This is a genomic window from Paraburkholderia lebeckiae, from assembly GCF_050436225.1.
Lineage (GTDB): Bacteria > Pseudomonadota > Gammaproteobacteria > Burkholderiales > Burkholderiaceae > Paraburkholderia > Paraburkholderia tuberum.
On the sequence record NZ_JBNDLU010000003.1, the window covers coordinates 861,680 to 918,460 of the forward strand.

Here is a 56,781-nt window from a genome sequence, read left to right on the forward strand (position 1 = left end):
CGAACTGTCGAAGGATTTCACGAGCAAAACCGGCATCAAAATGAAATTCGAGTTCGTACCATGGACCAGTTACGCCGATCGCTTCATCAACGAGCTTAATTCGCATGGCAAACTATGTGATCTGATCATCGGGGACAGCCAGTGGATTGGCGGCGCCGCGGTCAATGGACACTACGTCAAGCTCAACGACTTTTTCGCGAAGAACAAGATATCGATGAACGACTTCGTGCCGGCGACCGTCGTCGGTTATGCGGAGTGGCCAAAGAATACGCCGAACTACTGGGCGTTGCCCGCCATGGCGGATGCAGTTGGCTGGACCTATCGCAAGGACTGGTTCGCGCGCCCTGAGTTACGCGCCGAGTTCAAGCAGAAATATAAGCGCGAACTCGAACCACCCAGCACGCTGGACGAACTCAAGCAAACGGCCGAGTTCTTCCAAGGCCGCAAGATCGATGGCAAGACCGTGTACGGTGCCTATATCTTTACAGAGCGCGGTTCTGAAGGGATCACGATGGGGGTGACCAATGCGCTTTACAACTTCGGCTTCGAATATGAAGACCCCAAGAAACCCTATCACCTGGACGGCTTCGTCAACTCGCCGGACGCGGTCAAGGGGCTGGAGTATTACAAGGCGCTTTACAAGTGCTGCACGGCGCCCGGCATGACCAACGCGTACATGCAGGAAGGACTGGACGCCTTCAAGTCTGGCCAGGTGGCGATGCAGATGAACTGGTTTGCATTCTTCCCAGGACTCTACAAAGACCCGAACGTCGGCGGCGACAAGATCGGTTTCTTCGTCAATCCGCGTGAATTGAAGCAGTACACGCAGCTTGGCGGACAGGGCATTTCTGTCGTCTCTTATTCGGATCATAAGGACGACGCGCTCGAGTACATCAAATGGTTCGCGCAGCCGGATGTTCAGAAGAAATGGTGGCAACTGGGCGGCTATTCGGCGGCGAAGTCGGTGGTGGATGCGCCCGACTTTCCGAAGAGTGCACCTTTTGCGCCGGCATTCCTGAAGTCGATGTCGATCGTGAAAGACTTCTGGGCTGAACCCGCCTATGCAGAACTGCTGCTCGACATGCAAAAACGCGTGCATGACTATGTGGTGGCCGACAAGGGCACGGCCAAGGAGGCGCTGGATCTGCTGGTCAAAGACTGGAACAAGGTCTTGAAGACCGAAGCCAAGAATTAGCGTGTATCCAGGACTGGACCGGCGGCGCCTGCACGGATGCCGCCGGTCCGCTTAAAGGAGCCAGGCATGTTGGCAAACAAGCCTTTTTCGTCGGCGGGGCTGGAGTCGCGGGCGTCGGCGCATGCGCGCACACGTCTGGCCGGGTTATCGGACAGAGCCATTGCGTGGCTGTTCATCCTTCCAACCATCCTGCTGCTGCTTGCGATCAACATCTTTCCGTTGATCTGGGCGTTACGTCTGTCGTTCACGAACTTCAAGTCGAATATGCCGAGTGTGCCGGCGCGCTTTGTCGGTATCGACAACTACGTCGACATTCTCAGCGACGAAGACATCTGGTACGCAATGCAGGTGACGGCGCGTTTCGTGTTCTGGTCGGTCTCACTCGAGGTTCTACTGGGTTTCGGCCTCGCGTTGCTGATCAACCGGCAGTTTCGCGGTCATAGCTTCTGGACCACGCTGATCCTGCTGCCGATGATGCTGTCACCGGCAGTCGTGGGCAACTTCTGGACCTTTCTGCTGCAACCGCAAACGGGCCTCTTCAACGATATCATCGGCTTCTTCACCGGCATTGCGCCCGGTTCATTCCAGATGATCGGCGACGTGTCGCTCGCGCCGTGGACCATCGTGATGGTCGATACGTGGATGTGGACCCCCTACGTGATGCTCATCTGCCTCGCGGGCCTACGGTCGATTCCCGACTACATCTACGAAGCGGCTGAAGTGGATCGCGCCACACCGTGGCGGCAGTTCTGGTCGATCACATTGCCAATGACCTTGCCGTTCCTGATGCTCGCCGTGCTGTTTCGCGGCATCGAGAACTTCAAGATGTTCGACATGGTGAACCTGCTGACTTCGGGCGGCCCGGGTTCGGTGACTGAAACCGTGTCAATCACATTGAAGCGTGCCGCTTTCGAGAAATGGCAGACGGGCTACTCTTCGGCGCTAGCCATCATTCTGTTTGTGACGGTGTTCGGTGCGGCGAACATCTATGTCAAGGCCCTCAACCGGGTGAAACAGCGATGAGACCGACTACGACCCAACATTCGGTGGTGGCGTCGTCGCCACGCGGCAAGCGCTTCGCCGCGGCGGTTGTCATCACCTACGCGCTGCTTGCAACCTTGCCGATGGTGTGGATCTTCCTGACGAGTTTCAAGACGCAGGAAGACGCGATTGCCTATCCGCCTGTCCTGCTGTTTCAGCCGTCGATGGAAGGCTATGTGAACCTGTTCACGATCCGTTCGCGGCAGACTCCCGAGTTCATCGCCAGTCTGCCGCCCGCGCAGACCTGGTATGAGCGCGATGTGCGCAGGCGAAACATGGTAATCGCCGGGCCTTCGAAGGTCTTGCCGCGCTTCGTAAATTCGCTCGTGATCGGTTTCGGCTCGACCTTTCTCGCGGTATTTCTCGGCACGCTGGCGGCTTATGCGTTCTCGCGTTTCAAGGTGCCGCTCGCCGACGACCTGCTGTTCTTCATCCTGTCGACGCGCATGATGCCGCCGATCGCAGTCGCGATTCCGATCTACCTGATGTATCGGGCACTCGGCCTGAGCGACAGCTATGTCGGCATGATCGTCCTCTATACGGCGGTGAATGTATCGCTGGCCGTCTGGCTTCTGAAGGGCTTCATGGACGAGATTCCACGCGAATACGAGGAGGCCGCGCTCGTCGACGGGTACACGCGGCTGCAGGCTTTCGTCAAGGTGGTGCTGCCGCAGGCCATCACCGGCATTGCCGCAACCGCGATTTTCTGCCTGATCTTCGCGTGGAACGAGTATGCATTCGCGTCACTGCTTACAAGCGGCGATGCGCAGACCATGCCGCCGTTCATTCCGTTCATCATCGGCGAAGGCGGGCAGGACTGGCCGGCCGTCGCGGCGGCGACGACCCTGTTCGTGCTGCCTATCCTTATCTTCACTGTGGTGCTGCGCAAACATTTGTTGCGCGGCATCACCTTCGGAGCGGTGCGCAAATGAAACGAGACTCCGTTTGGCCGCAAAGACATTATCTGCGCCGTGGCTACAGCGAAGCGGTGTCGACTGCACTGATTGTTCTCGGCATGGCGATGCTGGTGCAGCCGTTTTCGTTGACGTTGTTCACATGGTCGTTTCCGGTCATCCTGGTAGGCGCGCTCGCGTTCGTCGTGACCAGCCATTTCCCGGACTGACACCATGTCCACGATCGTTCTTGCCAACCTTCACAAGCGCTTCGACGACTTCGTCGCGGTGCGCGACACCAGTCTGACGATCGGCGCCGGGCGCTTTGTCGTGTTGCTGGGTCCTTCCGGCTGCGGCAAAACGACGACGCTGCGGATGATAGCCGGCCTCGAATTGCCCACCTCCGGCAAGATTCTGATAGACGGTGAGGACGTGACGGCATTGCGCGCGCGCCAGCGCGACATCGCGTTTGTGTTCCAGATGTTCGCGCTCTATCCGCATATGACAGTGCGTAATAACATCGCCTTTCCGCTGAAGAACGAGCATGTGTCGCGCAAGGAGATCGCGGCACGCGTGGATGCAGCCGCGCACCTGCTGCGTATCGAGAACATTCTCGATCGCAAGACCGGTGGGCTGTCGGGCGGCGATCGGCAGCGCGTCGCGCTGGGCCGTGCGATCGTGCGGCAGCCGAAGGCGTTCCTGATGGACGAACCACTCGGCACGCTCGACGCGGATTTTCGTGAGCTGATGTGTCTTGAGTTGCGCAAGCTGCATAACGCGCTCTCCGCCACGACCGTCTATGTGACGCACGACCAGAGCGAAGCGATGGCGATGGCCGACGACATTGTCGTGATGAATAAGGGTGAATTGCTGCAAGCCGGGCCGCCGCACGAAATCTATCACTTTCCGGCAACGGTGTTCGTCGGCAACTTCATCGGCAGTCCGCCGATGAATTTCCTGCCAGTCGATGGCGGCGTGGACGCGGGGCACGAAGAAGTCGGTCTGCACGGGGTACAGGTCCAGGTGCCTCATTGTGAAGCCGCCGCTGAACGTGTGCTGCTGGGCATTCGTCCCGAGCATGTGGCGATCGATCATAACGGCCCGCTGCGCGGCAAGGTCATCGCCGATGAATACCTCGGTTCGCATCAGGTGCTGGTGGTCGAGACCGCGCTGGGCGTGATGAGGGTGAGGGTGGGAAAAGACGATGGTTTGCCTGCCGGATCGCCGGTCGGTTTGTCGTTCCGCAAGGAACGCACGCTGCTGTACGACGCGCAGAGCGGCCGGCTGCTGCCGCGCGCCGCTCACACGATTCCTGCACACGGAGAAGCTCATGGCTGAAATCCAGTTGCGCAATGTGTCGAAACGATTTGGCGATATCGTCGCGGTCGACGATCTTTCGATCGATGTGATGGAGGGCGAGTTCGTGGTGCTGCTCGGGCCGAGCGGCGCAGGCAAGACCACGACGCTGCGTCTGATCGCCGGGCTGGAGCGGCCGGATGCGGGCGACGTGCTGATCGACGGTGCGCTTGCGACCAGCGTGCATCCGTCCGATCGCGACGTCGCGTTTATCTTCCAGCAATATTCCCTGTATCCGCATCTGACCGTGTTTGGCAACCTGGCGTTTCCGTTGCGCTCGCCGAGAAGGCGCAGCAGCGAGGCGGATGTGCGTGCGCGTGTTCACGCGGTCGCGGAGATGCTGCACATGGAATCAAAGCTCGAGAACATGGCGACGCATCTGTCCGGCGGCGAAATGCAGCGTGTGGCGATAGGGCGCGCGCTCGTGCGGCAACCCAAGGTGTTTCTGATGGACGAGCCGCTGTCGTCGCTCGATGCGAAGCTGCGTGAAGAGTTGCGCATCGAACTCAAGCGCCTGCATCGTACGATCGGCGCGACGATCATCTACGTCACGCACGATCAGGTCGAGGCGACCACGCTCGCGGATCGCATCGGCATTCTCGAACATGGGCGTCTCGTGCAGCTCGGCACGCCGCGCGAGGTGTATGGCAATCCGGTGTCGCTCAGCGCCGCGCAGCGGCTCGGCTCTCCGCCGATCAACCTGCTGCCGCCCATGCTGTTCGATTCGGCACACCTGCCGGAGGGAACGGCGACTGTCGCGATCCGTCCCGAGGACATCGTGTTGCATGACCCTGATGTGGGCGATGCGCGTGGCGTACAGGACGCACTCAATCTGACGGTGCTCGAATATTCGCCGCTGCGCCATCTGCTGATTCTCGATCGCGCGGGAACCGCCGTCGTCGCAACGACCGTTGCGGAGCGCAATTTTTTGCCGGGGCAAGCGGTCGGCGTGTCGCTGCCGGCGCGCAGCCTTTTATATTTCCGTGCCGACGGCAGGAGGGTTCCGACATGAACGGCAAAACGGTCATGGCGTGCATCGACGCTGCCTATGCGACGTTGAAGGAGCATACCGACGAGATCGCGTCACTCGACCAGCAGATCGGCGATGGCGATCACATCTTCAATCTGCTGCGCGGCATGGAAGCCCTGCTTGCGGTGCGCGCGGAGATCGAGGCGCAAGCGTTCGGCCCCGCGCTCGAGATCGCGGCTTCCAAGGTGCTCTCCACGGTGGGCGGATCGTCCGGGCCATTGTTCTTCTCGTTGCTGAACGGCATGGCGAAAGCGTCCGTGGGCCATGCAATGGATGTGACCGGCTTCGCCCACATCTTCGCGGCGGCCGTCGAGGCTGTCGGGCAACGCGGCAAGACCGGCGTCGGTAGCAAGACGATGATGGACGTTTTGATTCCGGTCGCGAAGCGCTTCCAGGAACTTGCCGCAGAAAGCGCCGCGGCGCGCGTGGTGCTCGATACGCTGCCGCAAGTCGCCGAGCAAAATATGCTTGCGACCCGCGACATGTTGGCGACCAAGGGACGGGCGTCGTTTCTTGGCGAGCGTTCGCGCGGACATATCGATCCCGGCGCGCGCTCCAGCCAGATCATGATTGCTTCGGTATGCGCGCGGCTTGCGCAATCCAACGGATAAAGGAGCAGGAGACCGTGAAAAAATTCATCAATCATGTGGACGATTTTCTCGCCGAGAGTCTGGCAGGATTCGCCGCAGCCCATGCCGACCTGGTCGTACTCAATCGCGAGCCGGTGTTCGTGCGGCGCAAGGACCTCAAGCCTGGCAAGGTCGCGCTGATATCGGGCGGCGGCTCGGGGCACGAACCGCTCCATTCAGGGTTTGTCGGCAATGGCATGCTCGACGCCGCTTGCCCGGGCCAGATCTTCACGTCGCCGACGCCGGACCAGATGATGGCCGCCGCCAAGGCCGTCGATACCGGCGCCGGCGTGCTCTTCATCGTGAAGAACTACTCGGGCGATCTGATGAACTTCGAAATGGCGTCGGAGATGTCCGAGGTGCCAAATGCGATGGTCCTCATCAACGATGACGTCGCGGTAGAGAACTCCAGCTATACGACCGGACGGCGCGGAGTTGCGGGCGCGGTGATCGTCGAGAAGCTGGTGGGCAGCCTGGCTGAAAGCGGTGCGAACCTCGATGAATGCAAGATGTTTGGCGACCGGATCAACAAGCACACGGCTTCGATGGGTGTCGCATTCTCCAGTTGCACGGTGCCGGCAGCTGGCACGCTGACGTTCAAGATCGGCGACGATGAGATAGAAGTCGGCGTCGGCATTCATGGCGAACCGGGCAGGCGGCGCGCGAAATTTGCGTCGGCCGACACGATCGCGGGGGAGTTGCTAACGGCTATCGTCGACGATCTCAAGCCACCTGCGGGGGCTAGCTTGCTGGTGCTTGTGAACGGCCTTGGTGGCACGCCGCTTGGCGAGCTTTATCTTCTCTTCAACTCTGCGCGCGCCTGGCTTCAAAAGCGCGATCTGAAAATTGCGCGCGTGCAGGTGGGCGCGCTGACCACTTCGCTCGAGATGGCGGGCGCTTCGATCACACTTTGCATGCTCGACGACGAGATGACGAAGCATTGGGACAGCGCCGTGCACACGCCGGCGCTAAGGTGGGGTGTATAGCACGAAGGCGACGATGTGCCGGCGCGAATGCAAGTGTTCGGCGGTCGAGAGCGCATAGTCGAGATTGAAACTTATTGAAGCGGCATCACTGTCTGCAAGGTCCGATTGTGCGGGAGTTCACGAGGGCCGAAAGGCGGTGGTTCGAATCCTGTTAAGCGAACGTCTCGCGTTGATTTGGGAGCGAGGCTCGTGGTGATTGTCCGACCCGCCGCTCCAGTTGAATCTCTTCGGGTCGGATTCCCCGCCGCTTGCGGCGTTGACTTTGTGGGGTTGTGTCGCGATGAGAATGGCAGGGCGAGGCGGCTCCTGGATGAGCAGGATTGTTTACATAATCAGCGAATAGAATTGGTCGGCAACAGTCCGGTGGATACCAGCGTCTTTCATCTGCCCTTTCCTGACCATATGCATCATTTCGATGCCCGACAGGATGACGCGGGCGGAGCGAAAATCCTTGAAGCCCATCATGGGCTTGATGATACGTTTGATGGCGCGATCCAGGCGGGTACGATTTCGTCGCCGCTGCTGCTGCGCCGGTTCGGCTCCGAAAGCCGCAAGAACCGGCTGTACCTGGCCGCGCGCGAGCTCGGCAACGTCGTGCGCACGGTGTTCCTGCTCAAGTGGATCGGCAGCCTCGAATTGCGGCAGGAGGTCGCCGCGTGGGGCGCCCGGGTCGACATCCGGTTTGGCCCGTTCGTCGCGCTAAAAATCTTTGAAAGTGACGGCGAATTTACCTGCGTCAATGGGCATTGACTTTACATCAATCGCGTATTCTTTAGTGTTGGCGAGCCATGATCGTCGGGTGCCTTCCTTTGTGATGCGCGGGTCAAGCAAAGCGGCCTCCAATGAAAACTGCCAGGCCAGGCTTAGTGCTTCATCATCAATGTCTGCAAGAATGCCGAACAGTTTGTCGAGCATAGCAAAGACGGTTGGAGAATCGGACAGCACGGCGAATGCAGCGTCGTACGGCTCCTTCGCATTTGCACCGAGTCCGGCCAATGCGGCAAGCCAGTCACCAAGCAGAGGATATCGAGTAACCAACTGATGCATACGGTCAGCCAGTTCGCCGCCCGCTACCAACTGGCCATCACTGCTGCAAAGCGTGGACTGTCCGTCCACGCGAACGCGATCCCGGAGGATCTGAATGAAGCCGGCGAGAAGGGCGCAGGCTGCACGATTTCGCAAGGAATGAAAAGCACCTGCAACCCAGAAATCAAAAGACAGGAGACGGAAGTGCACAAGGGGATTGCTGGATGCATGCTGGGTGTCTTGCTGCCGTGCGTAGCGCACGCTCAGTCGAGCGTCACGCTTTACGGCGTTGCTGACGTGTTTTACGGGTACTTCAAGAACTCCGCCACAAGCGTGAGTAGCCTCAATTCGGGCGGACTGGGTGGATCACGATGGGGCATTCGCGCCAAGGAGGATCTTGGCGGCGGCGTGACTGCAATTGCAGTTCTTGAAAGCGGCTTCAACATTAACAATGGAACGCTCGGGCAGGGCGGTCGGGAGTTTGGCCGCCAGGCGTATGTCGGCATCGACAGCCAGTGGGGAACGCTCATCGGGGGGCGCTTGCAGACGGCAGGCTACGTATGGGGCACGACGTTCGACCCGATCTTGATGTCTGCGGGATCGGTCCTGGGGTCGGTGACCGGCGAGGAACCGCGACCGTGGATCTTCAACCCGCTGCAGGATCCCGCCCGCCAGGACAATGCGCTGCAATACAGCTCGCCCACCTGGCGTGGCCTCAGCGCGACCGTGGGCTACTCGTTTGGCTCAAACCCGGGCGCCGCCACGAATACGAAGTATCAGATCGGCACGCTGTGGTATACGAATGGCGGTCTGGTCGCCAGCTACGGACTGGGCCGCAGTCTCACCGTGGCGCCAGATGGCGACGCCAATACCCTGGAACATGCGTTTGGCGTCAAATACCGGTTCGACTGGCTTTCCCTCTACGGCACGTATCAGTTGCGGCGAAACAATCCTGGATTTACCGACAAGGCATGGCAAGCGGGCTTCACGGTGCCGACAGGGGCCGTGGGTATGTTCGGCTTTGCGTACGGCGGGCTGAGCGACGAGAACCAGGTCCGCTCGCAAAACTGGAGCGTGCGCTCCTTCGCAGTCAGCTATACCTATTATCTTTCGAAGACCACTTCGCTCTATGGCTTCTATAAGAAGCTCTGGAATCGCGGAGTCGCGAAGCAGACCATCTTCCCACCCGGTGGCTTGCCCGCGCCCACCACGTATGATGACCATGTGTCCGCTATCGGCATCGGCATGCAGATGCGGTTCTGAACCTGTTGGGAAATGCGGAAATCGTCATCGGGCATTCGGCTATAGCCGTGCCCTCGAGAGCCCGGTCGACCTCGACATCAATGCGATGCGCAACTGCATTGGTGCATCGTTTGCGGTCATGCGCAGTGGGCGATCACGCTTCGTTGACGAGCGAGGCACCCTGCCCCAGTTGAAAAGCCTCAAGGCGATGGTGGCCGGGCTCAACCAGTTACTGGCAAGCGGCTCGCGCGACGCCTGGATTGAGCGCCACCGGGCGTTTCACGACGCGATCTTCGACCTGTCAGAAAACAAGATTCTGAAGCGTGAAGCGTTGCGGCTGATGCGCCTGACCGATCGGTATCGCTCGTTGGCGGCGGACATCACGCGCCAAGGTACGCACCTCGACGCGCAAATCGAGGAACAGCTTCTCAAGGCCTTGTCGGCGAAAGATCGCAAACTGCTCCTGGGCACCTACGACAAGGGCCGCGCCATCGTGCTCGAAGGCTTGATGGCGGTTTTGGCTGCGCGCGGCGTTTAGGGATGTTCATTAAGGGGCCACCGGGGTCAGGCTGGTCCGCGGCGCGCCCGTTTCGCTGCTTCTAGAACCGCAACTGCATCCCGGCAGCGGCGACCGACTGGATCTTGCCTGCCGCCACCGCGGTGCCAATTTCGGCAGGATAAGCGCCGTTCGTGCCACTCACCAGACCCGGTGACAACACCCCCCCCCCCGGATCATGACTGCGACTGGTGGCGGGAAAAGCAAATCTGATTGCTTTCCTCGAAGCGCGGTCTCTAAGCGCGCTCGGACGTGAAGAGCGGGGCGGGAAATCCTCACCCAAAGCGTGACGTTGAACATCCGGCCCCCGGTCCTTCAGACGCCGTTTGAGTTGAAGGACGTTCTCGAACCATCTCGGGTATACCCGCCAATCGCAACCCTTGTATCTCGTGGTCATGCCGCATAATATGGTGAATATCAGATTGCATAATATTTAGCAGTTTTTACAGTCAGCCGATGGCGCAGTTTGCGTCACACCGCGCGCTGGAATAGCGCTGGCTGTCACGGTAAATGCCGCTCGACACGATCACCTCGACGGGCGATCATCCGCCTTTCCGTCCGTCAATTCTTGCGGTTCACAGAATGTGGAGATAGCACGCTTGTCGATGGTTTGCGCTGGAGCACTGGCACACGCATCGCACGGGCACCCAACGTCGGCACAGTGCATCGACAGGCGACTTTTCGCGGGACAGAGAGGACAAAGTGATGAAGACCGGAGAGCAATCTTTACGTTTCGTAGTTGAAAAGTGGCTCGGGTTGCAACCTCCAGAGAGCGCAAGGGTGAGGGCACTGGGCCGTCCGTGCTCGGGCAAAGGGCGTTTCGTGTGCGTCGAGACCGTACACGGCGGCGAAAAACTCGCGCTGTTCTTCTTTCGGCACGACGACGGATGCTGGAAGGTCTTTCCTCCTGCTCCGGCGTTGCCAGAGATGGCTTTGGAGCGTTTGTTTGCGTAGCCTAAATCCGGCGATTCCTAGAGAAGGCCAGCGATGTCTGTCCCGACGGTGTAGCCGCTGAAGTCACGATGCTCGGCAACATGGAGCGCGGCCCGGGCACGGTGCTGTTGCGCCTGCCGGTCGACACTGCGAAGCAGCTTGGTCTCGTGCCGCCGGACTGGGAAAAGTCGGATTGGGGAAAGGGGTAGGTCATGCGCGAATACCGGGAAAGGACGGTGCAGGAGGTCGCGGCATGCACATGCGACCGCTGCGGCCGGCGCATGACGCCCGTTGACGATCAGTTGGAGTGGTACGAAAAGATGTCGCCCGACTGGCGTGGCGGCTTTTGCCCGGTTTTCCAGGACGGCACCCATGTGAGCCTTGACCTTTGCCAGCAGTGCGTCCGCGATACGCTGGGGCCGTGGCTTCGTGTCGATTCGCCGTCCGCACCGGATGGCTCGATTCAAACTCTGAAGGGAGCCGTACCCCGACCCGATGCGCTGGTATCTGTGGAACAGATGAACCCTTGGGATTTCCACGAGCGCGACTAGAGGCCTTACCGCCCGATGCGGCTCCGCGCGTCGCACCGGCTGCCGATCATGGATGCCGTATGTCACGGCGCATCCCGACTTCACCGTCGATACGCTGGAGTAGTTTGCTGCCTTCGGTTGAACAAGTTATCGTTATTGCTGAATGCGTCTTCTCGACCGTATTGCCACCGGTCGCGCCGTTGGGAGTTCGAACGCAGTTGACAGCATGGTTCGGTCACTCATGACGGCGTCTCGGGGACAGCAGTTCGGCCATTGCCGACGTTGGAGAGGACTGGGTCCTACGTCGGCAGTGGGATTGCCGACGGTGGCGACATCGGGCAGCCGGGCGACAGCTTCCTGCATCAGCGAACTCACACTCCCGACCCAGAGCCGACTTCCGGCATGTCGAAGCATCAATGGCTCTTTGAAGAGTGAAGCGGACTTTCGTCGCGGAAAGGCTACCGGTGGGTCATCGGCCTGAGCCGACGTTCGCCGATCAAATTGGTGCGGCTGTCGCGTATCGCTTTGCTGACTTTTACAAACTGGCGTCGGCGAATGTCAGCTCTCTCTGTCCATCAACGAGTTTTACCGACCCGATCCAGACCTTTCACAGTCCCTGGGAATTTTCGCTTGCCCAGAAACGATGCGCACGATGATCGCCGACGGCCTCAAGGGTATGCCGTCAAAGGTGCGGCAAATCGTCAATGCATTTTTCGACATGATCGCCAGGGACATCCGTGTCGATCCCGGCGTGTCCGTCGGTGTGAGCGACAGCCACAATTTTTGGCCCGAGATATCGTGTGCCACCAAGCGTAAAAAGGGACCAAACAACATCTCCCCGATGGATCGCGGCGACGACTTCGACCACCTCCACAATCGCAGGGGGGGACAGCCATTCACGCGTCGACGGATCGACGGGAGCCCAACGCACATGGGTAAACCTGTCGTTCGTCGGGTTGATGCGAACGGCGTCGATAGCAAAAGTTGTCATATCTACCTCCATCGTCCTGACAAAGGGATGTGTGCATTATGCGCCGCTTCTTTTGCCGGGGATCAGCAGGATCGGTCGTGAGGGCCGTTGTCAGCCCTTGCTGCACGTATCGCTCTCGCCCGACGCGTGCCCCCGAACTGGATGTCGGGTGGGTGCGGCGAATACTCCGGAACAGCCTGGACCTGGATAGTGAAGCCTAAGCGGAGTTCTCGTCGCACCACTGAATCGCCCAACGCTGCGCCGCTTCAATAGCATCCGCGTCGGAGGGGTAATCGTCGAGGTCGCCCGAATACTTTACCTCGACGGCATCGCCACTCGCCGAGGCGCGCCGGTAGATCTTTGCGCGAGCGTAATAGCGGCCGCCTTCATCAAGAGGTGATGCGTCGATGTGGAACTGTTGATAGTCGAAATGCATGGCTGTCTCCAAACGATTGCCCTAATCGTCGTCGCGTTGGACGAACTGGACCTCGTCGTCACCGCTAAGGCCGCTCTGTCAGTCTGCGAAGATGAATTGGGGCTGCGACTCTTCGGCCCAAAACGCTTTAAGAATGATATGTACATCGTAGGCAGTAACAGCAAAGCTTGCTGGCCAGCGAGAGCAGGACAGCAACGAGAATTCGCATGGGAACGCTCCATCCGAATACGGTGCGTATCGATTGCCAACGATCCGGACGTCGATGTCAACCGACCGCTCTTGGGCCATCTACCGCCCGATGCGGTCGGCCTACGCCGATGAAGCAACGTTCGCCTTTGACAATCGAATGGCCGTTTGCGCGGCCCGGCACCTGCATCAAATGCGCTCGCCAACACGAGGAGGGCACCGTCGGGAACCCTGTCCGCTTACACGCCGGCACCCGTCTCATCGAAGAATGAGGTTTTGTTCGTCCCGTTCGCTTTGGCGCGATACATCGCGCTATCGGCCTGGCGCATCAGGGCGTGTACATCAAGACGTTCGTTCGCGCGATTGGTACCGAGCATGCGCACGCCAATGCTGGCCGATACGTTGACGGGATGACCGCCGATCTCTCGAAGCTCATGAAGGATGTCGTGGATACCGTCGGCAATCGCGCGCGCGCCGGCCTTGCCTTGCACATGGCGGGCGAGCACCACGAACTCGTCGCCTCCCAGGCGGGCAACCGTATCGCCGCGGCGAATGCGTGCCTGCAGACCGTTGGCGAAGCACTGCAACAGTTCATCACCCACCGCATGCCCATAAGCGTCATTGACGTATTTGAAGCCGTCGAGATCGATGAACAGCAAGACAGACTGTCCTTTATCGTCTCGCGCCGCAGTCGCTTTAGCGATCGCCTGCTCGAGGCGAGTGCGGTTGCTGAGTCCTGTCAGAGGGTCCGTCGCAGCCTGCCGTTCTAGCCGATGCACGAGGGCCATCAAGTACACGGAAGTCGCCGCGATGCTGAGCATGACGCCCCATCCCACCGCGAGGTTTTCTCTCCACCACGGCTCGACTTGCATCAAAATCGCGACGCCTGCAAGCGCAACTGCACATGAAAGTAGCAACGACCGCTTGCCGTGGCGGCAACCGGCACCCACAAGAAACCAGAACACGACCCAGAGCAAGGGCAGCGCCACGCGCCCGCCGAGCGCGAAGGCAGCCATGACAAGCGCCTGGTCTGCAATGGTGGTGACCGTCAATCGAAGGCGCGGCCGAACTGTCGCGGCGGCCGCGGCTATGTATGTCACCACGCCGAATACGACGTATCCGAAAACCACGCCCAGAGTGTCATACGCGGCGGCCGTGCGTTGGAGTGCGGCGACGGCGATGTAGCCGATCAACACGACCGTGCCCAAGCATATCCGGAGGAGCGCCTGCTCCTTCTCAGGTTGTCCGCGAAAGACACCTAGAAACGTTTGCTCATGCCAACGCTGCGCGCCCGGCCGCTCCATGCCGTCTACCCGTCAATATTGTCTTTTGCAGCGGGCATTCTATCGCTTTTATCGGCAACCAATGCTTCTTGCTGCTCTCTCCGTCCGCTTCCTGAAAGCCGCCGTTCGAACGTCCGTTTGAGCGAACGGGCGAACGGCCGAAAGTGGCCGAGATGGAATGGACACCGCCCTCCCTTGTATTTTGAAGTTCTTGATTTTCCATTAATCATGACAGTAGGCTGTGGGGCTTGTGGGAGAAGGTGAGCGCGGTGGGCAACGTGTAGCGTTGTCCACGGTAAGCTCGCCGGTGCGCCGCAGGCGCATCGTCCACAATTCCACAGCCTGTCGTTGATTTTTGTTGTTGATGTCGGTTTGGCAAAGCTCGTGCAGCCTGATCTCCTCCCTGGGGTTCACAAGCCCGTCCCGAAGCCCATGGCGCACGAGCCGAGCGGCTCGAACTGCCGAAGAGCACGGAGCCGCGCCGCTTCGGGATGCTGTGGCCGCGCGCCTCGCAGCGCAGCCGGCTGATACGCGGGATGATCGGGTGTTCTGAAGAAGTGCTGCGCGCGCGGGGGTGAACGCCGCTGGCGCTCTCCCGATCCATCAACCCTGCACGAGCGACAAATCCGACAGACGCGACGCCATTTCCGGATCGCTCGGCTTTTCGAACGCGTTGCAGAACGCCTCGGTCGCCTGCTCGGCCGTGGTGGTGCCCTTGACCGCCGCGATCGCGCCCGACTGCGTGGTTTCGAGTTCCTGTTTCAGATAGCCATAGTTGGCGGCCTGGCTCGACGGGTCGAGGCCGTGCTGCTGCGCGTAGTCGATCAGCCCTTGTTTGCGCGAGCCGCCCCATTGCGCGATCCCGTAGCCGTTCGCGTTGTCGTCGGCCATGTTCGCACTCGGCTCGCCGATCTGTCCGCCCTGGTTGATGCCGGAATTCATGCCGCCGCTTTCGTGCCACAGATTCGCGACGATGCCTTCGGCCTGCGGCTTGGTCAGGCCGAAGTCCTGCTGCAGATTGGCGACGTATTGCGCGGCCACCTGCTGGCCCTGCTGCTGGGTGAGCGGTTGCGTCTGCGGCGCGGTGCTCAGTCCGCCCGGGGCCGTGCTTTCGTCCGTCGAAGTCGTCGGCGCGGGACCGCTCGTGCCCGAACTGCCCGGTGCCGGGCTGGTGGCCGGCGGGGTGCTCGGCGGAGTGGCCGCTGGGGTAGCCGCATAACTGACCGGGCTTGGCGAACTGCCCGAACCGCTACCGACGCTGCCCGGACCGCCGCCGCCGCCACCCGAATCGGAGTCCGAACCGCTCTGCGACGCGAGGATCTGCTGCAACTCCTGAATGAGTTCCTGCAGGATCTCTTCCATAGCCTGAATCTGCGAATTGCCGCTACCGTTGTCGGTTCCGTCGACGCCGTTCATGTAGCCGAGGTTGCTGCTCACAAAGCCGTTCTGGATCAGGGTTCCGGACATCGTGTTCTCCGTGGGGCCGTTGGTCGCGGCGTCGACCCGTCTGTCGTTTCGGGGGCGCGCCGGCGATGATCTTTCGTCGCCACTGTAGTGCGGGCGTGCGGGCCGCATGACGTGAACGCGAAGTTGTTCTCCGAATGACGAAGCAAGGCGCGCGCGGCGCATGCGGCCCTTGCATGCGCATCCGTTTTTGCGTGCGCGCTTCGTGCCGGTTCGCAAAACAGGCCGTCTCGTCGCGTCACGACGCGCGTCGGCCACGGCGGGCGCTTAACGTGACAGCGTATCGATCCGGTGACGCAAGGCGGACCGGTACCGCGCCGCGTGTTGCTGGCTGTGGCAGATGCTTCGCGGCAAGCGGGCTTCCGGACCATTCATTCAGGAGGTAACGATGACTGTCGAATTAGGCAAAGGATCAGGCGTCGGCGGCGTCAATCCATTTGAGCAAACCCAGGAAACCGCCAAACCCGCCGACGCACCCAAGGTCGCCAAAGATACCAATCCGTTTCGCAACGGCATGTTCGGCGACTTGAAGAACATGGCGAAAGCGGCGACCGGAGGCGAATCGCAGGGCTTGCGCTTTGGCGCGCAGTTGCCGGGCCTGCGCAGCAACAATCCGTTTGCGAAGCCGGCTGAAGCGGCGATGTCCCTATTCGGCAAGACGTCGCCGGTCGGCATGGCGGTTTCGACCGTCGCGAACGCGGCGCTCAATCATCTGGGGCCGACGAGCACGCTCGGCCAGATGGGTAACATCGCGCAGCACGCGGCGACGCAGGGCACCAACGAGTTGCTGAACAACGCGGAGGACGCGATGGACCTATCGCAACTGCAGAGCTCCGCCGATCAGAACATGCAGGTTACGAATGCAGCATCGCGTATCAAGACGCAGGTGGCGTTCAATGACATCATGGCCAACATGAACGTCAAGGCTTGGGAAACCATCAAGCAAATGTTCGACAAGTAAGCGTAGGCGGGGACGGGTAACGGCCCACGCGCAGTCGCGTCAACGATAGCGGGCGGCATGTCGATCGACATGCCGCCCGCTTTGTTTGCGCGGCGAGACGAAGCTGTACGCAGCGACACGCGCCAACGCACGCCGCAAGGCGACCAGTCGTCGCTGCGATACCGCTTGCGCGACTAGCGCGGGGTTACGAGGGGAGCCATCATCCTATCTACCAGCGCTTCGATCGCGCGTGCGTAGCAATCGCGTTCGTCCGGCGTTTCGGAGTGGTACGCGCCGACCGCCTGCCACGTGTTGCCATACTTGATCACCATCCGATGCAGATGCCACGCGGCCACATAGACGCTCGAGCAAGGGTTCATCAGATCCGCGGCGGACACGCCGTAGCGCGACAGCGCCGGCAGATGAACCGAGTTTATCTGCATCATCCCGTAGTCGATCGAGCCGTTTCGGTTGCGACGAACCGCGTTGGCATTGCCGTGCGATTCCTGCGACGCGATCGCCCTGAGCACCACCGGGCTCACATGCTGATAGGCCGCTGCCGCAAGAAAGCAGTCGATGTCGGCGTGCGCGTCGGTTGGCGCCAGGCAGGCGACGGCGAGCGCAAGCGCCAGCATCGCTTGACGGGAAGTCGGCGACGCAACGAAACGTGCCGGCCGCGCACGCGCGACGCGCAACAGCGGAGTGTGCGGACAACGCAGTGTGCGCTGGCGGGGCAGGGAAAACATCGCGATCGGCTCCGCAGCGCGCGGCCGGCGGGCACGCGCGCCCAAAAAAAGCGCCGTCCGGCTGGCGAAGTCGCCGCGGACGGCCGGAAAAGCGCCAGTCGAGGCCGGCGCAACAGAGGAAGGTGTGAACCTGCGTCCTACTGACGACGACGCAACTCGAACGTCGCGCAACGCAGCTCGCGCACAGCCAGTCGCCGCTCAGCGGCCCAGCGTGGCCGACGGTGCCTCGTGAAACACGCGGCGGTAGCCGTTGATCAGCGTCGAACGGTGCTGCACGCCCCATTTCTTCGCGACGTCGAGCACGTGTGCGACCGGCGCGTCGTCGTCGAGCAGGTCGTCGCGAATGCGCTCCATGCGCTGGCGGCGGATCAGCTCGCTCGGCGACAGCCCGAGGTGGTTCTTGAAGGCCGCCTGCATCGCGCGCTCGGTCACGCCGACGTGCGAAGCCACCTCGCGCACCGACAGGTCCTTCTGGTCGAGGTTGTCCATCAGATATCGGTACGCTCGACGGTAGCGGGCGGGCAAACGCGCGCTGACGTCGTCGCTGCGCTGCTGCGAAGCGGCCGGCTGCACGAGATCGGAGACGACGATCGGCATCGACACGTTGTCGGCGCGCACGTGCTGGATCGACGCCAGCGCGTAGCGTCCATAGAGTTGCGCGAACTCCTGCACGCGCATTTGCTGCTGCATGATCTTCGCGCGGCAGTACAGGTAGTCGAGATACCAGCGCGCATGCTGGCTGCCGTGACCGGCGGCGGCGCTCGACGCTTCGAGCATCTGCTCGGCGACGAGCGTCGCCCGCCCGGCGATGCCGGCGAGCGCGATTTCGAGGCACAGGCCGCGGTGATACGCACGCAGGCCGATCTTCCGGAAGTCGTTCGCGTACTCGCGCAGCGCCTGCGCCGCGTTGCCGTTGCCGCCCGCGAAGGCGAGCAGTTCTCGCAGATAGTCGAGGCGAGAGGCCAGCAGCGGCAGCACCGCGTGTGCGGGCAGCGCCGGCTGCGAGCGTTCGTCGCGCGGCAGCGCGTCGACCGTCACCGAACGCCAGTAGATGTGGTCCGCCAACAATTCGGCGCCTTGCAGTTGGTGCTGCGCGAGCAGGTCGCGGCGCAGCGCGTCGACGAGATAGATCCAGCGCGGGTCGCCGCTTGCTCGCGCGAGTGTCGTCAGTTCGGCGACGCGGTCCCACGCGGCCTGCACGCAGCCGAGGTGGAACAGCACGAGCGTGGTGCCGACGAGCGCATCGAGACGCCCGTTCGGCGTGATGGCCTTGTCTTCGGCGACGCGCTTGAAGCAGGTCAGCGCGACGTTGAACTGGCTGCGGAAGATCGCCTGCCAGCCGGTATTGCGGCACGAGACGATCCGGATCGCGTCGCGCGAGTGACGAATCGCTTTCTGCGCGCGGCGGTAGATCTCCTCCGCTTCCTCGTCGCGGCCGAGCACCAGTTCGAGGTCGCCGTGAATCTGCAGCGCGGCGTGGTCGGGGGCGACGTCGCCGCCTTCGACGAGGTGGGCGACGCGTTGAGCGGCTTCCTGCAGGCGGCCGTCCAGCACGCGGGTGACAAGCTCGGCGGGAAGGCCGGCAGACGAGAGAACCGAAGAGGCAGCGAAGTAAATCGTCGAGAACATGGCATGCTCCTGACCCAGAAGGGCGTTAAGGCGATACGAACTCGTGAAGCGGTGAGTGAATCTTTTCATTCGCCGCCGCGCCTGACGCCGTTTTGTGATGGTTTGTTACCTTCTGGGGCGGCGCGCCGATGCCGGCGCGCCGCGAGCTGCCGTTACGCGTCCAGCTCGGCCTCGGTGGGCAACCGCCGACGCAACTGCGAAGGCCGCTCTTCGCTGACCGTCATGAACAGCGGATCCGGCACGCGGTTCGTCGAGTGATCGGCCTTTTTCTCGGTGAGCAGATAACGCTCGTAGCTGTCGCGGCGGGCTTTCACGTCCTTGTCGTCGAAAACCTGCTCGTAGTTGCGCAGCGTGATCTTCTCGCTGATACCCGAGTAGCTGTCCGGATGCCCGTCGGTCTGCGCGCGCTTGCCGAGATCGTCGCAGAGCATGTAGAGCGGGTTCAGCACACGCACGTTCATCGCATACGCCGCGTCGCCGTGCGCCTTGATGCCGACGGCGAGCGCGTCGGTACCGAACAGCAGACGGTCCTGATGCTTGTTGAACAGATAGAGCCAGTTGTTGCCGTCGTTGCCGTGGTTGTCCATCAGCTCGTAGAACGCATCGCGCGTCGCCTCGTCGTCGAGCGCTTTGCCAAGCCGGTGCTGGAAGTCCTGCAGCGCGAGCAGATAGGTCTGGCGGATGTTTTCCGCCGCCACCCGGTGCACCGACGCGAGATTCAGATCGCCCATGTCGTCGCACTTGTCGGCGCGGCCGCCTTCCTCGGCGAACGCCTTGTAGGTCCGCAGCAGGTTCTGCAGGCCGTCGCACAACTCCGGCGCGAGATTGCGGCGCTTGAGCGAATCGTGCACGTTCTCGATGATGTCGTGGCCGATGAAGTCCCACGACAGATCGAGCGACAACACGTCCTTCAGATCCTCTTCGGACAGCAGCGAATCGAGGCTGCGCGTGTGATCGGTCGATTCCGCGGTGAAGCGCGAGATGCCCGCGCCGTGCGCCCAGATGAAGCGCGGCTTGATTTTCGGCGCGTCGAGAATGCCCTTCTGGCACAGGATGTCGTTCTGCTCCCAGTTGAGCGACTTCACCGCATTGCGGATGTTGTTCATCACCTGCTGCGCGTAGCGGTTCTTGTCTTCCGGCGTGCCGCGGTCGCAGTGCAGGATGACCGGCAGCCCGCGCTGCGCGGCGCCTTCCAGCAGCTGCGCGGTGGCCGGGCTGTCGAGATCCGGTTCCCGCGGATTCTTGTCGCTGACGATCTCCTTCTTCCACGTAACCTCGCCGACGGCCTTGTACACACCGGGGTCGGTGCGCATGCGGCTGTCCATTTCGTCGCCGATGGTGTTGCCGTCGGTCACGTCGAAGCCGGTCATGCTGAGGTCGTAGCGGGCCTTCTTCTCGGGCGGCAGTTCGAGGTACTGATCCTTTAGCGTCTTATCGTGGTCGCGGTAGAAGATGTCTTCCTCCGAGTTCGCGTAGTACTTGCGATCCGGCCGCGGATTGCGCTGCTGCGACGGAATGCCGGCGAGGATGGTGCGCTCGACGCCGCTCGCTTCCATGAATTCGACGAGATGACTGAGCGAGTTGACACGCCCGGAATAGCTGGTCGGATGGAAGTGCGCGTCGTGCGTCAGATACTTCGGGAGGTCGGGAATGCGGATCTTCAGGCTCATCGCGCCCGCCATCAGGCCGCGATGGACTTCGGGCATGTTCTCTGCATCGCGCCACATCGCCTGGACCATTTCCTTCACGTGCGCCTCGCCGGGGTTGGCGCCGTCCGCAGTCGGAACCGCGCCCGCTCGCAGCGTGCTTTCCTCGGCCAGCGCCACGAGGAACTCGGGACCGATTGCCTTCCTGAAGCCGTCCACCGCTTCGCGATACGCGCGCGTCGAGCGGCCCGCTTCGAGGTCGTCATCATCGTGCGCGAGCGTCGCGAGCGGCATAGCGCCCGGCATCGTGTGAGTCGGGTCGTCTTCGATTTCGCCCGCACGGTCCAGCTCTTTTTGCAGCGCGTTGATCGTCACGCGGCCTTCGCGGAACGCGTTGACGAAATAGCTCATCTTGTCTTTCAGCACGGCCGGATCGGCGACGTTCGCGAAGCCGAGCACGAGGCGGTGTGCCAGTTGCTGCTCGTCGGCTTCCGGCTCTTCGCCAGGCCGGCTCTGTCCGGACAGCACGTTCGCGAGAATCAGCAGCTTCGCGCCGCTGCGGTCCGGCGGCGTGCCGGGCTTCAGCGATTCGTCGATCACGCGATCCAGCTCCGTGCGCAGCTTGTCGGCATCGTCCGGCGCGGCCTGCATGCGGCCGGCGAGGCGGATCATCACGTCCTTGACGAGCAGGTTGCGGCGTCCGGTCGGGTCGAACGACGCGCCGACCTGCTGCGCGCTCGCCTTGCCGATGCTGTGCTCGACCAGCTTGTCGACGAAGCCGTTGGCCGCCGACATGCGGTCGAACTGGCGCAGCGCGGCGAACACCGGCGCAAGCTGAACGCCGGCGCGCATCACCCGTTCGTCGGCCAGTGCGCCGTCCGGTCCGCCGACCTGGTATTGCGATTGCAGGATCAGCGCCTGCACGTCGCGCAGCCGGTTGCGCACGTCCTGCATCGCGAAGTTGATCGGCTCGCCCGCCTCGGCGGCTGTCGTCGCGACGCGGATCGATTGCGACGCGGCCTGGATCATGCGGTTCATCTTCGCCACCGTGGCATCGGGCACCGTGGTGACGCGGCCGCCGTTGCCGAGCTCGGTTGCGAGTGCATCGAGCTGCGCGGCCAGATCGCGGGCGCGATCGAGGTGCGCGGGTCCGGCCTCGCCCTCGCCGGTACGGAAGGCGCGGCCGAGGAACGTGTCGAAGGCCTTCTCGAAGGTCTCCTTGCTCTCTTCGCCCCAACTGCCCGACGCGATCCGTTCGCCGATGTCGTCGAGCAGCCCTTCGAACTCGTTCATCGCCGACTTCGCGATGTGCTGTACCGCCACGTCGCTCGCGGCGATCGCGTGCCGGTTCGCGAACTTGCCGGGATGATCGACGAACTTCGTGTACGCGAGCCGGCCGAGCTGGGCGGCACCGAAATACGCGCCGATGCCGCCGAAGATCGTGACGAAGCTCTGCAGCGACTGATTGGGGGCGGGGGCGAAGTGCTTGACCGTGCCGGCGGCGGCCGCGCCGAAGAGCGAGCTGAACGCGCCGGCGACCATCTCCTGCTGCTTCAGCTCGAGGGTCGTGCGATCGCTCCACTTCGGCACTTCGCGCAGATAGACGCCGATTTTCAGCGTGCGGTTATGGTCGGTCTCCGGCAGCTTGTGCGCTTCGGACACGCCCTGCTCGCTCAGTGTCCGCTTCGCGAAGAAGTAGAGGAGCCCCTGCATCACCAGCGCCATCGCGGCACCCGACGTGGCGGACTTGAGCAACGGGTCCCACGACGACGTCAGACGCAGGCTCTCCAGCGCGTTGATCCCGCCATAGGTGAGCAGGTTGCCCGCGAGCATCAGCGCATCGCCGCCGATCTTGTGATACGGGCCGGAGATGGCCGAGCCGGAACTGCCGATCAGGAGCGATGGATTCGCGCCGCCGAGCCAGCGCGTGACCGCGGAAGTCAGTTCGGGATTGATCACCGACGTAGCCGCGAGCGTCGCACCGTACGCGAGACCCTGCCAGCTCTCCGGCGTGGCGGACGACACGATGGTCGGAATGCCGAAACCGAACATGTTGCCGACCACCGCCGCCGCTAGATTCGCGAGCGCCTGCTTCGCGTGCGGCGTCATCGGCGCCTGCGGATTTTGCGACAGATTGCGTAGATACGGAGCCGCTTCGTCGAGGTAGCGGCTGACGTCGTCGTCACTCGCCTTTTCGGGGTCCTTGCTGTCGGCGCTCTTGAGCGCGCCGGGCAAATCGCGGTTGTCGCGCATCGTGGAGCGCAGCGCGATCCGCGACGTGCGCACGGTGTCGCTACCGGCGGCATGGCTGCCTTCGCCTTCTTCGGTGCGGTTGCTGCCGATCGCGCGAGACGTGACTCCGAGATGCGAAGCCCGGTTGCGCTGCGGCTGCGGTGCCGGCGTCGACGCCTGAGGATCGGGGGCGGGCGTACCAGCCGGGGAAAGGGACGATTGCTGCGCGCGGCTCGGGTCCAGTCTGCTTGATGACGGCATCATCACGTTGCTCCTTGGGGTAGGGGGTCTGCTCGTCCACTGACGCTCGCGCGTTGCGCGAGCGTCGAGGATTCGCCTCGACTCGTTGGGTGTCACGACGCGTGCGCGCGGCGGCTGCCGCGGCCTGCGATCCGGTTCGGGCGCCTGCTGCGGACGGCTGAGAGCCGCAGGTGCGCCATAGTTCACACAATGGCTGAAGCGGTGATGACGCCGGCGCGCACAGACGAAGTCGTCAGTGGGATTGCGAAGCGTGCGGCGGCGCTACGCGAGAGGCGAGAGGCGCGCTCGCGAGCGGACGGCGGAATGTGCGAGAGGAAAGCCGCAACGGCAGATGCGAAAAAAAACGAGGCGCCGGCCCGGCATGCCGGGCGGCGCCCTTGAAACGGAGGATTGCCGCGAGAGAAAGCGATGCGATGCGGCGCGCGCCGCCCGACGGAACGGCGCGCGCCGCGCGCATCAGAACAGCGTGCGCAGGCTCAGGCTGGCGCCGAACTGGTTCGACTCGCCGCCGAGCGCGAGCGGCCCGTTCGGATCGTTGACCGACGCGCCAGAAAGGTGGCTGCGGTCGACTTCCAGATACACGTCGGTGCGCTTCGTGAGGATGTAGTCGGCAATGCCGTACACGGTCTGGATCGAGCCGGTCTTGCCGGGCGACACGTTGTTCGCATGGTCGTACGCATACGACGCAATGAAGCGCCATTGCGCGGTCGGCTGCCAGCTCGTGCCGACGCGCACGAACAGGTCGTTGCGCGCCGACGTCTGCGGGCCCACGGCGGTCGTCACGTTGCTGATGATGTTGGTGTTCGCGAGCGGGCCGGTGGTGCCCGATGCGGCGACCGAGAAGCCGGCGTCGCGACGCGCGTCGATCGTGTACAGGTAGAGGCCGACCGGACCCCACGCGTAGGTGGCGCCCGCCGAGCCGACCAGCAGCTTGTGTCCAGCGCCGTCCTTCGACTGCGCGCCGGCAATGCCCGCCTTGCCGCCCGTGAAGTTGTAGATCAGCGACGCGCTGGTCGTGCTGCCCGCCGAGTTGCTGCCGGGCTGTCCGCCGAACGAGCGTTGCGCCTGCAACGACACAGGCCCGAAGCGGTTTTCGTATTGGGCCGTGTTGTCGAAGCGGATGCCGGTCAGGAACAGCGACCAGTCGGTCGCGTTGATGTTGCCGCCGCCGAGCGGGTCGAAGTTGAACGCGTAGAAGCTGTAGATGCCGCCGTATTGACGGCCGAGCTTCAGTGCGCCCCACGTGTCGCTCTGCAGCCCCACCCACGCGAAGCGGCCGAACAACTGGCCTTGCTGATCGGACTTGCCGGTGCCGACATTGAAGCCCGATTCGAGCTGAAAGATTGCTTTCAGTCCGCCACCCATATCTTCGGAGCCTTTCAGGCCCCAGCGGGTGCCGTTGATCGCGCCTTCGTTCAGACCGAGACTGTTGCCGCCCGGGTTGCTCTGAAAGCGGATCGACTCGTCGATGAGTCCGTACAGCGTGACGCTCGACTGCGCCCACGCACCACCGCAGGTCAGCGCGAGCGCCGCCCCACATGCAAAGCTTTTGATGTTCATGATCATCCTTATCCTTGTTCTTCCCGACGCCGCCGAAGTACCCCGCCGTCCGGCGCCACCGTTTTCCGGCAACCGGAATCGTCGGTTCAGCCGCGCGCGAGGTCGAGCAAGAAAATTAAATCGTCCGGATAAGGAATTCGCATGAGACATCGCGGTGCGAATAGGACATCGCTGCGCATGCAACGGTGCCGCAAAATGCACTGCAAACCGCCACAAAGCGCACAGTAAAGCGCCGCCGCGATGCGCTCGCGGCGACGCTGTGCGCATTACACGATCACGCGTGCCGCGTGTTCGCCAAGACGCTCCGCATAGCGGCGCACAGTGCGGATCGCGACTTCGACGAGGCGGTCGGTCCAGTCGGTGCCGTCGCGCCACGCAACGACGAACGGCATCGGCGGCGGCACTTCGATGCCTTTCAATTCGCACAGCACGCCTTGTTTCAGCAACTCGGGCACCATCGCCGGCGGCATCGCGGCCACGCCGAAGCCCGCCTGGATCAGCTTGGCCATCGCGGCCACCGAATTCACGCAGCTCACGCGCGGCTCGCCGATCCCGTACGACTGCATCAGCCGCATCAAGTCCTGGTGCGGGCGCGAATGGCGCGAGTAGGTGATGAGACGCTCCTCGACGAGCCGGCGCAGCGCGGCCGTGGGCGAGGCGGCAGGGGGCTCGGTTGCGAGCGGCGAGTCGGCCGCCGCGATCCAGCCGAACGGCAACTCGAGCAGTTCGAGGCTGCGGATCGTCTCGTCGCGCAGCATGTCGGTCTGGATGATGATGTCGAGCATCCCGCGGCGCAACTGCTCGTTGAGCGTGAGCGCGGTCTCGGTGACAACCTCGATGTCGAGGTTCGGGTACTGCTCCATCACGTCGGCGACGAAGTCGACGAACCACGAGTGGATCGCGCTATCCATCGCGCCGATGCGGATCGTGCCGAACGCGAGCTTTGCGTCGTGCACCGACGCGCGCAGCCGCGTCATCGATTCGCTGACCTGCTCCGCGTACATCAGCACGCGTTCGCCGGCGCGCGTGAGCCGCGTGCCCTTCGGGCCGCGTGCGAACAGCTTGACGCCGAGTTGCTGCTCGAGCGCGAGAATACGGCTCGAAATCGCAGCCTGAGTCGAATGGAGCTTGTCGGCCGCGAGGCTGAAGCTGTGCAGCTTCGCCACCCAGATAAATGTTTCCAGAAACTTCAGGTTCACGTCGTCTGTTTCTCCTGAGGCAAGCAGGGGCCGCCGGCGCCCCTGCCGCATGTCGGCCCGCGCGCGCCGACCCGTCCGGCGAGCGCTCAGGCGAACATCAGTGTGTTGAGCAGCACGACGTTGACGGCCAGCAGGATGAGCGCGGTAGGCACCTGCGCGCGAATCACGCCGTATTTGTCGGGCAGCTCGAGCAGGGCGGCCGGTACGATGTTGTAGTTGGCCGCCATCGGCGTGAGCAGGGTACCGCAATAACCGGAGAACATGCCGATTGCCGCCATGGTGGCAGGGTTGCCATGGAACACGCCGACCAGCACCGGTACGCCGATTCCGCCCGTCATCACCGGGAACGCGGCGAAGCCGTTGCCCATGATAACGGTGAAGAGCGCCATCCCGATGCAGTACACCGCGACCGCTACGAAGCGGTGGTCCAGATCGATGTAGGTGGTGCTCAGGTGCGCGACCGCCTTGCCGACGCCCGCGTCGGCGAACACGAGCCCCAGCATGCCCAGCAGTTGCGGCAGCACGACCGCCCACGACAGCGCGTCGATGAGGCGCCGCGTTTCGCGGATCGACTGGCCGACGGTATCGCGCGTGAGCCGGCACGCGAGCGCCAGCGCGACGATGCAGCCGATCCCGAACGACACGAGCGTGACGTTCTTCGGATCGAGGAGCGCGTGGCTGCCGAATACCAGATGCGCGGACAGCAGCGTGCCGACGACGGTGACCGCCGGAATCGTCAGCGCGGGCACGAAGAGCCGGTTGCCGAGCTGCTTTGCCCGTTCGCGCAACTCGGCCTCGCCGCGCACGCGCGGCTTCGCGCCGGTCACGCCGCCGAAGCCCGCGACGAGCGCCATTACGATGACGATCACGCCCGTCACCGCAGTCGGGAGCACGTCGCCCGCGAGGAACACAACGCCGTACAGCATCCAGAAGCCGCCAGCGAGCCAGCGCTTCGGGTGGTCGCGGTCGCTGACGATGACGCCGCCGATCACGAACAGCAGCACGCCGAGCAGCCAGAAAAACCAGGTGAGCGAAATCATGCGTGATCTCCTTGAGTCGGCGCGGCGGCGAGCTCGGCGCTCGCCTGGTCGTTTTGCTCATGTTGAACGGCGTTGCCGCCGCAGCGGCGCGCGAGCCAGCCGTCGAGGCGATGAAGGCGCACGCTTTGCACGATGAACGCGGCGAGTGCGGTCGGCATGCCCCATACCGCGACGTGCATCGGTTCGACCGCGATGCCCGCTTCCTTCAGGAACGTCACCATCAGCACGATCGCGCCGAACGCGACGAAGATGTCCTCGCCGAAGAACAGGCCCACGTTGTCGGTCGCGGCGGAGAACGCGCGGATGCGGTAGCGCTCGGTGTCGCCGAGCTTGCCGAAGCGCGTTCGCGCGGCGCCCTCGGCCATCGGCGCGATCAGCGGACGCACCATCTGCGGATGGCCGCCGAGGCCCGTTAGCCCGAGCCCGGCCGTGGTCTCGCGCACGAACAGATACGCGATCAACAGACGTCCCGGCGTCGCCGCGCGGATGCCGCCGATCCAGATCTGCGCGCGCTCGCGCAGGCCGTGCCGCTCAAGCAGCCCGATCACCGCGAGCGGCAGCAGGATGATGAGCGGAATCACGCGGGTCTTCACGAAACCGCTGCCGATCGCTTCGAGAATCCGCTCGAGCGGAAAGTGCGCGGCGAAGCCCGTGACGATCGCCGCCGCGGTGACGATCAGCATCGGATTGAAGCGCAGCAAGAACCCCGCGATGATCACGAGGACGCCGAGCAGAGGATAAAGATTGACTGCTGCCGGGTGCATGGCCAGGTCTCCTGTTGGTCTGGGTTGGTCAGGCTGGTGGTTGGAATCGCCGCGCCGCCTGCGGCGGCACGGCATGCAAGGGCGGCGCGCTCCCCGATACGCTCTCGCGCCGCCGCCCGTTCAGTCAGGCTGCGTGCCCATAGCCGCCGCCGCCCGGCGTTTCGATCACGAACACGTCGCCCGGATTGACCTGCGCGGTGTGGGTGGCGCCGAAGCGGTCCACCGCGCCGTTCGCGCGCTCGATCCAGTTGCGTCCCGGACGGCCGTCCTCGCCGCCCGCGAGTCCGAACGGCGCGACGCGGCGACGGTTCGCGAGAATGTTCGCGGTCATCGCGCGGGTGAAGCGGATGCGTCGCACCGCGCCGTCGCCGCCTGCCTGCAGCCCAGCGCCGCCGCTGCCGGTACGGATCGCGTGCTGCTCGACGATCACCGGGAAGCGCCACTCGATCACTTCCGGATCGGTCATGCGCGAGTTGGTCATGTGCGTTTGCACTGCCGACGTGCCCGGATGACTGCGTCCCGCGCCGGAGCCGCCCGCGATCGTTTCGTAATACTGCTGGGTCTCGTCGCCGAACGTGAAGTTGTTCATCGTTCCCTGCGAGCCGGCCATCACGCCGAGCGCGCCATACAGCGCGTCGGTGATCGACTGCGAAACCTCGACGTTGCCGGCCACCACGGCGGCCGGATACGCGGGGTTCAGCATCGAGCCGTGCGGAATCACGATGTCGATCGGGCGCAGCACGCCTTCGTTCATCGGAATGCTGCCGGCGAGCAGCGTGCGGAACACGTACAGCACGGCGGCCTTGCACACCGAGCGCGGCGCGTTGAAGTTGCTGTTGCGCTGCTCGCTCGTGCCGGCGAAATCGACGCGCGCGCTGCGCTTGTCGTGATCGATCGACACCTTCACGCGGATCACGGCGCCGTCGTCCATCGCGTACGCGAACTCGCCGTCGGCGAGCGCGTCGATCGCGTCGCGCACGGCTTCCTCGGCGTTGTCCTGCACGTGGTTCATGTACGCGAGCACCACGTCGGCGCCGTAACGGTCCACCGCGCGCAGCAGTTCGTTCGCGCCGCACTCGCAGGCGGCGATCTGCGCGGTCAGGTCGGCGATGTTCTGGTCGACGTTGCGGCTCGGCCACGGGCCGGTGCCGAACAGCTTGCGCACCTCGTCCTCGAGGAAGCGCCCCTCTGCGACGATGCGCACGTTGTCGAGCAGCACGCCTTCTTCTTCGATGGTCGTGCTGTTCGGCGGCATCGAACCCGGCGTGATGCCGCCGACGTCGCCGTGATGGCCGCGCGCGGCAACGTAGAACAGCAGCGCGCCGTCGTCGCCGTACACCGGCATCACCACGGTGATGTCGGGCAGGTGGGTGCCGCCGTTGTACGGCACGTTCAGCATGAACACGTCGCCGCGGCGCATGCTCGCGCCGTGCTCGCGGATCACGCTCTGCACGCTGTCACTCATCGACCCCAGATGCACGGGGATGTGCGGTGCGTTCGCGATCAGCCCGCCCGCGCGGTCGAAGATCGCGCACGAGAAGTCAAGGCGCTCTTTCATGTTGACCGAGTAGGACGTCTTTTCGAGCGTCACGCCCATCTGCTGCGCGATCGACATGAAGATGTTGTTGAACACCTCCAGATGCACCGGATGGCGAGCGGTGGTGATCGTCCGCGCCGCAGCTCCGCGCTCCGCTTCCTGCCGCTCGAGCAGCAGCGTGCCGTCGTCGAGCACGCGCGCGCTCCAGCCCGGCTGCAGCACGATGGTGGAGATGTCCTCGGCAATCAGGGCCGGGCCTTCGATGCGCGTGCCCGCGGCGAGCGTCTTGCGCACCCGCAGCGGCACCGCGCGCAACGCGCCGTCGACGAACATCGGCACGTCGCTCGACGCCGTCTCGCCGCGCAGCGCCAACGGCGCGCCGATGCGCGGCTGCGTGCCGGTCTGGCCGACCGCCTCGACGACGATCGATTCGATCACGAGCGGCTTGCCGCCCATCACGAAGCCGTAGCGCTTGCGATGCAGCGCTTCGAACGCGCGGGTCATCGCGGCGGCGTCGCCGAACGGCACTTCTAGCGTCGAGTCGGTGTTCTGATACTTGAGCCGCACCGCGCGCATCGCGTCGACCTGCGCGCGCGGCACGCGCTGCGCGGTGACCTGCGCGATCGCGTCGGTTTCGAGCGCTTCGTACGCGGGTTCGAGCGACGAAGCGGCGGCTGCGTCCAGCGTCGCTTCGACGGCTTTTTCGCGCAGTACGCGCAGATCGGCGAGGCCCATGCCGAATGCGGACAGCACGCCGGCGAACGGATGCAGCACGATGCGGCGCATGCCGAGCGCGTCGGCGACCGCGCACGCGTGCTGGCCGCCAGCGCCGCCGAACGCGCACAGCGCGTAGTCGGACACGTCGTGACCGCGCTCGACCGAAATCGTCTTGATCGCCTGCGCCATGCTGTCGACGGCGACCGTCAGAAAGCCTTCGGCCACCGCTTCGGGGCTCATCCGCTGGCCGGTTTCGCGCTCGACCTGCGCGGCCACTTCGGTGAAGCGGCGCCGCACCGTTTCGGTGTCGAGCGGCAGATTGCCTTGCGGTCCGAACACATGCGGGAAGTGTTCGGCCTGCACGCGGCCGAGCATCACGTTGCAGTCGGTCACCGTGAGCGGGCCGCCGTTGCGATAGCTCGTCGGCCCCGGATACGCGCCGGCCGATTCCGGGCCGACCTTGAAGCGGCCGTTCTCGAAGCTGCAGATCGAGCCGCCGCCCGCGGCCACCGTGTGAATGTCCATCATCGGCGCGCGCACGCGCACGCCCGCGACCTGGGTCTCGAATACGCGCTCGTACGCGCCGTCGTAATGGGCGACGTCGGTCGACGTGCCGCCCATGTCGAAGCCGATTACCTTGTGTTCGCCGACCGCCTCGCAGGTCTTCACCGCGCCGACGATGCCGCCGGCCGGTCCCGACAGGATCGCGTCCTTGCCATGGAAGTGACCGGCTTCCGCGAGACCGCCGCTCGACTGCATGAACATCAGGCGCACGGAGCCCGTCTGACCCGACACGCGCTCGACGTAGTCCTGCAGCACCGGCGACAGATAGGCGTCCACCACGGTGGTGTCGCCGCGGCCGACGAGCTTCATCAGCGGACTCACGCGGTGGCTCACCGAGATCTGCGTGAAGCCGCATTCGTGCGCGAGCGCCGCGACGCGCAATTCGTGCTCGGGGAAGCGATAGCCGTGCATCAGCACGATCGCGACCGACGTGATGCCGGCCGCGCGTGCGGCCTGCAGGCCGGCGCGCGCGGCAACCTCGTCCAGCGGCCGGAGCAGTTCGCCGCGCGCGCCGACGCGCTCGTCGATCTCCAGCACGCGCTCGTACATTTGCGCGGGCAACTGGATGTGGCGCGCGAAGATATCCGGACGCTCCTGATAGCCGATGCGCAGCTGATCGGCGAAGCCGCGCGTGATCGCGAGCAGCGTGCGCGCGCCCTTGCGTTCGAGCAGCGCGTTCGTGGCGACCGTGGTGCCCATCTTCACGACTTCGATGCGCTCCTGCGGCAGCGGGTCGGCGGCGGCGAGGCCGAGCAGGTCGCGCATGCCCTGCACGACGGCGTCCTGATAGCGGTCCGGGTTCTCGGACAGCAGCTTGTGCGTGACGAGCGCTCCGTCGGGCCGGCGCGCGACGATGTCGGTGAAAGTGCCGCCGCGGTCGACCCAGAACTGCCAGCGGCCATCGTCGGCGCGCTCGTTGCCCGGTGTCTTCCCCACGTTTCGGTCTTGATCGGTGTGCTGCGTGTTGTTCATCTGTTTCGAGCTCCGTTGAATCAGGCCGCACTGGCGGACGCGTCTTTACGGCGGCCGGTCGATATGCAGCATGGCGCGATTGTCGAAGCGTCGGGCCGCGCGAGTCCAGGCAGAAAAATAAATCCGGGGTATAAAAAAATCGTATATCGCCGGCAGGTCATTGTTTCTGCGCTGTGAATCCGAATTCGTAATGTCCATTCAGGGGGTTATCGATCGGGAGGTGCCCCTTATTCATCGTCTCGGATAGTGGGTTTTTCGATAAAAGTCGAAAGAAAATTTTGTGGGCTTTCAAATAAGAAACGCTAGCGGTTGCTTAATCATTGTGTTCGAATACGCCGGGCCGGCTTTCGTCGGATCATTGGCGCGAGCGGTGCGTGTCCGTCGAAACCCGCATGGAGCAAGGCTTTCCGTCCATGCATCCCAGTCGCGTTGCGCGCGAAACGGAAAGCAGCGGGAAAGAAGAGAGAAAGAAGCGGGAAAGAACCCGGAATGAACCCGGAATGAACATGGAAATAGGCGGGAGAGAAGGCGGATAGAAGAAAGGGCAGGATCGTAAATGAAATCGGGAGAAAAACAGCCTAAAGATATGCGCGCTGAATGCCGTCAACCAGCTTGCGCCATGAGCACGCAGTCCGGTCATTCCGGGCTCGCGAGCCTGAATGTCGCGACGTGCCGGACGGACGCTGCGCGGTAGTGGCGGTGGCGGCCGCAACAATCAACGAATTGAACAGAGCATGCGAAAGCTGGCAGTCGGTATCGGAATGACGATGTGGCTGGGTTGCATGGCAGTGACCTGTGCGGTGGCTATGGCGTCGGAGCAGCAGGTGATCGTCGAGGGCGCGCAGCGTGCGGGCGAAACCGTGCGCGTGAGCGGCCAGCGCGTGCCGTTGCTGCACGCGCTCGAACAGATCGTGCCGGCGAGCTACAGCGTCAACGTGCCGAACGCCGGCGCGTGGGCCGATACGCCGGTCAGCTGGCATGCGGGCGGCTCGTTCGTGCGCGTGCTCGGCGAAATGCTGTCGGCCAATCCGCAGTTGCAGGCGCGCGTGAATACCGATCTGCGCATCGTCACGGTCAGTGCGGTGCCGCAGCGAGCGATGACAACCGATGCGCCGCAGCGAGCCGATGCGAGCGCCAATGCGCGCGAGCCTGCGACGGGTGGTGCGCCGATCGATACTGCCGCGCAGCGTGCCAGCGGACCTGCGGTGACGGCGGCTGCGCCGCCTGCATCGCTCGCGCCGGACGAGTCGGCGGTGTCTGCGCCGCTGTCCGCCGTTAGTACGCAGTCCTCGTCGGCAGCCACGTCGAAGCCGCCGACCACGCCGGCCTCCGCGCACGGCATGCCGCCACTGCTCGCGCCGGCCGCCGCTTTGCCGGCGACGCCGGCTGCATCGATCGCCGTGGCCGGGCCGCCGGGGCAACCGTTGACGCAGGGCATGCCGCCAACTGGTGCCGACACCGCTTCGGCGCCGCAAGCGCAGCAAGTCTGGGAACTCCGCGAGTCCGACGGCTCGGTGCGCAACGCGCTGCAGCGCTGGGCTCGCGAAGCGGGCTGGCAATTCGTGTGGGACGTACCGACCGATTTCACCGTCGATGCGAATGCAACGATTCACGGCTCGCTCGACGAGGCGCTGCGCGAAGTAGTCGATGCGTTGAGCAATGCGCAGGTGCCGATCCAGATCGTCATGTACAAGGGCAATCGCGTGCTGCGCGTTATTCCGAAGGGGGCCGGCTGATGTCTGCATTTCGCATTCTCGTGGCGGCCGCGTGTGTCGCCGTCGCGCTGGGCGGTTGCACCGGTCTCACCGGCAGGCTCGAACGTGCCGCGCACAGCGACGCGGCGCACGCGGGCAGCCTGCTCGCGAAGACCCAGAACGGCAATGCCGTCGATCGCGACAACGACGGCGTGATCGTCAAGAACTCGCTGTGGCTGTCGGGCAATACGGTGAAGCTGCCGGTCGTGCAGACGCTGCCGCCGCTGTTCGGCGAGCCCGCGAGCTTCGACGGCACTGTCGATTCGCTGCAGGCTTTTGCCGAGCGCGTGACGCGGCTCACGCGCATTCCCGCGCGGGTGGCGCCGGGCGCGCAGGACGCCGCCGCGCGCGCGACCGCGGCGCCGAACATGAGTGCCGCCGCGGGCGGTGGCACGGGCACCCCGGGCCTGCCGCCGCTGCCGACCGGCCTGTTGCAGGGCACCGCGCCGTTCGCCGGCACGCTGCGCGCCGCGGCCGGCGGGTCGCCCGTCGACGTGGGCGTCAGTGCGCCGGTGCATCTCGTCTATCCGCGCGGCACGCTGCGCGGCCTGCTCGACATGGGCGCCGCGCGCTTCGGCGTCTACTGGAAGTACGACGCCGGCACGATCGTGTTCTTCTATACCGACACGCGCGTGTTCCAGGTGACGTCGATCCCCGGCGACTCGCGTCTCGATACGTACGTGATGAGCGGCGCAAGCAGCAACGGCAACGGCAGCGGCTCGAGCGGCGGCGCAACGAACGGCGGCGCGGGAGGTGGTGGGGGCTCGATCGGCAGCGGTGGCAGCGGCAATGGCGGCAGCACGCCTTCGGTGTCTTCGGACAACAGCACCAACATCGGCATGACCGCGCAGCTGTCGGTCTACAACGGGTTGCAGGCGGCCATCAAGGCGATGCTGTCGCCGTCGGGCTCGGTGCTGGCGTCGCCCGCGACCGGCTCGATCACGGTCACCGACACGCCGGACGTGCTGGAGCGCGTCGGCGAATTCATGGCGCAGCAAAACCGCGTGCTATCGCGCCAGGTGCTGGTCAACATTACGGTGCTGTCGGTCACGCTGTCCGCCGACGATACCTACGGCATCAACTGGAATGCCGTCTATCAGGCGCTCGGCACGCGCTTCGGGATCACGAACACGTTCTCGAGCCTCGTGTCGACCGCGACTCCGAACGAGTTCTCGGCGACGGTGATCACGCCGTCGAGCCGCGCGTCGGGCACCACCGCGATGATCGCCGCGCTGTCGCAGCAGGGCACCGTGCATCGCAAGACGTCCGCGTCGGTGACCACGCTCAACGACCAGCCGGTGCCGGTGCAGGTGGCCGAGCAGCAGGGCTATCTCGCGCAGATCTCGACCACGTCGACGCTCAACGTCGGCACGCAGACTTCGCTCATGCCGGGCACCGTCACGACCGGCTTCAACATGACGCTGCTGCCGCACATCCTCGACGACGGCACGGTGATGCTGCAGTTCTATACGAACCTGTCGTCGCTCGCGAAGCTGGAGAACTTCAACGCGAACGGGCAAACGATCCAGCTGCCGACCGTCGACACGCGCAACTTCCTGCAGCGCGTCGCGATCAAGTCGGGGCAGACGCTCGTGATCAGCGGCTACGAAGGCACGTCGGACCAGACCAACCGGCAGGGCGTGGGCACGCCGGACAACTACGCGTTCGGCGGCGGCCAGAGCGCCACGCATTCGCGCGAAATCATCGTGATCCTGCTGACGCCGGTCGCGATGAACGGTGCCTGAGCGAGCGCGCGCGGACCACGATCATGGCTACGCAGACCATCCAGATCGATCGTCAGCGCTTCGTCTGCGGGTTGTTCTGGCAGTCGCTGTCGCGCCGGCACGAGCTGCGCGCCGAGGCGGTCGAACTCGCCGCGCGGCTGAACTTCGACGCGATGGTGCTGCGCATCGATCGCAGCTTCGCCGGCGCCGGATTCGCGAGCACGCGCGAAGGCGCGCAGCTCGGCCTGCCGTCGCTCGGCGCGCTGGTGTCGAAGACGATCGCGACCGACGGCGCGTTCTACGACGGCCGGCAGCAGCCGGCGCCGAACTGGCTCGGCGCATTCAGTCTGCCGGACGGCCGCTGGGCGTATTTCGCGGTGCGCGACGGCGCGTTCTTGCCGAACGGCGACTGGATCGGCAGCAGCGACGAAGTGTTCGAGCGTCTGCACAGCGACTACAGCCTCGGTGGCTGGAACGTGGTGATCGGCGATCCGCAGATCGAGGTGCAGGGGTTTCACAATTTCTACGCGCGCAGCATCCGGGACATGATCCCGAGGCGCGCGGGCAAACCGCGGCTGCAGCGCTGGCTGAACCTCGTGCCGGTGTCGCGGCGCTTTCGCTGGCGCCGCGTGGCGCTCGCCGCGGCGCTGCTGATCGCGGTTGCCGGCGGCGCGCTCGCGGCGCTGCGCTATCGGCAGCATCAGCTCGATGTCGCGCGCGAGCGCGCGTTCGAAGCGGAGCGCGCGCGTCTGATGGAGCAATCGCGCAAGGAGGCCGCGGCGGCCGCGCCCGATCATCCGTGGGCGCACGCGCCGCTGCCCGCGGCGTTCGTGGACAACTGTCTCGATCATCTGGACGCGCTCGCGCCGGGCGGCTGGCAACTCGACAGCTATGTGTGTCGCCCCGCCAACGTCAGCTACGACTGGTCGCGCAACGATTCGAACGTCGCGATGCTGATGGCGACGGAGCCGCTCGCGAGCGTCGATCCGGGTGGCGATCGCGCGTCGCTCGTGCTCCCGGTGTCGCTGCCCGCCGGCGGCGACGAAGCGATCGACGGCATTCGCGGCGTGCGGCTGCGGCTGTTGTCGGCGTTCCAGCTGCTCGGCGTGAAGCTGAATTTCCGTTTGCAGCCGCCGCCCGCGCCGCCGCGCGGCGTGGCCGCGGCCGCGCTCGATACGCTGCCCGGCCGCAGCCCGCCCGCGCCGCCGCCGTGGCAGACCTGGCGCATCAGCGCGGAGCTTGGCGCGCTGTCGCCGCTCGCCGTGGTCCGCTATCTGGACGAGCCGGGCGTACGCATCGACAAGCTTTCTTATGGGTCAGGGCAATGGACCCTCGAAGGAGTGGTGTATGAGCAATGAACGTGCAGCAACGCGGCGGTTCAGCGACGCCGGAGCAATCACCACGGTACGCGGTGCCGCGCGGGCGGCGGCGTGCTGGCTCGTCGCGCTGGCCGCCTGCGGCAGCGCGTGCGCGGCGGCAGCTGGGCCGGATACGGCGGCGTCGGTGCGCGCCGCGCCGCCCGCCGCGGTGGTGCCGACATCGGCCGCGATGGCCGCGGCCACTCAGTTGATGCGGCTGCAGGAAGACACCGTGGTGCTCAACGCACAGCTAAAGAAGCTTGATGCGCAGGCGCAGGTGGCCGCACGCGAGGCCGCGCTCGACCAGGTGAGCCGCACGGTCGCGAATACGGAAGTCAGCGTGGTCGCGACGCAGAGCCTCGGCGGCGAGACGAGCGCCACCGTGCGCACCGTCGACGGCGGCGAGCTCGACGTGCACGCGGGCGACACCTTGCCCAACGGGATGCGCGTGGTGTCGATCCGGCCGGGCGCGATGGTCGTGCAGGGCATCGGCGGCCAGCGCAGCACGTTGATCGTTTCGAGCGTTCGCGACGCGTCGCGCTTGGCGGCGACCACCGACGCGCTGCACGGCGGCACGCCGCCTATTCCGACTTTGCCGATGCCGACGAGGTAACTGCGATGAAGCCTCATGCACTGACTAACAGTTCGGGTTTGCGGGGTTCCACTGGCTCCGCGAAAACCATCGTGCCGCTCGGCGGTACGCTGCCGGCTGCGCGCGCGGCGGCGTCCGGTGTGGCATCGCCGGTCGTCATGCCTGGCTCCGGCAGTTCGGCGGTGGCGCTTGCGCCGGGCGCGGAGCTGTCCGCGAATTCGACCGCAAGCGCAAACGCAAGCGCGCCCGCGGGAATCGCGCACGGTCATGCGCGGCCGCTGTCGGACAGCGGCGAGTACGCGGCGAGCGCCGAGGAGCGTAAGTTCCTGTGCCTGCTCGACGACGGCCATCTGCTCGTCGCCGAAGGGCACGACATGAATCCGTTCGTGCTGTCGTACTGCGCGCGCCTCGAACGCCTGAGCTATCGCTACACCACGCGCGTCGTGAGCCTCGATGCAGTCCGCCGCGCGTATCAGGGTCAGCGGCGCGACGGCACCGGCGAGCGCGTCGACCACACGCAGATGCAGGTGGTCGCGAAGAACCTGATCGCGCGCGCATGCAACGAGCGCGCGTCCGACATCCACATCCGCGTGAACCGTTTCAGCACCGAGATCCTGTTCCGGATTCACAACGAACTGACGCGCGTGAGCGAGCAGACGCGCGAATACGGAGAGCGTCTGCTCGCCACGCTCTACGCGGCAATGGCGAGCGTGTCGGACAACACATACAAGCCGACCGAGCGCCAGGACGCGAGCATCGGCGATCGCGACAAGCTGCCGGAGCAACTGTTCGGCGTGCGTATCGCGACGGCGCCGACCAGCGTCGGGACCGTGATGGTACTGCGGCTCTTGTACAACGACGCGGGCGAATCGGCCGATCTGACCCAGCTCGGCTTCACGCCGACGCAGACCGCCACGCTCGATCTGCTGGCCCAGCAGCCGCACGGGATGAACATCATCAGCGGGCCGACCGGCTCGGGCAAATCGACGACGTTGCAGCGCGTGCTGTCGAGTCAGATTCGCGAGATGGCCGGCTCGATTCACGTGATCACGGTCGAGGATCCGGTCGAGTACCCGATCGCCGGCGCGGTGCAGACGCCGGTCGTCAACGCCGCGACCGAGGAAGCGCGTTCGCTCGCGTTCGCCGCGGCGATCGCGAACGCGATGCGTCTCGACCCGGACACGATCATGATCGGCGAGGTGCGCGACCGCGCTTCCGCGCAAAGCGCTCTGCGCGCGTCGATGACGGGCCACCAGGTGTGGACCACCGTGCATGCGAACGGCGCGCTCGCGATCGTCGATCGTCTGACCGACCTCGGCCTGCCGCTCGCGATGGTGACCGACGAATCGCTCGTCACGGGGCTCATCAGCCAGCGCCTCGTGAAGCTGCTGTGTCCGCATTGCGCGCGGCCGTTCGCGCAGGCGATGGCGACGCTCGACGCGGCGCTCGTCGCGCGCGTCAAGCGTGCGGTCGGCGCGCGCTTCGAACAGGTGCGGGTGGCCGGTCCCGGCTGCGAGCACTGCAGCGGCGGCACCGTGGGCCGCACCGTGGTGGCCGAGATGATCCGTACCGACGCCGGGTTGTGCGAACTGCTGCGCGCGGGCCGCAAGGCCGCCGCGCACGAATACTGGCTGCGCGAGCTGGGCGGCCAGACCACCGCGCAGCACGCCGTCGAGAAAGTCGCCGCCGGTCTCGTCGATCCGCGCATGGCCGAGCGGGTGGTCGGCCATCTGCCGCCCGCCGCCGACGGCGAGCGCCTGGCGATCGGCGCGGTGGGTGTTGTGGGCGCCGCCGATCCGCTCGCGGCACCGTCTGCCGTCGACGTGCCCGGCGCGCCGGCCGACGATGCGCGCGGAGGCAGCTATGGCACTTGACCTGAACCGCCGCTGGGCGCGCCTGCAGTTGAACACCCACGTGCGCCTGCGCCTCTACCGCAAGATCGCGAAGATGCTCGCGAACGGCCTGCCGCTGCTGAAGGTGCTGGAGGAACTGGAGCTGCGCGCGTCGCGCGAAGGGCGCAAGCCCAACGAACCGGAGGCGATCGTGCTGTCGGACTGGCGCCGCGTAGTGCAGAACGGCGGGATGCTGTCCGAGGCGATGCAGTGGTGGGTGCCGCATACCGAGCAAATGATCGTGATGGCCGGCGAGCAGTCGGGGCGGCTCGAAATCGCGCTCAACACGGTGTGCGGCGTCGTCAGTTCGGCGCGGCGCATCCGCACTGCGGTCATCGGCGGGCTCGCGTATCCGGTCGTGATCCTCGTGATGACGATCGGCTACGTGTTCCTGTTCGGCAAGGTCGTGATTCCGCGCTTCACCGCGATCATCAGCCCCGAGCACTGGCATGGCGTCGCGCGTTCGCTCTATACGCTGTCGCGCTTCGTGCAGAGCGGGCTGATCTGGTGCGTGCTGCTGTTCGTCGCGCTGCTCGTGCTGCTCGCCTGGTCGATGCCGCGCTGGGCCGGCACGGTGCGCGTGCGGCTCGACCGCTATCCGCCTTACTCGGTGTACCGGATGATCGTCGGCTGCGGTTTTCTGGTCGCGTTTTCGTCGCTGCAGACGGCGGGCTTCACCGTCGAGAAGTCGCTCGGGCGCCTCGCCGAACACGCGCAGCCGTGGCTGCGCCAGCGCATCGACGACGTGCTGTTCGGCGTGAAGTCCGGGCTGAACGTCGGCGAGGCGATGAAGAACACGGGCTACCAGTTCCCGTCGCGCGAGATCGTCGACGACCTGTGCGTGTACGCCGAATACAAGGGCTTCGCCGAGGCGCTGCAGGCGCTGGCCGACGAGTGGATGCAAGACGGCGTCGCGGCGGTCGAGGCGCAGATGCGTTTCATCAACGGTGCGGCGATCGTCATGCTGGCGCTCGTGCTGTGCTGGCTCATCACCGGTTTCTTCGGAATTCAGCAGGAAATTGCCGCTTTGTCCCGCAGCCTTCATTGAGGTTGTTCTGTAATCGACGGGTGTCGACGTCACTCCGCCTGCTCCCGGCCATGCGCCGATGGCGGCGGCCATTCGAGTTGAAGGAGATCAGCCATGCAGCATCAGACCACAGTTGTCGTTTCGCGGGCCGCCAGGCGCGGCCGCGCATCGCGTAGCGCCCAACGCGGCGCATCGCTGCTCGAAGCGATTGCCTATTTGGGCATCGCGGCCATCGTCGTGATCGGCGCGGTCGCGCTGCTGAACGGCGCATTCACCAGCGCGGGCACCAACGAACTGGCCGAGCAGGTCAATGCGATTCAGGCGGGGGTGAAGAAGTTGTATATGGGGCAGGCCAACGGTTATACGAGCATCAGCAATTCGGTGCTGTCGAGCGCCGGCGTGTTTCCGAGCACGATACCGGTGTCGGGCGCGAATGCCAACGCGACGAATACGTGGGGTGGCTCCGTCGCCGTCACTTCCCCCAGTACCGGCACGTTCCAGATCGAGTATCAGCAGGTGCCTCAAGCGGTCTGCATCAATACGGTTACGGCGGGAGGTAGCTGGATTTCTGTGCAGGTCAACGGCGTAAGCGCTACGCCGCCGCCGATGACGCCTGCCGCCGCTCAAGGGGCATGCACCAGTGCGACGGCCAACACGATCGACTGGATCTCCTCCTGATCCTCGCCCCAGCCGCGCGTCGCACGCTCGCACCATGTACCTGATCTGGACCGTCGTCGCGTTCTCGACGTTGATCGGCGCTTACGCGTTGTTCGACGGCGAGAGCGTGTGCGCTACCGCGGCGCCGTCGGACATGGCGCTCGCGCTGAACCTGAGCGACTACCGCCAGGCGGTGATGGCCTACGTGCAGGCGCACCCGGGCGTTGCCGGCAGCGTACCCGGCAACGTGCTGCAACTGTCGTCCGGCGAGGTGCCCAACAATGCGTGGCACAACTACGTGGCGACCAATCCGGGCCAGGGCGCCGGCAGCGAAGTGATCGTCTACGCGGCATCGACGAGCATGGCGGCCGTCGTCCCCGGCATCGAGCAACTCGCGCAAGGCTCGATGCTGGCCGGCGCCGCCGACAACGGCTACGTCGTTTCGAGCGGCAACCCGGCAGTGGCGCTGCCCGCCTCGGTGACGGCCGGCGTGCCGAACGGCGCGCCGGTCTGGATCGGCCAGGTCTATCCGTGATGAAAAGACCCGCAACCCGTTTGTCGAGCGGCCCGCGCATGCCCGCGCGTCGGCGCGCGCGCGGCTTCACGCTGATCGAGATGCTGGCCGCGCTCGCGATCGCCGCGGTGATGATCGCCGGCATGACGGCGATGGTCGGCACGTCGCTCGAGGACACGCGCGGGCAACAGAGCGCGCTCTATCAGGCGCGCATTGCGGCGGCCGCGCGGCAACTGGTCGAAGCGAACTACGCGCAACTCGCGCAGACGGCCGCGGGCGGCTCGTTCGCAATCGGGCTCAATACGGCCGGCAGTTACCAGCTCGCGTCGTATCTGTCGGGCACCACCGGCACGACGAATCCATATGGGCAGACGCCGTGTCTGCTGATCAACGGCGTTGCCGGTCAGCCCGGTTCAATCCAGGCGTTGCTCGTGACCGAAGGCGGCCGCACGATTCCCGACGGCGAACTCGGCTATATCGCCGCGAACGCCGGGCAGGGCGGCGGCGCAATCCAGGCGATGACGAGTCCTGCTGGGGCCGCGAAAGGCGCGTACGGCGGCTGGACAGTCACCGCGCCGAATCCCGGCAACGTGTCGTGCTCGGGCAAGCGTACCGGCGTGGGCCACCTCGCGAGCCTCGTCACGACGACTTCGACGCAGGCACAGAACACCGACTACCTGTACCGCGTCGCGGTGCCGGGCAACACCGATGTGAACACGATGCACGTGCCGCTCGTGCTCGCGACGACGCAAACCGCTTTTGCACAGTGCAGCGAACCGGGCGCGGTCGCAGCCGATTCGAGCGGCAATGTGCTGAGTTGCGAGAATGGGCCGAACGCATCGTTTGCGTACCAGTGGCTGCCGCAGGCGTCGTATCAATGGAGGCAGCCGGTGGCAACCTACAACGCTCTGACGAGCTTGACGAGTCCGCACGACGGCGACGTCTCGATGTCGCGGGACACACATCGCGCGTTCACGTACAACGCCGCGGCCGGCAGCTGGCAGGCGCTGGCGGTCGACCAGAACGGCCAGCTGACGCTCGGCAACAGCGCGACGCTCGGCGCCACCTGCGGCCCCAATCCGGCGAGCGGCACGCTGCTGACGACGGACGCGGCCGGCGACGTGCTGTCCTGCCAGTCGGTCACGGACAGCAACGGCAACACGGCGCTGCGCTGGGAGATCAGCACCGCGATCACGGCGGGGCCGACCACGACGGGCTGTACGCTCGTGATGACTACGCCGGGCGCGACCGACTACACGGGATGCGGAGGCCCGGCCGGCGGCTCCATCACCGGGCCCAAGAACGGGACGTACTCGTACACGATGAGGATACCGGTCACGCTGACGAGACCCGGCGTGATCACCGCGTCGAGCTGGGGGCACATGAACGACGGCGTCTGCGTAACCACCACGCAACCGACGCAGAGCGCGCAGCTATCGCAGGACCTCGACATTCTCGACGGCTCGCAGAATTCGATCTCGCACACGGAAAGTCAGACGCCGACGCTCACGAACGACTCGGGCGGGATCAACAACACGCTGGCGCAGTCGGTGCAGCCGGGCACGTATCAGGTGCAGGTGACGACCAACTGGGCCACGTACTACGGCATCACGACACCGTGGACCAGCAGCTACTGCTATCCGGCGGGCAACCCCATCCCGAACACGCCGGTGGCGGCGGGCTGGACCATCAACCTCTACTACTGAGCGAGCAAGCGAGCGTGCGAGCCGTCGTGCAACCCTTCGTCCCGATTTCCCGCCCGCACGCCGGAGCGCGCGCGGCCCGGCGTGCATGCCGCTCAGCGCGGCGCCTGCGACTGCAACAGCTCGTGCAGCTCCAGCCGGTTGTAGGTCATGCGCAGCGCGTCACGCGGCAGACACGCGCCCTTCGCGACCAGCGACGCGAGGTGCTCGTTCAGCAGCCGGGACATGTTGTCTTCCTTGCGCCGCATGAACTCGGCGATGAACGGCAGCTTCGCCGCGTCCGTCAACAGCGGGCTGATCTGCTGGTTATTGTTGAACAGCAATTCGCTCGCGAGCACGAAGTTCTCGCCGTCGGCGCTCGGCACGAGGCACTGGCAGACGATGCCGATCAGCGAGTTCGCGAGCGTGGCCGCGTAGCGCTCGCGATGTTCGAGCGGGAAGAACGACAACAGGCGCGTCAGCGTGCCGAGCGCGCTGCCCGTGTGCATCGTCGCGAGCACGAGGTGGCCCGACTCGCCGGCCTGCAGCGCGGTTTCGGCGGTCTCCGTGTCGCGCACTTCGCCGACCATGATCACGTCGGGCTTCTGGCGCAGCGCCTCGCGCAGGCCGGCCGGAAACGACGGCGTGTCGGTCGGCACTTCGCGCTGCGAAACGATCGAACTGCGGCTTTCCAGTTCGTATTCGATCGGCTGCTCGATGGTGATGATGTGGCTGTTGCGGCTGCGGTTGATGTAGTCGAGCATCGACGCGATCGTCGTGGTCTTGCCCGAGCCGGTCGGGCCGGTCACGAGCACGAGGCCCTTCGCGGTGTCGAGCATCGAGCGCACGTACGCGGGCAGGCCGAGCCTGTCGATCGGCATCGGCTGCAGCGGCAGGCGGCGAATCGAGATCACGAGCTTGCGCCCGCCGTACGTGCGATAGATGTTGCAGCGCAGACGGCAATGCGTGAGCACGAACGGCCGGTCGATCGCGCCGTGCTGCAGCAGCGTTTCCCATTCCGGCTCGATCGACGTGAGCGTCGGCAGCATCTCGTCGAGCAGCACCGGCTCCTCGCCGGCCGCCACCCAGCCGCGCGGCGCTTTCAGCATGATCGGGCGATCCTGCTCGATGTGAATGTCCGTGAAGGTCTGCTTGAGATCGATCAGGTCGAGAATCTCACGAGTCAAATCGCGGCGTTGCAGAGGCGAGGAATCCATCTTCGATATCCGGCAAACGGTTGGGAGCGGCAAATTCTCACACGAAATCGCTGTCGCTGCGCAACGTCGCGTCGCGCAATTTCAGCCTTTTTTCAGGCACGGCCGTGCGCGCCGTCGCCTTCCCCCTTCCTCAGTGACTTTGCAAGCCAATATGAAGTGGACCGCTAAGCTGAACGTCGTCGCGCTGTGCGCGTTGCTCACCGCCGGCGCGTTAGCGCCCGTCACCGTCGCGGCCGCGCCGGTGCGCTGGAAGTCGGCCTCGGTCGACTACGTCGCCGAGGGTAAGGACATCAAGGACGTATTGCGCGATTTCGGCGCGAGCCAGGGCCTCGCGACCCGCATCGCGCCCGGCGTCAGCGGCACCGTGAGCGGCAAGTTCCATCTGCCGCCGCGGCGCTTCCTCGATACGCTCGCCGCGTCGTTCGGCTTCGTCTGGTACTACGACGGTGAGGTGCTCGACATCGTGTCCGCCGCCGATCTGCAGACCACCCTCATCAAGCTCGATACCGCCGATACCGCGGGACTTGCTCGCACGCTCGAACAGATGCACATCGCCGATGAGCGGTTTCCGATCGTCTACAACGCGGAACAGGGGACCGCGCTCGTCAGCGGGCCGCCACGCTATGTGCAGATGGTCACCGACATCGCGTCGCGGCTCGACGCGAACGCCGCGCGGCGCGGCGGCACCGAGGTGCGCGTGTTCGCGCTCGACCACGCGTGGGCCGCCGACCGGAACGTGTCGATCGACGGCCAGGAAGTGACGCTGCAGGGCGTGGCGACGGTGCTCAACGGCATCTATCATCCGCAGCAGTCGCGCGACGCGCAGCAGCGCAACGGCGGCAGCGGTGCGGACGGCCGCCGCCGCGCATCCGGCGTCACGCGCAACACGCCGATCAGCAACGTCAACGGCGACACCTACTCGAGTCCGTACGCGGCCAGTTCGAACAGTTCGTATCTGCCGCCGCCGCTGCCGGACGGCTCGGGCGGCCGGGGCATGTTTGCGGGGCTGACCGGCCAGCCGTCCGCGGCGGTGGCGGCCGCGGTCGGCACGCCGCCCCCGCAGCAGCAGAGCACCGGCGCGGCGGCGAGCGGGCAGGACGAACTGCCGGTGATCGTCGCCGACCAGCGCACGAACTCGGTGATCGTGCGCGACACCGGCGATCACATGAGCCAGTACGGCACGCTGATCCACCGTCTCGACGTGAAGCCGCAACTGATCGAGATCGAGGCGCACATCATCGAGATCGACGACAACGCGCTGCAGCAGCTCGGCGTCGACTGGACCGCGCACAACAGTCACCTCGACATCCAGACCGGCACCGGCACGCTCCCGCAGTCCACCTACAACGGCACGCTCACGCAGAACTTCGGGCAGACCACGCTGCCCGGCAACGTGCTGAGCTCGGCCACGCCGGTCGGCGCGTCGGTGGCGGCGGTGCTCGGCGATGCGGGCCGCTATCTGATGGCGCGCATCTCGGCGCTGCAGCAGAACAACACCGCGAAGATCGATGCGAGTCCGAAGGTCGTCACGCTGAACAACATCGAGGCCGTGATGGACAACAAGCAGCAGTTCTTCGTCCCGGTGTCCGGCTATACGGCCGGCGACCTCTACAGCATTTCCACCGGCGTCTCGCTGCGCGTGCTGCCGATGGTGGTCGACGAGGACGGCAAGACGCGCATCAAGCTCGACGTCGCGATAGAGGACGGCGAGCTGACCTCGCAGACCGTCAGCAACCTGCCGGTGATCCAGAACAGCACCATCAACACGCAGGCGTTCATCGACGAGGGACAGGCGCTGTTGATCGCCGGCTATCGCGCGAACAACGACACCGACGGCGTGACCGGCGTGCCGCTGCTGTCGAAGATTCCGGTCATCGGCGCACTTTTTCGCACGAACAACCGGCAAAAGAGCCACATGGAGCGGCTGTTCCTGCTGCTGCCGCGCGTGATCACGCCGACTTGACGGGCGGGCAAGGAGAACCGATGGAAGACCCCGGATTGCGCAGTTCGGCCGACGAAGTGCGACGCATGCGCGGCGTGCTCGGCGGCCTGCCGTGCGGCGTCGTGGTGCTCGATGCGACCGGCGAGGTGCGCGAAGCGAACGCGCGCGCAGGCGCGTTGCTCGAGATCGCGCTGCCGGCCGGGCTCGACTTCGGCGCGGCGCTCGGCGAGCGTTTCGGCGTGGGGGACGTGTTGCGGCCGGCGCAACTCGAATGCGGCTTCGAGCTGCGCGCGGGCGAGCGCACGCTGTGGCTGCAGGGCGGTCCGGCAGCCGGCGCGAGCGGCACCGTGATCGCGGTGACCGACGTGACCGGTTTTGCGCGCACGGTCGACGAGCGCGAGATGTCGCTGCGTTTTTTGCTGCACGATCTGCGCTCGCCGCTCAATTCGATCAGCGCGCTGACCCAGCTCGACAGCAGCGACCCCGAAGCGTTCGAGCGTTGCGGCGGCATGCAGCAAATCACGCAGCTTGCGCAGTACGTGCTGTCGCTCGGCGAGCAGTTCATTTTCAACTCGGTGTCCGAGCATCTGCAGACGCGTGACTTCCGGCGCTTCGACCTGCGCGTGACGCTGCGCCAGATCGTGTCGCAACTGGAAGTAACGGCGGTCTATTGCGGCGTGCCGCTGCAGTTGTGGCTGCCCGACAGCGCGCCGGTTTGGATCAACGGCATGCGCAATTTCGCGGCGCGCGCGATCCAGAACGTGATCGACAACGCCGTGCGGGCTTCGCCGCGCGGCGAGGCCGTGACGGTGTCGCTGCGCCATCGCGACAACAGCGTCGAAGTGCTGGTGAGCGACCGCGCGGGCGGACTGCCGGGGCTCGTCGACGGCGTGCGCCTCTCCGATTTCGACAAGCTCGGCAAGAGGACCGCGACCGGTTTCGGCCTCGGGCTGAAACTCGCCGTGCGCATCGTCGAGCTGCACGGCGGCACGCTGTACGCGGAACTCAACGGGCAGGGCGGCACGCTGTTCGTGCTGCGCCTGCCGTGCCTGAATCCCGCCGCACCGCGCGCGGCGCACGCGTCGCTCGCCGACGCCGACCGTGCGTTGCGCGCTGCGCGCCGTTGAGTGCGGCGGTACACTCGGCGGCTCTTCCCATAACGAGGTTTGACGATGAAATCGCTCTCAGGCAGACCCGTTCGCATCCTGCTGGTCGAGGACGACGTCGCGCATCATGCGCTGCTCAATTCGTGGCTGAAGACCGAGGGTTACCACGTCGACGGCTTTCACAACGGACTCGAAGCGCAGCAGCATCTGACCGAACAATGGGCCGACCTCGCGATACTCGACTGGGACGTGCCGGGGCTGGCCGGCGACAAGCTGCTGCAGAAAATCCGCGGCCGTTCGCAGTCGGCGATGCCGGTGATCTTCCAGACCGTGCATTCGGCCGAAAGCGACATCGTGCGCATCCTCGACGCCGGCGCGGACGACTACCTCGTCAAGCCGTTCGACCGCCAGGTGCTGCTCGCGCGCGTGCGCGCGCTGCTGCGCCGTTTCGCTTCGGCCAATGTGCAAGGGCGGCGCATGATGGTCGGCGCGTGCGTGCTCGACCAGCAGGCGCGCGCGCTGGTGGTGGACGGCGAAGCGCATCGGCTCGGCACGAAAGAATTCGACATCCTGTGGCATCTGGCGTCGCACCTCGGGACGGTGGTGATGCGTCAGGATCTGATGAGCGTCGTATGGGGCTGGGACGCGGCGGTGCAGAGCCGGTCCGTGGACATGTATGTGAGCCGCGTGCGCAGCAGCCTGAAGGCGGCCGGCGTCGACTGGACCGTGCAGTCGGTCTATGCGACCGGCTATCGGCTCACGTTCGGCGCCGAGGGCGGGCGTGACGCGGCCGCACCTGCCTCTTCCCTGGATTCCTGACGGCATGACCTCATGAGTTTTTCACCGATGAGGGCTCGCAGTCGTCGGACGTGGCGCGGCGTCACGAACTGTGTGTCGCTTCCGCACGGGCGGCCAACGGCTGCGCTGAGCCTGCTGCTCGGCGTGCTGCTGGTGGCGATGGCCGGCGTTGCTTGCCGGCCGGCGCTCGCGGCTCCGGTCAACTGGAACGGCGAGCGCTTCGCGTACGCGACGAACGGCAGCAGCGTCGCCGACACGCTGCGCACGTTCGCGGCGGGCCAGCACCTGACGTTGCGTGTCACCGGAACCATCGACGGCGAGGTGAGCGGCCGTTTCTCGATGCCGCCGCAGCGCTTTCTCGACACGTTGTGCGCGACCTACGGCCTCGTCTGGTATTTCGACGGCGCGGTGCTGCGGGTGTCGCCCGCCGGCGCGCAGCAGCATCTCGCCATGCGGCCGCACTACCTGAGCCTGCAGGCGCTGCGCGCGGCGCTGCTCGGCGCCGGCGTGGCCGACGAACACTTTGCGCTGCGTGCGGACGCCGCGGCCGGCACGCTGAGCGTCTACGGGCCACCCGACTATGTGGCGAGCGTCAGGCAGGCCGCCGCGCGGCTCGAAGCCGATGCACGCTCGCGCACGCATACCGCCGTGCGGCTGTTTCATCTGCGCGTGGCGACGGCCGCCGACCAGACCCGCGTGGTCGACGGCCGCGAGGTGGTCGTGCCCGGCGTCGCGACGCTGTTGCGGCAACGGCTGCATGGCGGCCGGCGAGCGGCGTCGAACGATGCCGCGACGGCGGCTGCTGCGAACGCGCCGCTCGAATTCGACGCGCCGCTGCCGGTGGTCGAGGCCGACGCGGGGACGAACTCGATCCTGATTCGCGACGTGCCCGAACGCATCGACGGTGACGGAGTGCTGGTGGCCGATGCGGACCTGCAGCCGCAACTCGTCGCGCTGCAGACATGGGTGGTCGACGTGCCGAGCGACGCGCTGCCGGAGGTGCAGTCCACGTTGTCGGCGCCGCTGACGCCGGGCACGCCGGTGACGGCCGCTGACGGCGCCCGCGCGCTGCTAGCCCGGCTCGCGGCGCTGGAGCGCACGCGCGGCGCGAGGCTGGAGGTGTCGCGCACCGCGTTCACGCTCGACCGCGCGCCGGCGGTGTTCGATCGCCACGAAGCGCAACTGCTGAGGCGGACGGCGGACGACGACAGCGGAGCGCTCGACGACAGCAGCAGCGGCGTCGATGTCTGGCTATCGGTCGCGCCGACGGTGGAGGCGCGCGGCGGTGTGCCGGGTGTGTCGCTGCGTGTCGACTGGGCGCGTCCGGGGCCCGCGCCTGGCGGGCGCAACGGCGCGCTGGACGGGGCGAGCGCGAGCGTGCCGGCCGGCGACGGGCTCGCGGTGCTCGGCGACGGCGCGCCCGCATCGATGCAGCGCGTGATCGTCGTGGTGCCGCGCATCGTCGCGTAACGCGCGCGCTGTCGCAGCCGCGCATCGACCTCTATGCGCAGGCATTGCCGCCAGTGCGGGCGTCGTGTGGGCCAAAACGGCCTGCACGACACCCGCTCAGGCCCGCAGCCACATGTAGTTGCCCGAAGCGATACCTTCGAACATCTCGTCGGTCGATTCGAGAATGTTGGTCTGCCAGTAGCGGCCGTGCTCGGCGTAGTGGCCGAGCAGATCGGCGAGGTATTCGCCGGTGATGTCGGGCCCCATCGGCAGGTGCACGAGCAGCACGATGCCGCCTGTGTCCGCATCCATGCACAACTGCGCCTGGTCCTGCGCGTAGACGAGCAGATTCGCTTCCAGCATCAGCCGGAAGACCACCAGCGAGCGGCCGGCGGTGACCGCGCCGTAATGGAAGCACACATACATCGCGCCAGCATCGTTCTCGTGATGATCGAGGCGGACGTCGAAGCCTTCGATTTCCAGCGTCTGCGTTTCGACCACGTACTCGGCGTCGGGCAACCCGACGACCGCGCAGACTTCGTGAACCAGCTCGACGTAACGTTCCCTGCTCATGGTGTAAGGCGGCGATCCCAAACGGCGGAAAACAAAAAGGCGGGCGCACGAAAGCGGGAACCGGAGCTCCGGCTGCCGCGCACCCGGCGTACGAGGGGTACGGACGACTTACTGGCCCTTCGCGGCGTCCGAGATGTTCTTCGCGCCGTTGTTGCCGACCGACGCCAACGCCGAGGTCTCCTGCTGCTCGATGTTGATCTGCATGCTGGCCATTGTCATGGCGTTGTTCTCGTCGGCCATCTGCTGCATCTGGCCGACCATGCTCGCGCTGTTGTTGGCTGCGTCCTGCGCTCCGGTTGCGGTGACTGATGACGACATCGTGATTCTCCAGTGAAGGTCAAGGAAGGTTGGCTACTGCACGTGGACCTGCGAAAGCTACTGCTGGCTGAAAGAGCATTACGGGTGCTGCATGGCGGCGGTGCGCACGACCAAACCGCATCGCGTCGCGCGCCGCCGCGACTCAGTACGCGGTGCCGCGCATGCTGCGCCGCTCGTGCAGCGCGAGCACGATGCGCCGCGCCGCGATCATTCCGCGGTACAGCTTCTGCAGCTCGCTGCGCTGCTGATCGTCGCGCGCCGTCTGCGCGAACGTGCTGATGCGCCGCGCGGTTTCGTCGAACGCGGCGGCGATGCGCGCGACCCGCTCGGTGGCGTCCGGCGCGGCGAGCGTCGCGTCGAGCGTGTTCAGATCTTCCGCGATGGGAAGCAATGCGTCGTACATGTCGGTTTCTCCGGTCAATCGTTGCCGCGATCCGCGGCGGCGCCTGCGAACAGATGCTTGGTGCCGTCGGGGGTTTCGATGTAGCGCAGGCCGCCGGTGGCGACCACTTCGGTGTACTCGACGTCGGACGCGGGCATCCGCGCTTCCTTCACGTCGATGTCGATGCGTTTGACGTTGTCGTCGAGATCGGCGCGCACGCTCGCAATGCGGTCGCGGAACGCGTCCATCGCATGGACGCTGCCCGACACGCGGAACACGCCGTGGCCGTCGTAGCTCACATGCGCGCCGGTGTCGGCGAGCGACTGCTGAATGTCGTCGACGTCCTGCTGCGCGACGTCGTACTCGCGCCGCACGTTGCCGCGCGCGAGCTGGTCCATGATGCGGCGCGCGCGGGCGCTGTCGTCCGCGTTCGCGACGATGCCCTTGACGGCGACGCCGTCGCGGCGCGCGGCGACTTGCAGATCCGCGAAGCCGGCGCGCTGCAAGGCGCTGCCCAGTTCCGTCGCGAGCAGGTCGCTGTTCACCGGCCGGTTGGCTGCCTCGCTCGGCTGGGCGGCGGTCAACATCGCGCCGGCGGCCGCGAGGCCGGCGATCGCGCCGGCGCACCCGAGCGCGATCGCTGCGGTGCGCCAGTTCCGGCGGCCCTGGGCGGGACGGGGGGCGCGCTTTGCATCGGCCGGCTCATTACGCTCCGCTGCATGGGTTGCGGTGGCTGGATCAGCGACGCCGGCATCGGCTGCGTGCAACGCGGGCTCGGCTGCCGGCTCCGGCTCCGGCTGCGCTTCGCTCGCTGTGCCTTCGGCGGCGAGTGCCGCGGTCTTCCACAGCCCGGCCAGCAGTTCGAGATCGGACGGCCACGCGCCGTCCTGCGGGCCGAGGCAGAACACTACGTCGCCGAACGGCACCGCGACGAAATCGGCCACGAGCACTTCGTCGCCGTGCACGGAGTAGAGCCGCGTCACGCCGTCCTCGCCGAGCGTCAGCGTGATCGGCTCGACTTGCCAGTCGCTGATGCAGATGTCTGCATCGTCGGCGCCGCCGATGCAGTAGCTGCCCGGCGCGACGCTGATCTGCGCGCCGGCATGCAATCCAGTCAGTACTCGCAGGGCTTTCATGCTCGTGGTTCCCGTAGGTCCGTTTCACTTCGATCGTCGTGCGATCCATTACAGCCAGTGTAGGGAGCGCCTGCGCCGCCGATCGCACCAATGCGAACTTGCTGCGAATTTCACGAAGCGCCGGGCGAACGCGGCGCACTCGGGGCGGCGACGCCTCCCGACACGCCGCCCGGCGCGGCCGGGGCGGCGGTTGCCGCCGTGGCGTCCATCAGGCGCTGGCGCACCATCGACAGCGACTGCTCGTTGTCGTCGTAGTCGATCCGAAAGCGCTGGCGCGCGAGTGTCAGGTCGAGGGTGTGGCCGAGCAGCCGGGCGCCGACCGTGCCGTTGCCGGGCTGCGCGAGTGCGCTGTTGATCTGCGCCTGCAGTTGCGCGGGCTGGCGCTTCATCGCCATCCGCGAGCACGCGGACAGCAGCGCGAGCGGCAGCATCAGGTGCAACGACTGGCGCTGCGCGTGCCGATCCCCGCCTTGCAGTTCGCGGCCGAGTCCGATCAGTTCGCGCGCGTAGCCGTCGGCGAGCGTCTGCGCGCGCGTCGGCGACGCGCCTTGCCGCTCCGCGAGCGCCTGCAGCCGCATCGGCGCGACAGCAGTCTTGCGTGCCATGCCACCCGCCTTCTTCAGCGCGAAGCTCGCCGGCTTGTCGCCGCGCCCGCGGCGTTCATGCGGCTCGCCCGGCGATCGTTGCCGTTGTTGCTGCTGCGATTGCTGCTGTGGTTGTTGCTGCGATTGTCCCTGCGGCTGGCCTTGCTGCTGACCATCCGACTGGCCCCCGTGAGACTGGCCTTGCTGCTGCCCGTGGCGGCCCTGCTGCTGACCCTGTTGACGCTGTTGACCGTCGCGCTGCTGCCCGTCTTTCTGCCCGCGCTGGTCCTGTCCATGTTCGTGCTCGTGCTCATGATCGCGGCCATGCTTCTGCTCGCGATCCTGATTCGGGTCGTTCTCGTGGCGCTGCCCGGATTCGTGCGCGCCGTCCTCGGGCCGCTCGCGCCCGGTCGCCTTGTCGCGAGGCTTGCCTGCCGCGCCGGGCCGCGGCCTCGTGCCGAGCTGGCGCAGCAGTTTCTGGCCGGCCGCGGACGGGTCCTTGCCATGAGACTCGGCGAAGCGCTTGTTGCGGTAGAACGCCGCCATCAGCGCCTTGTTGTGCTGGATCTTGTTCGCACGCAGCTTGCGCTGCATCACCAGGTGCGACACCTGCCCCTGATGCGCATGGGTCTGCTGGACGTGCGCGTGTCCCGTCTTCGCGTCGTGCGCCTGCTGGTCGACGTGCGGTTGCTGGCCGCCGTGGATGCGCGTGCTCACGACGGCACCGCCAGCGTGACGACTTCGTTCGCGAAGCGCAGGATCGCGGCGGCGCCCCATGCGCCGGCGATCAGCACGGTCGCGATCACCGCGACCAGCTTGACCGCGTACGAGATGCTCTGATCCTGCATCGACGTGATGGCCTGCACGAACGAGATCGCGAGACCGGACAGCGCGGCCACCACCACGACCGGCATCGACACCGAGAGGCACAGCAACAGGCCCTCGGTGGTGAGGCGGACAAGCGTTTCGGTTTCCATGAAGAGAGCCTCGAAAGGAGTCGTGCCGGCGCTAGCGATAGGTCAGCACGAGGCCATGGATCAGCGTCGACCAGCCGTTCATCGCGACGAACAGCAGTAGCTTGAACGGAATCGCGACGTTGGTCGGCTGCACCTGGTTCAAGCCCATCGCCATCAGCACGTTGGCGATCACGAGATCCACGACGACGAACGCGATGTAGAGCAGAAAGCCGATCTTGAACGCGTCCGCCATCTCGGTCAGCGTGAACGCTGGCGCCAGCACGATCAGGTCGTCCTCGCGCACTTTCGCGGCCATCTCGCGCGGCCAGACCGCGGCGGCCGAGCGCACGAAGAAGCGCTTTTCGCGCTCGTGCGCGTGCTTTTTCAGGAACGCGCGGAACGGCTCCTTGCCGGCGTCGAACACGTTGAGCACGAGGGTCGACGTATCGGTGCCGGGCGCCGCGCGGTTGTTCTGCATGGCCTGCATCGCCTGCATGCCGAGCGGCGCCATCACATACGCGGTGACGAGCACCGCGATGCCGTTCAGCACCATGTTCGGCGGCACCTGCTGCACGCCGAGCGCGTTGCGCAGCAGGCCGAGCACGACCACGATCTTGGCGTACGAGGTGGCGACCATCGCCACGAACGGGATCAGGCTGATCGCGACGACCGCGAGCAGCAGCCCGGTGAGGTCGCTAAATTGAACCATGATGCGGCTGCGACAATTGCACGAGACGAACGCCGAGGTGGTCGCCCACGCTCACGAGCTCGCCAAATCCGATGGTCTGGCCATACGTGACGAGACGAACGCGCGCGTCGGGCAGCGCGGTCGGCAGCTCCAGCACGTAGCCCGCGCGAAGCGCGGAAAGCTGCGCGACCGGCAGCGACACCGTGTCGATCTCCAGTTTGAGCGGCAGGTCGAGGTGGCTGATGTCGACCGGAGTGTCGATCGAATCGGTCAGCGGGGCGTTGAATTGCATGTCGTGACTCATCACGGGGTCCTCTTCGATAGTGAGCGATTGCGGGCCGGCGATGGCGAGCGCGCGCAGTTGCCGGGTGCCGTAGCGGCCCCATGCGACGGGCAGGCGGGCCGTCTCGCATTCGCCGCGATAGAGCGCGGCGAATGCGTTCGATACACAGCGGAGCACCACGTCGCCGGGCCGCAGCGAATCGAGCAGCGCGACGCTGACGGAGCGCTCGCCGATCGACAGGCGGCCCGGCACCGCGATGCTGCTGACGTGCGTCGCGAACGGCAGACACTGGTTCGCGACGAGGCGTTCGAGCGCTTCGAGCCATTCGGTGTCGAGGTCGTCGAGCACCGCGTCGATGCGCCGTGCGCCGAGCCGGAAAGTGAGCGCGCAGCGCGGTTGTTGCCCGCGCTGCGCGGCGGCCGGGGCGAGCGCGACGATGTCGACGCCGTCCATCCCGAGTCGTGCGAGCGCGGCGGTCAGCGGTTCGAGCAGTACCGCGCCGACCGCGCGGCGCAACGCTGGCTGCGCGTCGGGGTCGGCGGCGAGCAGGCTGGCGAGCCCGGGGTGCTGCGCGACGTCGAGTGCGAACTCGGCTTGTTGCAGGCCCCAGCGCAGCGTCACGACGGCGACGTCGCGCTCTGCGAGCGGGTCGTGCGTGCCGACGCTCCAGTGGCTCACGCCGCACGTGTGCGCGAGCAGCGTGTGGAGCCGTGCGTCGAGTGCGAGACGCTGCCAGCGTGCGAGCTGCGCGCCCAGCGCCGGCATGCGCGCCGCGTCGAGCGGCTGCGCAACCGCCGATGGCGCTTGCACTTGCGCTTGCGCTTGCGCGGCTTCGGCCGGGGCGGTCGGCGCGGTGTCGAATGGCGTGCGGGGGTGGTCCATTGTCGATATCAGGAAACGGTGATCTCGATGTTGCGCGGGCGGTGTGGCGCGCTCTGCGTGAGCGGGCCGGCGAGCCGTTCGCGCAGCGTCGCGGCATGAACGGAGATTAAGTGCCGCGATTGCGGATGCGCGGTCTCGAAGCGAAGCACGAGGTCGAAATGCGAAAGCGTCAGGTGCAGATCGCATTCGGGCAACTGCTGCGGATCGAGCGAGATCGACAACTGCCAGGTGCCGCGTGCGAGCGCGGCCGGATTCGCGCAGAAGGCGGCCGTTTGCGAGACCAGATAGTCGAGCAGATGCGGGGGCGCTTCGCCGGTCGGTGTCACGGCGGACAGCGCCTCGACTCTTGCGCGAGCGGCTGCGGTGGCAGTTGCGGTGGTGGTTGCTGCGGCGCTAGAGGCGGCACCCGCGGCAGCGGTGACAGGCGCGGACGGCATCGATCGCGCGGCGCCCGCGGGCGGCGCGTGGCTGCCGTCACTGTGGTTGTCGCCGTTGCCCGCGCCGTTGTCCGCGCCGTTGCCCGAATTGCTCCCGTCGCCCTGCTGGCTGCCGCGTTCGTCGGCATCGGGTTGCTGATCGCCGCGTTGCGGGGTGTCGCGCTGTTCGGCGAGCGCGGTCACCGCGAACGCCGCCGCGCCGCCGCCGTAGCGGCCGGCGTGCAAGCCGCCATACAGCGCGAAGTCGTGTGCCGCATGCGCCGTATGCATCGCCGACGCTTCGGTGCGCGCGTCGTCGCCGTCGGCATCGTGCGCAGCCTGCTCGTCGGTCTCGTCGGCCTCGTCGCCGTGCGCGCGGGCTTCGGCCTGCTGATCGGCGGCCGCCGCCGCGGCCAGTTGCCGGTAGCGCTCGAACAGCGCCGCCTGGCGGCCTGGCGGCGTCGACGACGATGCGCTTGCGGCCGCGGCCTCATCGTTCGGTGCAAGCACGCGCACCCGGTGCAGATCGGTCCGGTTCATCGCGGCGCTCCGTTACATCGCGAGCCGGCCGACCGGCTGCAGATCGACATGCGCACCCAGCTCCTGATACGAGTAGACCGGCAGCCACGGCAGGCGCGCTTCGATCATCCGCTTCAGGTAACGGCGAATGTCCATCGACGCGACCATCGCCAGCGGCTCGCGCGGCGTTTCGCCGACGATCTCGACGAGCCGGTTCACGAGGTGATTGATGTCCTCGGGTGGCAGTGCGAGGAAGTTGCCGGTCGGCGTCTGCTTGATCGACTGGCGCACGTGCTGCTCGACCTGAACGTCGACCACCACCACCGGCAGATCGCGCACGCCGCCGGTGGCGCGGTGCGCGATCATGCGGCCGAGGTCGATGCGGATGTACTCGGTCAGCATCAGCATGTCCTTTTCCTTGGGACCCCAGACGATCAGGCTTTCGGTGATGCTGCGGATATTGCGGATCGGCAGGCCCTCTTCGAGTAGGCGGCGCAGCACGTCGGCCATGCGCTGCAGCGGCAGCGCCTTCTGCACTTCGGCGACGAGGCCCGGATAGTCCTCGCCGAGCTGGTCGAGAATCCACTGCGCCTCCTGGATGCCGAGGAACAGATGCGCGTGCTGCCGCAGCAGCGCGACGGTGCGGCGCGCGATCAGCGCCTCCGGGCTCCCGTCGTCATGCGTTGCCGCGCCTGCCGATTCGGCAAGCGTCGAGCGGCCATGCGGCACGTCGAAGATCAGGACTTCGTAGGTGTGCGCCGGCAGCGTC

At 65.6% G+C, this 56,781-nt stretch carries 51 protein-coding genes and 2 pseudogenes (2 of these 53 only partly in view); 28 read left to right on the forward strand and 25 right to left on the reverse strand.

Annotated features, from left to right (window positions below):
* The 8 genes from OKW45_RS38690 to dhaK form a co-directional block, all read left to right on the forward strand.
* On the forward strand, positions 1 to 1,195 hold the 3' portion of the coding sequence (locus tag OKW45_RS38690; protein WP_429473913.1) for an ABC transporter substrate-binding protein. 137 nt of this gene lie to the left of the window's left edge; the window shows 1,195 of its 1,332 coding nt (coding positions 138-1,332); its start codon lies beyond the left edge, outside the window; it ends in the stop codon at positions 1,193 to 1,195.
* 66 nt (positions 1,196 to 1,261) lie between these two features.
* A complete protein-coding gene (locus OKW45_RS38695) occupies positions 1,262 to 2,218 on the forward strand; it encodes a carbohydrate ABC transporter permease (RefSeq protein ID WP_018422128.1) in 957 nt (318 codons plus the stop codon).
* Positions 2,215 to 3,168, forward strand: coding sequence for a carbohydrate ABC transporter permease (locus OKW45_RS38700; protein WP_026226095.1), 954 nt, complete (start codon positions 2,215 to 2,217; stop codon positions 3,166 to 3,168). The genes OKW45_RS38695 and OKW45_RS38700 overlap by 4 nt, the downstream gene beginning before the upstream one ends.
* Positions 3,165 to 3,359, forward strand: coding sequence for a hypothetical protein (locus OKW45_RS38705; protein ID WP_429473914.1), 195 nt, complete (start codon positions 3,165 to 3,167; stop codon positions 3,357 to 3,359). Before OKW45_RS38700 ends, OKW45_RS38705 begins: the two co-directional genes overlap by 4 nt.
* A gap of 4 nt (positions 3,360 to 3,363) precedes the next feature.
* Positions 3,364 to 4,467 (forward strand): ABC transporter ATP-binding protein, encoded by a 1,104-nt coding sequence (locus tag OKW45_RS38710; RefSeq protein WP_429473915.1) that lies wholly within the window; start codon positions 3,364 to 3,366, stop codon positions 4,465 to 4,467.
* Positions 4,460 to 5,497 (forward strand): ABC transporter ATP-binding protein, encoded by a 1,038-nt coding sequence (locus OKW45_RS38715; RefSeq protein ID WP_018422124.1) that lies wholly within the window; start codon positions 4,460 to 4,462, stop codon positions 5,495 to 5,497. The genes OKW45_RS38710 and OKW45_RS38715 overlap by 8 nt, the downstream gene beginning before the upstream one ends.
* Complete coding sequence (gene dhaL, locus OKW45_RS38720) at positions 5,494 to 6,126, forward strand: dihydroxyacetone kinase subunit DhaL (protein ID WP_184007037.1); 633 nt, start codon at positions 5,494 to 5,496, stop codon at positions 6,124 to 6,126. Before OKW45_RS38715 ends, dhaL begins: the two co-directional genes overlap by 4 nt.
* A gap of 14 nt (positions 6,127 to 6,140) precedes the next feature.
* Complete coding sequence (gene dhaK, locus OKW45_RS38725) at positions 6,141 to 7,130, forward strand: dihydroxyacetone kinase subunit DhaK (RefSeq protein WP_429473916.1); 990 nt, start codon at positions 6,141 to 6,143, stop codon at positions 7,128 to 7,130.
* A gap of 324 nt (positions 7,131 to 7,454) precedes the next feature.
* Here the strand turns inward: dhaK and OKW45_RS38730 are convergent.
* A pseudogene (locus OKW45_RS38730) lies at positions 7,455 to 7,622 on the reverse strand (IS6 family transposase); the annotation flags it as partial.
* Here OKW45_RS38730 and OKW45_RS38735 point away from each other — a divergent pair.
* Positions 7,620 to 7,787, forward strand: a pseudogene (locus tag OKW45_RS38735) (Tn3 family transposase); the annotation flags it as partial. The pseudogenes OKW45_RS38730 and OKW45_RS38735 overlap by 3 nt on opposite strands.
* Positions 7,788 to 7,829: 42 nt before the next feature.
* Here OKW45_RS38735 and OKW45_RS38740 read toward each other — a convergent pair.
* Positions 7,830 to 8,177, reverse strand: a complete 348-nt coding sequence (locus tag OKW45_RS38740; protein WP_184007039.1) for a hypothetical protein — start codon at positions 8,175 to 8,177, stop codon at positions 7,830 to 7,832.
* Between OKW45_RS38740 and OKW45_RS38745 the strand changes: the two genes are divergently transcribed.
* From OKW45_RS38745 to OKW45_RS38760, 4 genes are all read left to right on the forward strand, one after another.
* Complete coding sequence (locus tag OKW45_RS38745; protein WP_429473917.1) at positions 8,172 to 9,419, forward strand: porin; 1,248 nt, start codon at positions 8,172 to 8,174, stop codon at positions 9,417 to 9,419. The two genes, OKW45_RS38740 and OKW45_RS38745, sit on opposite strands and share 6 nt — an antisense overlap.
* 85 nt (positions 9,420 to 9,504) lie before the next feature.
* Complete coding sequence (locus OKW45_RS38750; RefSeq protein ID WP_429473918.1) at positions 9,505 to 9,936, forward strand: FCD domain-containing protein; 432 nt, start codon at positions 9,505 to 9,507, stop codon at positions 9,934 to 9,936.
* A 723-nt stretch (positions 9,937 to 10,659) separates the two neighbouring features.
* Positions 10,660 to 10,908 carry a hypothetical protein gene (locus OKW45_RS38755; RefSeq protein WP_084754201.1) on the forward strand — a complete coding sequence of 83 codons (249 nt, stop codon included), beginning with the start codon at positions 10,660 to 10,662 and terminating at the stop codon, positions 10,906 to 10,908.
* 191 nt (positions 10,909 to 11,099) lie between these two features.
* Positions 11,100 to 11,438 carry a hypothetical protein gene (locus OKW45_RS38760; RefSeq protein WP_429473919.1) on the forward strand — a complete coding sequence of 113 codons (339 nt, stop codon included), beginning with the start codon at positions 11,100 to 11,102 and terminating at the stop codon, positions 11,436 to 11,438.
* Between the two features lie 661 nt (positions 11,439 to 12,099).
* Here the strand turns inward: OKW45_RS38760 and OKW45_RS38765 are convergent.
* The 4 genes from OKW45_RS38765 to OKW45_RS38780 all read right to left on the reverse strand — a co-directional run bounded on the left by OKW45_RS38765 (position 12,100) and on the right by OKW45_RS38780 (position 15,759).
* On the reverse strand, positions 12,100 to 12,408 hold the full coding sequence (locus OKW45_RS38765) for a hypothetical protein (RefSeq protein ID WP_429473920.1): 309 nt from the start codon (positions 12,406 to 12,408) through the stop codon (positions 12,100 to 12,102).
* A gap of 196 nt (positions 12,409 to 12,604) precedes the next feature.
* Positions 12,605 to 12,823, reverse strand: a complete 219-nt coding sequence (locus OKW45_RS38770; protein ID WP_018422115.1) for a hypothetical protein — start codon at positions 12,821 to 12,823, stop codon at positions 12,605 to 12,607.
* A 425-nt stretch (positions 12,824 to 13,248) separates the two neighbouring features.
* Positions 13,249 to 14,313: a diguanylate cyclase domain-containing protein gene (locus tag OKW45_RS38775; RefSeq protein WP_429473921.1), complete on the reverse strand. Its 1,065-nt coding sequence runs from the start codon at positions 14,311 to 14,313 to the stop codon at positions 13,249 to 13,251.
* A 582-nt stretch (positions 14,314 to 14,895) separates the two neighbouring features.
* Positions 14,896 to 15,759, reverse strand: a complete 864-nt coding sequence (locus OKW45_RS38780; protein ID WP_429473922.1) for a phage tail tip lysozyme — start codon at positions 15,757 to 15,759, stop codon at positions 14,896 to 14,898.
* A 385-nt stretch (positions 15,760 to 16,144) separates the two neighbouring features.
* Here OKW45_RS38780 and OKW45_RS38785 point away from each other — a divergent pair, with 385 nt between their 5' ends.
* A complete protein-coding gene (locus tag OKW45_RS38785) occupies positions 16,145 to 16,717 on the forward strand; it encodes a hypothetical protein (RefSeq protein ID WP_018422110.1) in 573 nt (190 codons plus the stop codon).
* Positions 16,718 to 16,890: 173 nt separating this feature from the next.
* Here OKW45_RS38785 and OKW45_RS38790 read toward each other — a convergent pair whose 3' ends face one another.
* The 8 genes from OKW45_RS38790 to OKW45_RS38825 all read right to left on the reverse strand — a co-directional run bounded on the left by OKW45_RS38790 (position 16,891) and on the right by OKW45_RS38825 (position 31,563).
* Entirely contained in the window at positions 16,891 to 17,331 is a 441-nt protein-coding gene (locus OKW45_RS38790) for a lytic transglycosylase domain-containing protein (protein ID WP_429474050.1), read from the reverse strand.
* 309 nt (positions 17,332 to 17,640) lie between these two features.
* Positions 17,641 to 19,071, reverse strand: coding sequence for a helix-turn-helix transcriptional regulator (locus OKW45_RS38795; protein ID WP_018422107.1), 1,431 nt, complete (start codon positions 19,069 to 19,071; stop codon positions 17,641 to 17,643).
* Positions 19,072 to 19,223: 152 nt separating this feature from the next.
* The gene (locus OKW45_RS38800; RefSeq protein ID WP_429473923.1) at positions 19,224 to 23,213 is read right to left on the reverse strand and encodes a hypothetical protein; all 3,990 of its coding nucleotides are present in this window, start codon (positions 23,211 to 23,213) and stop codon (positions 19,224 to 19,226) included.
* A gap of 453 nt (positions 23,214 to 23,666) precedes the next feature.
* Entirely contained in the window at positions 23,667 to 24,770 is a 1,104-nt protein-coding gene (locus tag OKW45_RS38805; protein ID WP_429473924.1) for a porin, read from the reverse strand.
* Between the two features lie 266 nt (positions 24,771 to 25,036).
* A complete protein-coding gene (locus tag OKW45_RS38810; RefSeq protein ID WP_018422104.1) occupies positions 25,037 to 25,969 on the reverse strand; it encodes a LysR family transcriptional regulator in 933 nt (310 codons plus the stop codon).
* An 86-nt stretch (positions 25,970 to 26,055) separates the two neighbouring features.
* Complete coding sequence (locus tag OKW45_RS38815) at positions 26,056 to 27,009, reverse strand: DUF979 domain-containing protein (RefSeq protein ID WP_429473925.1); 954 nt, start codon at positions 27,007 to 27,009, stop codon at positions 26,056 to 26,058.
* Positions 27,006 to 27,773, reverse strand: coding sequence for a DUF969 domain-containing protein (locus OKW45_RS38820; protein WP_018422102.1), 768 nt, complete (start codon positions 27,771 to 27,773; stop codon positions 27,006 to 27,008). Before OKW45_RS38820 ends, OKW45_RS38815 begins: the two co-directional genes overlap by 4 nt.
* A 124-nt stretch (positions 27,774 to 27,897) precedes the next feature.
* On the reverse strand, positions 27,898 to 31,563 hold the full coding sequence (locus OKW45_RS38825; RefSeq protein ID WP_429473926.1) for a hydantoinase B/oxoprolinase family protein: 3,666 nt from the start codon (positions 31,561 to 31,563) through the stop codon (positions 27,898 to 27,900).
* A 15-nt stretch (positions 31,564 to 31,578) separates the two neighbouring features.
* Here OKW45_RS38825 and OKW45_RS38830 point away from each other — a divergent pair, with 15 nt between their 5' ends.
* The 10 genes from OKW45_RS38830 (at position 31,579) to pilV (ending at position 42,787) form a co-directional block, all read left to right on the forward strand.
* Complete coding sequence (locus OKW45_RS38830; protein WP_162634016.1) at positions 31,579 to 31,740, forward strand: hypothetical protein; 162 nt, start codon at positions 31,579 to 31,581, stop codon at positions 31,738 to 31,740.
* Between the two features lie 557 nt (positions 31,741 to 32,297).
* Positions 32,298 to 33,299, forward strand: a complete 1,002-nt coding sequence (locus tag OKW45_RS38835; protein WP_429473927.1) for a toxin co-regulated pilus biosynthesis Q family protein — start codon at positions 32,298 to 32,300, stop codon at positions 33,297 to 33,299.
* Positions 33,299 to 35,062, forward strand: a complete 1,764-nt coding sequence (pilN, locus tag OKW45_RS38840) for a PilN family type IVB pilus formation outer membrane protein (protein WP_429473928.1) — start codon at positions 33,299 to 33,301, stop codon at positions 35,060 to 35,062. The genes OKW45_RS38835 and pilN overlap by 1 nt, the downstream gene beginning before the upstream one ends.
* A gap of 23 nt (positions 35,063 to 35,085) precedes the next feature.
* Positions 35,086 to 36,399 (forward strand): type 4b pilus protein PilO2, encoded by a 1,314-nt coding sequence (pilO2, locus tag OKW45_RS38845; RefSeq protein WP_018422098.1) that lies wholly within the window; start codon positions 35,086 to 35,088, stop codon positions 36,397 to 36,399.
* On the forward strand, positions 36,389 to 37,012 hold the full coding sequence (locus OKW45_RS38850; protein WP_429473929.1) for a type IV pilus biogenesis protein PilP: 624 nt from the start codon (positions 36,389 to 36,391) through the stop codon (positions 37,010 to 37,012). The genes pilO2 and OKW45_RS38850 overlap by 11 nt, the downstream gene beginning before the upstream one ends.
* Before the next feature lie 137 nt (positions 37,013 to 37,149).
* Positions 37,150 to 38,865 (forward strand): GspE/PulE family protein, encoded by a 1,716-nt coding sequence (locus tag OKW45_RS38855; RefSeq protein ID WP_429474051.1) that lies wholly within the window; start codon positions 37,150 to 37,152, stop codon positions 38,863 to 38,865.
* Positions 38,855 to 39,931: a type II secretion system F family protein gene (locus OKW45_RS38860; protein ID WP_429473930.1), complete on the forward strand. Its 1,077-nt coding sequence runs from the start codon at positions 38,855 to 38,857 to the stop codon at positions 39,929 to 39,931. Before OKW45_RS38855 ends, OKW45_RS38860 begins: the two co-directional genes overlap by 11 nt.
* Before the next feature lie 93 nt (positions 39,932 to 40,024).
* Positions 40,025 to 40,588, forward strand: coding sequence for a type 4 pilus major pilin (locus OKW45_RS38865; protein ID WP_429473931.1), 564 nt, complete (start codon positions 40,025 to 40,027; stop codon positions 40,586 to 40,588).
* A 34-nt stretch (positions 40,589 to 40,622) separates the two neighbouring features.
* Complete coding sequence (gene pilM / locus OKW45_RS38870; RefSeq protein ID WP_429473932.1) at positions 40,623 to 41,102, forward strand: type IV pilus biogenesis protein PilM; 480 nt, start codon at positions 40,623 to 40,625, stop codon at positions 41,100 to 41,102.
* Complete coding sequence (gene pilV / locus OKW45_RS38875; RefSeq protein WP_429473933.1) at positions 41,102 to 42,787, forward strand: shufflon system plasmid conjugative transfer pilus tip adhesin PilV; 1,686 nt, start codon at positions 41,102 to 41,104, stop codon at positions 42,785 to 42,787. The genes pilM and pilV overlap by 1 nt, the downstream gene beginning before the upstream one ends.
* A 92-nt stretch (positions 42,788 to 42,879) precedes the next feature.
* Here the strand turns inward: pilV and OKW45_RS38880 are convergent, their stop codons facing one another.
* Positions 42,880 to 43,980 carry a type IV pilus twitching motility protein PilT gene (locus tag OKW45_RS38880; protein ID WP_018422091.1) on the reverse strand — a complete coding sequence of 367 codons (1,101 nt, stop codon included), beginning with the start codon at positions 43,978 to 43,980 and terminating at the stop codon, positions 42,880 to 42,882.
* Between the two features lie 151 nt (positions 43,981 to 44,131).
* Here OKW45_RS38880 and sctC point away from each other — a divergent pair, with 151 nt between their 5' ends.
* The 4 genes from sctC (at position 44,132) to OKW45_RS38900 (ending at position 49,296) form a co-directional block, all read left to right on the forward strand.
* Complete coding sequence (sctC, locus tag OKW45_RS38885) at positions 44,132 to 45,943, forward strand: type III secretion system outer membrane ring subunit SctC (RefSeq protein WP_429473934.1); 1,812 nt, start codon at positions 44,132 to 44,134, stop codon at positions 45,941 to 45,943.
* A gap of 65 nt (positions 45,944 to 46,008) precedes the next feature.
* Positions 46,009 to 47,049: a sensor histidine kinase gene (locus OKW45_RS38890; protein ID WP_429474052.1), complete on the forward strand. Its 1,041-nt coding sequence runs from the start codon at positions 46,009 to 46,011 to the stop codon at positions 47,047 to 47,049.
* Between the two features lie 45 nt (positions 47,050 to 47,094).
* On the forward strand, positions 47,095 to 47,847 hold the full coding sequence (locus OKW45_RS38895) for a response regulator transcription factor (protein WP_429473935.1): 753 nt from the start codon (positions 47,095 to 47,097) through the stop codon (positions 47,845 to 47,847).
* Positions 47,848 to 47,919: 72 nt separating this feature from the next.
* On the forward strand, positions 47,920 to 49,296 hold the full coding sequence (locus OKW45_RS38900) for a type II/III secretion system family protein (protein WP_429473936.1): 1,377 nt from the start codon (positions 47,920 to 47,922) through the stop codon (positions 49,294 to 49,296).
* Between the two features lie 96 nt (positions 49,297 to 49,392).
* Here the strand turns inward: OKW45_RS38900 and OKW45_RS38905 are convergent, their stop codons facing one another.
* The 10 genes from OKW45_RS38905 to OKW45_RS38950 all read right to left on the reverse strand — a co-directional run.
* Positions 49,393 to 49,848 carry a type III secretion system chaperone family protein gene (locus tag OKW45_RS38905; RefSeq protein ID WP_018422086.1) on the reverse strand — a complete coding sequence of 152 codons (456 nt, stop codon included), beginning with the start codon at positions 49,846 to 49,848 and terminating at the stop codon, positions 49,393 to 49,395.
* Between the two features lie 108 nt (positions 49,849 to 49,956).
* A complete protein-coding gene (locus OKW45_RS38910; RefSeq protein ID WP_018422085.1) occupies positions 49,957 to 50,166 on the reverse strand; it encodes a hypothetical protein in 210 nt (69 codons plus the stop codon).
* A 142-nt stretch (positions 50,167 to 50,308) separates the two neighbouring features.
* Positions 50,309 to 50,569, reverse strand: a complete 261-nt coding sequence (locus tag OKW45_RS38915) for a type III secretion system protein (protein WP_429473937.1) — start codon at positions 50,567 to 50,569, stop codon at positions 50,309 to 50,311.
* 14 nt (positions 50,570 to 50,583) lie between these two features.
* A complete protein-coding gene (hrpD5, locus tag OKW45_RS38920) occupies positions 50,584 to 51,684 on the reverse strand; it encodes an HrpD5 family protein (protein ID WP_429473938.1) in 1,101 nt (366 codons plus the stop codon).
* Between the two features lie 110 nt (positions 51,685 to 51,794).
* Entirely contained in the window at positions 51,795 to 52,985 is a 1,191-nt protein-coding gene (locus OKW45_RS38925; RefSeq protein ID WP_429473939.1) for a hypothetical protein, read from the reverse strand.
* On the reverse strand, positions 52,982 to 53,245 hold the full coding sequence (sctS, locus tag OKW45_RS38930; protein WP_018422081.1) for a type III secretion system export apparatus subunit SctS: 264 nt from the start codon (positions 53,243 to 53,245) through the stop codon (positions 52,982 to 52,984). The genes OKW45_RS38925 and sctS overlap by 4 nt, the downstream gene beginning before the upstream one ends.
* A 31-nt stretch (positions 53,246 to 53,276) precedes the next feature.
* Positions 53,277 to 53,933: a type III secretion system export apparatus subunit SctR gene (gene sctR / locus OKW45_RS38935; RefSeq protein ID WP_018422080.1), complete on the reverse strand. Its 657-nt coding sequence runs from the start codon at positions 53,931 to 53,933 to the stop codon at positions 53,277 to 53,279.
* Entirely contained in the window at positions 53,920 to 55,077 is a 1,158-nt protein-coding gene (gene sctQ / locus OKW45_RS38940) for a type III secretion system cytoplasmic ring protein SctQ (RefSeq protein WP_429473940.1), read from the reverse strand. The genes sctR and sctQ overlap by 14 nt, the downstream gene beginning before the upstream one ends.
* An 8-nt stretch (positions 55,078 to 55,085) precedes the next feature.
* On the reverse strand, positions 55,086 to 56,033 hold the full coding sequence (gene sctP / locus OKW45_RS38945) for a type III secretion system protein SctP (protein WP_429473941.1): 948 nt from the start codon (positions 56,031 to 56,033) through the stop codon (positions 55,086 to 55,088).
* A gap of 12 nt (positions 56,034 to 56,045) precedes the next feature.
* A protein-coding gene (locus tag OKW45_RS38950; protein WP_429473942.1) for an FHIPEP family type III secretion protein crosses the window boundary here: on the reverse strand, positions 56,046 to 56,781 show its final stretch. Its footprint extends 1,211 nt past the window's final position; only the last 736 of its 1,947 coding nucleotides appear in the window; its start codon lies beyond the right edge, outside the window — the gene reads right to left on this strand; the stop codon is at positions 56,046 to 56,048.

Excerpts from the sequence above, each read along its gene's own strand:
- OKW45_RS38695 (WP_018422128.1), top strand. The coding sequence starts at position 1,262 with ATGTTGGCAAACAAGCCTTTTTCGTCGGCGGGGCTGGAGTCGCGGGCG.
- OKW45_RS38700 (WP_026226095.1), top strand. The coding sequence starts at position 2,215 with ATGAGACCGACTACGACCCAACATTCGGTGGTGGCGTCGTCGCCACGC.
- OKW45_RS38705 (WP_429473914.1), top strand. The coding sequence starts at position 3,165 with ATGAAACGAGACTCCGTTTGGCCGCAAAGACATTATCTGCGCCGTGGC.
- OKW45_RS38710 (WP_429473915.1), top strand. The coding sequence starts at position 3,364 with ATGTCCACGATCGTTCTTGCCAACCTTCACAAGCGCTTCGACGACTTC.
- OKW45_RS38715 (WP_018422124.1), top strand. The coding sequence starts at position 4,460 with ATGGCTGAAATCCAGTTGCGCAATGTGTCGAAACGATTTGGCGATATC.
- dhaL (WP_184007037.1), top strand. The coding sequence starts at position 5,494 with ATGAACGGCAAAACGGTCATGGCGTGCATCGACGCTGCCTATGCGACG.
- OKW45_RS38745 (WP_429473917.1), top strand. The coding sequence starts at position 8,172 with ATGCATACGGTCAGCCAGTTCGCCGCCCGCTACCAACTGGCCATCACT.
- OKW45_RS38740 (WP_184007039.1), bottom strand. The coding sequence starts at position 8,177 with ATGCATCAGTTGGTTACTCGATATCCTCTGCTTGGTGACTGGCTTGCC.
- OKW45_RS38750 (WP_429473918.1), top strand. The coding sequence starts at position 9,505 with ATGCGCAACTGCATTGGTGCATCGTTTGCGGTCATGCGCAGTGGGCGA.
- OKW45_RS38755 (WP_084754201.1), top strand. The coding sequence starts at position 10,660 with ATGAAGACCGGAGAGCAATCTTTACGTTTCGTAGTTGAAAAGTGGCTC.
- OKW45_RS38760 (WP_429473919.1), top strand. The coding sequence starts at position 11,100 with ATGCGCGAATACCGGGAAAGGACGGTGCAGGAGGTCGCGGCATGCACA.
- OKW45_RS38765 (WP_429473920.1), bottom strand. The coding sequence starts at position 12,408 with ATGACAACTTTTGCTATCGACGCCGTTCGCATCAACCCGACGAACGAC.
- OKW45_RS38770 (WP_018422115.1), bottom strand. The coding sequence starts at position 12,823 with ATGCATTTCGACTATCAACAGTTCCACATCGACGCATCACCTCTTGAT.
- OKW45_RS38775 (WP_429473921.1), bottom strand. The coding sequence starts at position 14,313 with ATGGAGCGGCCGGGCGCGCAGCGTTGGCATGAGCAAACGTTTCTAGGT.
- OKW45_RS38780 (WP_429473922.1), bottom strand. The coding sequence starts at position 15,759 with ATGTCCGGAACCCTGATCCAGAACGGCTTTGTGAGCAGCAACCTCGGC.
- OKW45_RS38785 (WP_018422110.1), top strand. The coding sequence starts at position 16,145 with ATGACTGTCGAATTAGGCAAAGGATCAGGCGTCGGCGGCGTCAATCCA.
- OKW45_RS38790 (WP_429474050.1), bottom strand. The coding sequence starts at position 17,331 with ATGCTGGCGCTTGCGCTCGCCGTCGCCTGCCTGGCGCCAACCGACGCG.
- OKW45_RS38795 (WP_018422107.1), bottom strand. The coding sequence starts at position 19,071 with ATGTTCTCGACGATTTACTTCGCTGCCTCTTCGGTTCTCTCGTCTGCC.
- OKW45_RS38800 (WP_429473923.1), bottom strand. The coding sequence starts at position 23,213 with ATGATGCCGTCATCAAGCAGACTGGACCCGAGCCGCGCGCAGCAATCG.
- OKW45_RS38805 (WP_429473924.1), bottom strand. The coding sequence starts at position 24,770 with ATGAACATCAAAAGCTTTGCATGTGGGGCGGCGCTCGCGCTGACCTGC.
- OKW45_RS38815 (WP_429473925.1), bottom strand. The coding sequence starts at position 27,009 with ATGATTTCGCTCACCTGGTTTTTCTGGCTGCTCGGCGTGCTGCTGTTC.
- OKW45_RS38820 (WP_018422102.1), bottom strand. The coding sequence starts at position 27,773 with ATGCACCCGGCAGCAGTCAATCTTTATCCTCTGCTCGGCGTCCTCGTG.
- OKW45_RS38825 (WP_429473926.1), bottom strand. The coding sequence starts at position 31,563 with ATGAACAACACGCAGCACACCGATCAAGACCGAAACGTGGGGAAGACA.
- OKW45_RS38835 (WP_429473927.1), top strand. The coding sequence starts at position 32,298 with ATGCGAAAGCTGGCAGTCGGTATCGGAATGACGATGTGGCTGGGTTGC.
- pilN (WP_429473928.1), top strand. The coding sequence starts at position 33,299 with ATGTCTGCATTTCGCATTCTCGTGGCGGCCGCGTGTGTCGCCGTCGCG.
- pilO2 (WP_018422098.1), top strand. The coding sequence starts at position 35,086 with ATGGCTACGCAGACCATCCAGATCGATCGTCAGCGCTTCGTCTGCGGG.
- OKW45_RS38850 (WP_429473929.1), top strand. The coding sequence starts at position 36,389 with ATGAGCAATGAACGTGCAGCAACGCGGCGGTTCAGCGACGCCGGAGCA.
- OKW45_RS38855 (WP_429474051.1), top strand. The coding sequence starts at position 37,150 with ATGCCTGGCTCCGGCAGTTCGGCGGTGGCGCTTGCGCCGGGCGCGGAG.
- OKW45_RS38860 (WP_429473930.1), top strand. The coding sequence starts at position 38,855 with ATGGCACTTGACCTGAACCGCCGCTGGGCGCGCCTGCAGTTGAACACC.
- OKW45_RS38865 (WP_429473931.1), top strand. The coding sequence starts at position 40,025 with ATGCAGCATCAGACCACAGTTGTCGTTTCGCGGGCCGCCAGGCGCGGC.
- pilM (WP_429473932.1), top strand. The coding sequence starts at position 40,623 with ATGTACCTGATCTGGACCGTCGTCGCGTTCTCGACGTTGATCGGCGCT.
- pilV (WP_429473933.1), top strand. The coding sequence starts at position 41,102 with ATGAAAAGACCCGCAACCCGTTTGTCGAGCGGCCCGCGCATGCCCGCG.
- OKW45_RS38880 (WP_018422091.1), bottom strand. The coding sequence starts at position 43,980 with ATGGATTCCTCGCCTCTGCAACGCCGCGATTTGACTCGTGAGATTCTC.
- sctC (WP_429473934.1), top strand. The coding sequence starts at position 44,132 with ATGAAGTGGACCGCTAAGCTGAACGTCGTCGCGCTGTGCGCGTTGCTC.
- OKW45_RS38890 (WP_429474052.1), top strand. The coding sequence starts at position 46,009 with ATGCGCGGCGTGCTCGGCGGCCTGCCGTGCGGCGTCGTGGTGCTCGAT.
- OKW45_RS38895 (WP_429473935.1), top strand. The coding sequence starts at position 47,095 with ATGAAATCGCTCTCAGGCAGACCCGTTCGCATCCTGCTGGTCGAGGAC.
- OKW45_RS38905 (WP_018422086.1), bottom strand. The coding sequence starts at position 49,848 with ATGAGCAGGGAACGTTACGTCGAGCTGGTTCACGAAGTCTGCGCGGTC.
- OKW45_RS38910 (WP_018422085.1), bottom strand. The coding sequence starts at position 50,166 with ATGTCGTCATCAGTCACCGCAACCGGAGCGCAGGACGCAGCCAACAAC.
- OKW45_RS38915 (WP_429473937.1), bottom strand. The coding sequence starts at position 50,569 with ATGTACGACGCATTGCTTCCCATCGCGGAAGATCTGAACACGCTCGAC.
- hrpD5 (WP_429473938.1), bottom strand. The coding sequence starts at position 51,684 with ATGAAAGCCCTGCGAGTACTGACTGGATTGCATGCCGGCGCGCAGATC.
- sctS (WP_018422081.1), bottom strand. The coding sequence starts at position 53,245 with ATGGAAACCGAAACGCTTGTCCGCCTCACCACCGAGGGCCTGTTGCTG.
- sctR (WP_018422080.1), bottom strand. The coding sequence starts at position 53,933 with ATGGTTCAATTTAGCGACCTCACCGGGCTGCTGCTCGCGGTCGTCGCG.
- sctQ (WP_429473940.1), bottom strand. The coding sequence starts at position 55,077 with ATGGACCACCCCCGCACGCCATTCGACACCGCGCCGACCGCCCCGGCC.
- sctP (WP_429473941.1), bottom strand. The coding sequence starts at position 56,033 with ATGAACCGGACCGATCTGCACCGGGTGCGCGTGCTTGCACCGAACGAT.